This is a genomic window from Heyndrickxia acidicola (assembly GCF_001636425.1).
GTDB lineage: Bacteria > Bacillota > Bacilli > Bacillales > Bacillaceae_C > Bacillus_AE > Bacillus_AE acidicola.
The window spans coordinates 1,644,639-1,702,309 of record NZ_KV440953.1 but is presented as its reverse complement, the minus strand read 5'-3'; the positions used below and the strand labels follow the sequence as shown (position 1 = coordinate 1,702,309).

The 57,671-nt window shown below is 39.4% G+C and carries 56 protein-coding genes (1 of these 56 only partly in view); all 56 read left to right on the top strand.

Annotation, left to right across the window (positions count from 1 at the left end; translation table 11 throughout):
- Positions 1-18: the end of a flagellar export protein FliJ gene (gene fliJ / locus A5N88_RS08000; RefSeq protein WP_066264679.1), read on the top strand. 432 nt of this gene lie to the left of the window's left edge; 18 of the gene's 450 nt are visible here — the last part of the coding sequence; its start codon lies beyond the left edge, outside the window; its stop codon occupies positions 16-18.
- A gap of 5 nt (positions 19-23) precedes the next feature.
- Positions 24-620 (top strand): MotE family protein, encoded by a 597-nt coding sequence (locus tag A5N88_RS07995; protein WP_066264678.1) that lies wholly within the window; start codon positions 24-26, stop codon positions 618-620.
- Between the two features lie 32 nt (positions 621-652).
- Positions 653-1,939 carry a flagellar hook-length control protein FliK gene (locus tag A5N88_RS07990; protein WP_066264676.1) on the top strand — a complete coding sequence of 429 codons (1,287 nt, stop codon included), beginning with the start codon at positions 653-655 and terminating at the stop codon, positions 1,937-1,939.
- A gap of 10 nt (positions 1,940-1,949) precedes the next feature.
- Complete coding sequence (gene flgD / locus A5N88_RS07985; RefSeq protein ID WP_066264672.1) at positions 1,950-2,573, top strand: flagellar hook assembly protein FlgD; 624 nt, start codon at positions 1,950-1,952, stop codon at positions 2,571-2,573.
- Positions 2,574-2,587: 14 nt separating this feature from the next.
- A complete protein-coding gene (locus A5N88_RS07980) occupies positions 2,588-2,974 on the top strand; it encodes a TIGR02530 family flagellar biosynthesis protein (RefSeq protein ID WP_066264669.1) in 387 nt (128 codons plus the stop codon).
- A 73-nt stretch (positions 2,975-3,047) separates the two neighbouring features.
- On the top strand, positions 3,048-3,872 hold the full coding sequence (gene flgG / locus A5N88_RS07975; protein WP_066264667.1) for a flagellar basal body rod protein FlgG: 825 nt from the start codon (positions 3,048-3,050) through the stop codon (positions 3,870-3,872).
- A 49-nt stretch (positions 3,873-3,921) separates the two neighbouring features.
- The gene (locus A5N88_RS07970) at positions 3,922-4,143 is read left to right on the top strand and encodes a flagellar FlbD family protein (protein WP_066270351.1); all 222 of its coding nucleotides are present in this window, start codon (positions 3,922-3,924) and stop codon (positions 4,141-4,143) included.
- Positions 4,133-4,558: a flagellar basal body-associated protein FliL gene (fliL, locus tag A5N88_RS07965; protein ID WP_066264665.1), complete on the top strand. Its 426-nt coding sequence runs from the start codon at positions 4,133-4,135 to the stop codon at positions 4,556-4,558. The genes A5N88_RS07970 and fliL overlap by 11 nt, the downstream gene beginning before the upstream one ends.
- An 80-nt stretch (positions 4,559-4,638) precedes the next feature.
- Positions 4,639-5,637: a flagellar motor switch protein FliM gene (gene fliM, locus A5N88_RS07960; protein ID WP_066264663.1), complete on the top strand. Its 999-nt coding sequence runs from the start codon at positions 4,639-4,641 to the stop codon at positions 5,635-5,637.
- Positions 5,634-6,830 (top strand): flagellar motor switch phosphatase FliY, encoded by a 1,197-nt coding sequence (gene fliY, locus A5N88_RS07955; protein ID WP_066264661.1) that lies wholly within the window; start codon positions 5,634-5,636, stop codon positions 6,828-6,830. The genes fliM and fliY overlap by 4 nt, the downstream gene beginning before the upstream one ends.
- Positions 6,831-6,845: 15 nt before the next feature.
- Positions 6,846-7,208, top strand: coding sequence for a response regulator (locus tag A5N88_RS07950; protein ID WP_066264660.1), 363 nt, complete (start codon positions 6,846-6,848; stop codon positions 7,206-7,208).
- A 27-nt stretch (positions 7,209-7,235) separates the two neighbouring features.
- The gene (locus A5N88_RS07945; RefSeq protein WP_232317549.1) at positions 7,236-7,916 is read left to right on the top strand and encodes a flagellar biosynthetic protein FliO; all 681 of its coding nucleotides are present in this window, start codon (positions 7,236-7,238) and stop codon (positions 7,914-7,916) included.
- Entirely contained in the window at positions 7,909-8,574 is a 666-nt protein-coding gene (gene fliP / locus A5N88_RS07940) for a flagellar type III secretion system pore protein FliP (RefSeq protein ID WP_066264657.1), read from the top strand. Before A5N88_RS07945 ends, fliP begins: the two co-directional genes overlap by 8 nt.
- A gap of 15 nt (positions 8,575-8,589) precedes the next feature.
- Positions 8,590-8,859, top strand: a complete 270-nt coding sequence (gene fliQ / locus A5N88_RS07935) for a flagellar biosynthesis protein FliQ (RefSeq protein WP_066264655.1) — start codon at positions 8,590-8,592, stop codon at positions 8,857-8,859.
- A gap of 4 nt (positions 8,860-8,863) precedes the next feature.
- The gene (gene fliR / locus A5N88_RS07930) at positions 8,864-9,640 is read left to right on the top strand and encodes a flagellar biosynthetic protein FliR (protein WP_066264654.1); all 777 of its coding nucleotides are present in this window, start codon (positions 8,864-8,866) and stop codon (positions 9,638-9,640) included.
- Positions 9,637-10,719: a flagellar biosynthesis protein FlhB gene (gene flhB / locus A5N88_RS07925; RefSeq protein WP_066264653.1), complete on the top strand. Its 1,083-nt coding sequence runs from the start codon at positions 9,637-9,639 to the stop codon at positions 10,717-10,719. The genes fliR and flhB overlap by 4 nt, the downstream gene beginning before the upstream one ends.
- A 65-nt stretch (positions 10,720-10,784) precedes the next feature.
- Positions 10,785-12,815: a flagellar biosynthesis protein FlhA gene (gene flhA, locus A5N88_RS07920; protein ID WP_066264652.1), complete on the top strand. Its 2,031-nt coding sequence runs from the start codon at positions 10,785-10,787 to the stop codon at positions 12,813-12,815.
- Positions 12,812-13,975 carry a flagellar biosynthesis GTPase FlhF gene (flhF, locus tag A5N88_RS07915; protein WP_066264650.1) on the top strand — a complete coding sequence of 388 codons (1,164 nt, stop codon included), beginning with the start codon at positions 12,812-12,814 and terminating at the stop codon, positions 13,973-13,975. Before flhA ends, flhF begins: the two co-directional genes overlap by 4 nt.
- The gene (locus A5N88_RS07910; protein ID WP_066264649.1) at positions 13,972-14,835 is read left to right on the top strand and encodes a MinD/ParA family protein; all 864 of its coding nucleotides are present in this window, start codon (positions 13,972-13,974) and stop codon (positions 14,833-14,835) included. Before flhF ends, A5N88_RS07910 begins: the two co-directional genes overlap by 4 nt.
- A complete protein-coding gene (locus A5N88_RS07905) occupies positions 14,832-15,491 on the top strand; it encodes a CheB methylesterase domain-containing protein (protein WP_066264648.1) in 660 nt (219 codons plus the stop codon). The genes A5N88_RS07910 and A5N88_RS07905 overlap by 4 nt, the downstream gene beginning before the upstream one ends.
- A 5-nt stretch (positions 15,492-15,496) precedes the next feature.
- On the top strand, positions 15,497-17,518 hold the full coding sequence (locus A5N88_RS07900) for a chemotaxis protein CheA (protein ID WP_066264647.1): 2,022 nt from the start codon (positions 15,497-15,499) through the stop codon (positions 17,516-17,518).
- A gap of 13 nt (positions 17,519-17,531) precedes the next feature.
- Complete coding sequence (locus A5N88_RS07895) at positions 17,532-17,984, top strand: chemotaxis protein CheW (RefSeq protein ID WP_066264645.1); 453 nt, start codon at positions 17,532-17,534, stop codon at positions 17,982-17,984.
- A 9-nt stretch (positions 17,985-17,993) separates the two neighbouring features.
- Entirely contained in the window at positions 17,994-18,632 is a 639-nt protein-coding gene (locus tag A5N88_RS07890; protein WP_066264643.1) for a chemotaxis protein CheC, read from the top strand.
- Positions 18,625-19,122: a chemotaxis protein CheD gene (locus A5N88_RS07885; protein ID WP_066264642.1), complete on the top strand. Its 498-nt coding sequence runs from the start codon at positions 18,625-18,627 to the stop codon at positions 19,120-19,122. The genes A5N88_RS07890 and A5N88_RS07885 overlap by 8 nt, the downstream gene beginning before the upstream one ends.
- A 332-nt stretch (positions 19,123-19,454) precedes the next feature.
- Entirely contained in the window at positions 19,455-20,213 is a 759-nt protein-coding gene (locus tag A5N88_RS07880) for a FliA/WhiG family RNA polymerase sigma factor (protein ID WP_066264638.1), read from the top strand.
- A gap of 82 nt (positions 20,214-20,295) precedes the next feature.
- Positions 20,296-20,868, top strand: a complete 573-nt coding sequence (locus tag A5N88_RS07875; RefSeq protein WP_066264636.1) for a hypothetical protein — start codon at positions 20,296-20,298, stop codon at positions 20,866-20,868.
- A gap of 154 nt (positions 20,869-21,022) precedes the next feature.
- On the top strand, positions 21,023-21,742 hold the full coding sequence (gene rpsB, locus A5N88_RS07870; protein WP_066264633.1) for a 30S ribosomal protein S2: 720 nt from the start codon (positions 21,023-21,025) through the stop codon (positions 21,740-21,742).
- Between the two features lie 132 nt (positions 21,743-21,874).
- The gene (gene tsf / locus A5N88_RS07865) at positions 21,875-22,756 is read left to right on the top strand and encodes a translation elongation factor Ts (protein ID WP_066264632.1); all 882 of its coding nucleotides are present in this window, start codon (positions 21,875-21,877) and stop codon (positions 22,754-22,756) included.
- A gap of 125 nt (positions 22,757-22,881) precedes the next feature.
- Positions 22,882-23,607, top strand: a complete 726-nt coding sequence (gene pyrH / locus A5N88_RS07860) for a UMP kinase (protein ID WP_066264630.1) — start codon at positions 22,882-22,884, stop codon at positions 23,605-23,607.
- Positions 23,607-24,164 carry a ribosome recycling factor gene (gene frr / locus A5N88_RS07855; RefSeq protein WP_066264628.1) on the top strand — a complete coding sequence of 186 codons (558 nt, stop codon included), beginning with the start codon at positions 23,607-23,609 and terminating at the stop codon, positions 24,162-24,164. The genes pyrH and frr overlap by 1 nt, the downstream gene beginning before the upstream one ends.
- A 643-nt stretch (positions 24,165-24,807) precedes the next feature.
- Positions 24,808-25,605, top strand: coding sequence for an undecaprenyl pyrophosphate synthase (gene uppS / locus A5N88_RS07850; protein ID WP_066264626.1), 798 nt, complete (start codon positions 24,808-24,810; stop codon positions 25,603-25,605).
- Complete coding sequence (locus A5N88_RS07845; protein WP_066264625.1) at positions 25,602-26,399, top strand: phosphatidate cytidylyltransferase; 798 nt, start codon at positions 25,602-25,604, stop codon at positions 26,397-26,399. The genes uppS and A5N88_RS07845 overlap by 4 nt, the downstream gene beginning before the upstream one ends.
- A gap of 67 nt (positions 26,400-26,466) precedes the next feature.
- A complete protein-coding gene (gene dxr / locus A5N88_RS07840; protein ID WP_066264624.1) occupies positions 26,467-27,612 on the top strand; it encodes a 1-deoxy-D-xylulose-5-phosphate reductoisomerase in 1,146 nt (381 codons plus the stop codon).
- A gap of 18 nt (positions 27,613-27,630) precedes the next feature.
- A complete protein-coding gene (gene rseP, locus A5N88_RS07835) occupies positions 27,631-28,887 on the top strand; it encodes an RIP metalloprotease RseP (RefSeq protein ID WP_066264622.1) in 1,257 nt (418 codons plus the stop codon).
- A 259-nt stretch (positions 28,888-29,146) separates the two neighbouring features.
- Positions 29,147-30,850: a proline--tRNA ligase gene (locus tag A5N88_RS07830; RefSeq protein ID WP_066264618.1), complete on the top strand. Its 1,704-nt coding sequence runs from the start codon at positions 29,147-29,149 to the stop codon at positions 30,848-30,850.
- Between the two features lie 456 nt (positions 30,851-31,306).
- Positions 31,307-35,626 (top strand): PolC-type DNA polymerase III, encoded by a 4,320-nt coding sequence (locus A5N88_RS07825; protein WP_066264616.1) that lies wholly within the window; start codon positions 31,307-31,309, stop codon positions 35,624-35,626.
- Positions 35,627-36,031: 405 nt separating this feature from the next.
- Positions 36,032-36,499 carry a ribosome maturation factor RimP gene (gene rimP, locus A5N88_RS07820; RefSeq protein ID WP_066264615.1) on the top strand — a complete coding sequence of 156 codons (468 nt, stop codon included), beginning with the start codon at positions 36,032-36,034 and terminating at the stop codon, positions 36,497-36,499.
- Between the two features lie 170 nt (positions 36,500-36,669).
- Positions 36,670-37,797 carry a transcription termination factor NusA gene (gene nusA, locus A5N88_RS07815; RefSeq protein ID WP_066264614.1) on the top strand — a complete coding sequence of 376 codons (1,128 nt, stop codon included), beginning with the start codon at positions 36,670-36,672 and terminating at the stop codon, positions 37,795-37,797.
- Positions 37,798-37,810: 13 nt separating this feature from the next.
- On the top strand, positions 37,811-38,083 hold the full coding sequence (gene rnpM, locus A5N88_RS07810; protein WP_066264613.1) for an RNase P modulator RnpM: 273 nt from the start codon (positions 37,811-37,813) through the stop codon (positions 38,081-38,083).
- Positions 38,084-38,087: 4 nt separating this feature from the next.
- On the top strand, positions 38,088-38,396 hold the full coding sequence (locus A5N88_RS07805) for a YlxQ family RNA-binding protein (protein ID WP_066264611.1): 309 nt from the start codon (positions 38,088-38,090) through the stop codon (positions 38,394-38,396).
- Between the two features lie 13 nt (positions 38,397-38,409).
- Positions 38,410-40,632: a translation initiation factor IF-2 gene (gene infB, locus A5N88_RS07800; protein ID WP_066264609.1), complete on the top strand. Its 2,223-nt coding sequence runs from the start codon at positions 38,410-38,412 to the stop codon at positions 40,630-40,632.
- Positions 40,629-40,907, top strand: coding sequence for a DUF503 domain-containing protein (locus tag A5N88_RS07795; RefSeq protein WP_066264607.1), 279 nt, complete (start codon positions 40,629-40,631; stop codon positions 40,905-40,907). The genes infB and A5N88_RS07795 overlap by 4 nt, the downstream gene beginning before the upstream one ends.
- 16 nt (positions 40,908-40,923) lie before the next feature.
- Positions 40,924-41,268, top strand: a complete 345-nt coding sequence (gene rbfA, locus A5N88_RS07790; RefSeq protein WP_066264605.1) for a 30S ribosome-binding factor RbfA — start codon at positions 40,924-40,926, stop codon at positions 41,266-41,268.
- A gap of 397 nt (positions 41,269-41,665) precedes the next feature.
- Positions 41,666-42,577, top strand: a complete 912-nt coding sequence (gene truB, locus A5N88_RS07785; protein WP_066264603.1) for a tRNA pseudouridine(55) synthase TruB — start codon at positions 41,666-41,668, stop codon at positions 42,575-42,577.
- A gap of 167 nt (positions 42,578-42,744) precedes the next feature.
- Complete coding sequence (ribF, locus tag A5N88_RS07780) at positions 42,745-43,701, top strand: bifunctional riboflavin kinase/FAD synthetase (protein WP_066264602.1); 957 nt, start codon at positions 42,745-42,747, stop codon at positions 43,699-43,701.
- 122 nt (positions 43,702-43,823) lie between these two features.
- A complete protein-coding gene (gene rpsO, locus A5N88_RS07775) occupies positions 43,824-44,093 on the top strand; it encodes a 30S ribosomal protein S15 (protein ID WP_066264601.1) in 270 nt (89 codons plus the stop codon).
- 400 nt (positions 44,094-44,493) lie between these two features.
- Positions 44,494-46,614 carry a polyribonucleotide nucleotidyltransferase gene (pnp, locus tag A5N88_RS07770; protein ID WP_066264600.1) on the top strand — a complete coding sequence of 707 codons (2,121 nt, stop codon included), beginning with the start codon at positions 44,494-44,496 and terminating at the stop codon, positions 46,612-46,614.
- Positions 46,615-46,895: 281 nt separating this feature from the next.
- The gene (locus A5N88_RS07765; RefSeq protein ID WP_232317548.1) at positions 46,896-47,891 is read left to right on the top strand and encodes a polysaccharide deacetylase family protein; all 996 of its coding nucleotides are present in this window, start codon (positions 46,896-46,898) and stop codon (positions 47,889-47,891) included.
- A 157-nt stretch (positions 47,892-48,048) separates the two neighbouring features.
- Complete coding sequence (locus A5N88_RS07760; protein ID WP_066264599.1) at positions 48,049-49,281, top strand: M16 family metallopeptidase; 1,233 nt, start codon at positions 48,049-48,051, stop codon at positions 49,279-49,281.
- A 205-nt stretch (positions 49,282-49,486) separates the two neighbouring features.
- Entirely contained in the window at positions 49,487-49,732 is a 246-nt protein-coding gene (locus tag A5N88_RS07755) for a YlmC/YmxH family sporulation protein (protein WP_066264597.1), read from the top strand.
- A 683-nt stretch (positions 49,733-50,415) separates the two neighbouring features.
- Positions 50,416-51,318: a dipicolinic acid synthetase subunit A gene (gene dpaA / locus A5N88_RS07745; RefSeq protein WP_066264594.1), complete on the top strand. Its 903-nt coding sequence runs from the start codon at positions 50,416-50,418 to the stop codon at positions 51,316-51,318.
- On the top strand, positions 51,315-51,911 hold the full coding sequence (locus tag A5N88_RS07740; protein ID WP_066264593.1) for a dipicolinate synthase subunit B: 597 nt from the start codon (positions 51,315-51,317) through the stop codon (positions 51,909-51,911). The genes dpaA and A5N88_RS07740 overlap by 4 nt, the downstream gene beginning before the upstream one ends.
- Positions 51,912-52,267: 356 nt before the next feature.
- Complete coding sequence (asd, locus tag A5N88_RS07735; RefSeq protein WP_066264592.1) at positions 52,268-53,314, top strand: aspartate-semialdehyde dehydrogenase; 1,047 nt, start codon at positions 52,268-52,270, stop codon at positions 53,312-53,314.
- 91 nt (positions 53,315-53,405) lie between these two features.
- A complete protein-coding gene (gene dapG / locus A5N88_RS07730) occupies positions 53,406-54,644 on the top strand; it encodes an aspartate kinase (protein WP_066264590.1) in 1,239 nt (412 codons plus the stop codon).
- A 49-nt stretch (positions 54,645-54,693) separates the two neighbouring features.
- Positions 54,694-55,566 (top strand): 4-hydroxy-tetrahydrodipicolinate synthase, encoded by an 873-nt coding sequence (gene dapA / locus A5N88_RS07725; protein WP_066264588.1) that lies wholly within the window; start codon positions 54,694-54,696, stop codon positions 55,564-55,566.
- A gap of 205 nt (positions 55,567-55,771) precedes the next feature.
- On the top strand, positions 55,772-57,442 hold the full coding sequence (locus A5N88_RS07720; protein WP_066264586.1) for a ribonuclease J: 1,671 nt from the start codon (positions 55,772-55,774) through the stop codon (positions 57,440-57,442).
- Positions 57,443-57,671 lie beyond the last annotated feature (229 nt).

Here is a 57,671-nt window from a genome sequence, read left to right as displayed (position 1 = left end):
CAAAGTGTAATGAGGTGAAGGATATGGGGAAAGCGTCTGAGGAAGAATTTGAGCTGGAAAAAACGAGCAGAATGCAATGGTTTTTATATGTGGTGTTAATACCTGTACTATTTACAATTATGCTAGTTTTAATTATTGCAACCTTATCTGGTGTAAATGTGATTAATAAAGCGAAAGCACTAACAAGCAGCTTGCCTTTCTCCTCGAAAACAACAGTATCAAATACCAGTGCTACTATAGGTTCGAACAACAGCAAAATTTTAGACCTGCAAGATCAGCTTAAGAATAAAAATGCTGAAATTACGAAGCTGCAAGATCAAATCGACAGCCAAGCAAATGATAAACAAGAGCTTGAGTTTCAACAAAAACAGCTGCAGTCAGATATAAACGATATGAAAAAAGCAGCACAGATCCATCAGAAGAAGTTTTCGGATATTGTATCTACCTATACCAATATGTCACCCAATAGTGCAGCTGCTATCATTTCAAATTTAGATGACAATAACGCTGTAGAAATACTGGCAAATCTTGATACAGATACACTTGCTAGCATTATGGAGAAATTGTCACCTCAAAAAGCGGCTAAATATACACAAATGCTTTCTGCTAAAACGAAATAATCTTCCCAGATATTTGGAGGGGGGTGGAAAAAATGAATACAATTTCACCAGCATCGGAGCCGCCAAGCTTAGGCATAAATAGTAGTGCAGCGGGAGTAAACAATAAGGGGCTATATCAAGAAATGAATGGGTTGTTTTCTTCATTTCTTGTCCCTCAGTCAATTCAAAAAGAACCCCAACAACAAGCTTCAGCTCAGCTTGAGAATACACTGCAGGAGTTAATAAACCTGATAAAGGGTTCATTAAAACAAGTGAATATACAGCCCGTATCAAATGAACAGGGGATTGATCTCAATAAGGCAGCTAAGGAAGCCGGAGTAAATGTAACGGATTTACAATCCGCTCTTAATGATTTAGTAAAAGAAGTAGGGAATATAATAAATCCAAAAAATAATAAGCTTGCATCCCTCATGAAATCGGCTAAAAACAATTTAAATAATGATGATCTGCAGAAAGCTATGCAAAACATGCTGGAATTGATTGTGGCAATTCCTGTTCCATCCTTATTAAAGCTAGATCAATCAAAGCTGAAAACAGCATTAAGTACAGGCGGGAATTTAATTCAACAGGCTGCAAATCTTAATCTGCCATTACACCAAGCTTTGCAGATGTTAGATGTGAAAAACCAGTTAAAGGATTTAGCTGTTAAATTAGAGGCGTATACGAAACCTCTTGAAATGGATAAGAAGAATTCTATCCTACGAACAGCCTTTTCATCTATTGCTTCAACTGCAAAAAGCCAAATGAAAAGTCAAACAGAAGAAAAGGAATCGTTGCCTGCAAAGTCAGCGGAAAAGAATAGTGCAGATTTTCAAACCAATCCTTCGAATGTGATGTCAAAAGTTGAACAATATGTTATTCATACCAACAAGGATGGAGAAGGTCCGAGCTTTGAGCAGTTCGCTAAAGATTTTTCTTCTATTTTAAGCAGGTCTCAATTTCAAAAGGGAGCTAATTCCAATACACTGATAATAAAATTGAATCCTGAACATCTTGGTACTCTTAAAGTAGAGCTGGTTGACCAAAATGGCAGCATTACTGCTAAACTGATTGCTTCAAACAGCACGGCAAAAAATATGCTGGATTCTCAAATTAGTCAATTAAAAACGGCTTTTTCGCAGCAAAATATACAGGTGGATAAAATAGATGTTTCTTATTCCCAAGCAGATTCAGCTGACAAGGAGTTTAACCAGCAGCAATTTTCAAGTGGACAGGAAAACAAACAAGAGCAGCATCAGCAGCAGCAAAGACGTCAGCATAACTCCGATGAAGATTTTTTTGAGGTTTTAAATGAAAATTTAATAGAGAAAGAGAACTAAGGTGAACATTATGACAAATACGATTGATTCAAGTTCATTGCTTTCCTCCGTTCAGCAAAGTCAAAGTAGTAGCAGTGGCAGCAGCTTAGGTAAGGATGATTTTTTAAAAATATTAATGACGCAGCTGCAAAATCAGGATCCTACTCAGCCGCTGGATGATTCAGCTTTTATTTCTCAAATGGCTACTTTTTCTTCTTTGGAACAGCTGACGAATATGAATACACAGCTTGGGGATTTTCTTCAACAAAATCAATTGATGGGCTATTCACAATTAGTTGGAAAGGAAGTGTCCTGGACAAAGGCAGCCGACAGCACAGATTCTTCTTCAACAGGGCCGCTTCAGGGGACTGGGAAAATTACTGGAGTTGAAATGAAAGATGGCAGTGCCCAAATTACTTTGGACGATGGAACTACCATCGATCCGACAGATATTTCAGATATAAACAGTAATAATTCTGACAGCTCTTTAATCCAGGCAAGCTATTTAATTGGTAAAAAAGTTACTTGGTCTAATGGAAGTGATTCCTTATCAGGAGTTGTTCAAAATGTTTCTTCCAAGAATGGTAACATTCAGTTAACACTGGACAATAATCAAATCATTAACACTGGTCAAATAACACAAATAGAACAATAGAAGGAAGTGTTGAAGTGGGAAAAATATCATTTCAGCCTATTCCGTTAAAGCCCGCCGTCTATTCACAAACAGCTAAATCCGATACGGCGAAGAATAAAACTTCATTTGCACAGCACTTAAATAAGGCAAAGTCATCTTATACAAATAAATTAGTGATCAGCAAACATGCTGGAGAACGATTAGAACAACGGGGGATTAAAATAGGACCTCAATTATGGGATGAAATTAGTATGAAAGTGGAACAAGCGAAAAGCAAGGGAATAAATGATTCATTGGTGTTAACAAAAGATGCAGCACTGATCATCAGTGCTAAAAACAATACTGTCATTACAGCGATGGATAGAAATGAAGCGAGTTCACAAATTTTTACGAACATTAATGGTGCAATAGTAGTCGATTAACGGCTGGACTGAAAAGGAAGCCGATGCTGTGGAATGACCGAAACAGCAAATTACAGAAATGGGGAATTAATTTATGTTGCGTTCAATGTACTCAGGCATAACCGGAATGAAAAATTTTCAAACAAAACTTGATGTAATTGGAAATAATATTGCCAACGTGGACACATACGGATTTAAAAAAGGGAGGGTGACGTTTAAGGATGCCATCAGTCAAATGACAGCGGGGGCAAGTGCTGCCACTACTACTAAAGGCGGAACCAATCCGCTTCAGGTAGGCCTTGGTTCAACAGTAGCTAGTATAGACACCATTGATACACAAGCCAGCATGCAAAACACAGGAAGAGGATTAGATTTAGCTATTAATGGTGACGGTTATTTTACTGTTTCTGATGGAGCAGGAGGAAAGCTATATACTCGTGCGGGAAATTTTTATTTAGACAACCAGGGAACGATTGTAACGAGTGATGGTTATAAAGTTCTTGGGATTGATGGAAATCCGATTACAATTGATCCTTCTACAACTCAAAGCTACAGTATTAATGCAACTGGACAAGTAACGGCAGTACAGAATGGGACGGCTACAGTTGTAGGAACGATCGGATTGACGAAATTCGCCAATCCTTCAGGTTTAAATAAAGTTGGAGGAAACCTTTTTCAACAAAGTGCCAACTCTGGGACACCAAATGCCGGATCTACTTTACCAGCCAATCAATCACTTGAAGTGGCAGGCTCTGGTGGTACAGGCTCTATCGCATCAGGTTTTCTAGAAATGTCAAACGTGGATTTATCGGAAGAATTTACGGATATGATTGTAGCTGAACGCGGATTTCAAGCAAACAGCCGAATCATTACTACCTCGGATGAAGTTCTCCAGGAATTGCTTAATTTAAAACATTAATAATTGGTTAAAGGAGGGACAGGGCTGAGAAATGCTCAGCCCTGATATATTGGTACAGTTAACAAAATTAAATGGAAAACCCTTTACTTTGAATGCTTTATACATAGAAACAATAGAAGCAATACCGGATACGATGATTACCTTAACAAACGGTCGTAAGTACGTGGTAGCTGAGCCGAAGGAAAATGTAATAGAAAGAATAAATGACTATTATAAAACCATTCAATTGCTGGGTGTTATACATCAGGAGGACAAAAAGGATGAGGAATAGCCTGTTAAAAAAGATGGCAATCATCTTAACTATTATTCTGCTTGTTGGTGTCATTGCCTATGTACTACTCAATAAACTCAACCACTCAAGTGGTAATAAAACTCCTTCGATTGATGAAATAGTTAAATATTCAATTGATGTGCCTGAGCTAACTACTAACTTAATGAACGGTAGCTATATAAGAATTTCATTTAAATTAGAGACAAATAGCAGCAGTGCAAGGGATGAGTTAAATAAAAGACTTTTTCAAGTTAATGATATGATCATTGATCAGCTGTCACAAATGACTTCGAATGAGCTTGAACAAAAAAATGGCAAGGACAAATTAAAGCTGGCTTTAATGCAAAGAATTAATCAAGTCATGCAAAGTGGAAAAGTAGTAAATGTCTATATCACATCTTATATGATTCAATAGTCGGTAAATCATGATAAGCGATTGTTTCTTCTTACAGCTAATCATAAATAAAGAGATAGATAGAGAAAGGGGTGGTTTAATTGCCTGATGAGGTATTGTCACAAAGTGAGATTGACGCACTATTATCTGCCCTTTCTACAGGCGAAATGAATGCAGATGATATAAAGAAAGAAGAGGAATTGAAAAAGGTTAAAGTCTATGATTTTAAAAGGGCATTGCGTTTCTCCAAAGATCAAATTAGAAACCTAACAAGGCTTCACGAAAACTTTGCCAGGCTTTTGACCAGCTTCTTTTCAGCACAGCTGCGGACCTATGTGCAAATAACAGTTGCTTCAGCAGATCAATTACCGTATGAAGAGTTTATCCGTTCTATACCCAAAATGACCATTTTAAATGTGATGGATATCTCTCCGCTGGATGGCCGCATATTAATGGAGATTAATCCCAATATCGCCTACACCATGATGGACAGAGTTATGGGGGGAAGAGGGGAAAGTATTAATAAGGTTGAAAACCTGACAGAAATAGAGAAAACGATAATGTCTTCTTTATTCGAGAGAGCATTTGAAAATTTACAGGAAGCATGGTCAAGTGTCATAGACATCACTCCATCCCTAGCGGAATTTGAAGTGAACCCTCAATTTTTACAAATGGTATCTCCTAATGAAACAGTAGTCGTTATTTCTTTAAATACAACCATTGGAGAAACAAGCGGTATGATCAATATGTGTATTCCACAAAATGTCATTGATCCAATCGTACCGAAGCTTTCTGTTCATTATTGGATGCAAAATAATAATAAAAAAGAAACCGATATAAATTCCTCCAGGCAATTGGAACGCAGATTGATAAATGCCTCTGTTCCTATTATTGCAGAATTAGGCTACTCTGAAATAACTATTGAGGATTTTCTTTCATTAGAAATTGGAGATGTTATTGAGTTGGATAATAGGGTAGAGGATTTAATTAAAGTAAAAGTGGATCATACACCTAAATTTCTGGCACAACCAGGAAAACAAGCCAAAAAAATGGCCATTCAGATTTTTAGCACCATAGAGGAGGGGGATGAAGAGGAATGAGCGGTGAATTACTTTCCCAAGATGAAATAGATGCTCTGCTTCGAGGAACCGGAGAAAGTACAGAAAATGATAGTGTAATTCATGTAGATGATTATCTTACTTCTATTGAACAGGACGCTTTGGGCGAAATAGGCAACATCTCATTTGGAAGTGCATCAACAGCTCTTTCCACACTGCTATCTCAAAAGGTAGAAATTACAACACCTAAGGTATCGATAGTAGAAAGGGAAAAGCTCAGAGATGAATTCCCTCATCCATTCGTGTCTATACAAGTAGAATTTACAGAAGGTTTATCTGGAATGAATTTACTTGTTATAAAACAAACAGATGCAGCCATTATTGCAGATTTGATGCTCGGCGGCAATGGCGAAAATCCCAGCGATTTGATGGATGAAATTCATATAAGTGCAGTGCAGGAAGCGATGAATCAAATGATGGGTTCTGCTGCGACCTCCATGTCCACTTTATTCAGCAAAAGGGTAGATATATCGCCTCCAACTGTAGATTTAGTAGACTTTTCATTAGGAGAAGGGACGGAAAATGTTCCAACCCATAATCTTTTTGTGAAAATTTCTTTTCGATTAATGATTGGAAACCTTATCGATTCATCGATTATGCAGCTCCTACCGCTTGATTTTGGAAAAATGTTTGTGAAAGAATTGATGGATCCTGAAGTCCAGCAGGATACTTCAGTTCATCATGAAAGTAATGCTGCCGTTGAACAGGCGGAGTCTATAGGAAGACCAAATGAATCCACTCCCTATCAGACACCAAGCAATGAACGGTATCACGAACCGAGATACAGCGGAGATGTGCAAAAATCAGCTGTATCTGACACAAAGGATTCACAACGTGAAAAGGCTGCTAGAAATGCGAATGTTCAGCCGGCTGTTTTCTCAAGCTTCGAACCATATCATGAAGCTGCACCTGAAACGAAAAATCTTAATATGTTATTGGATATCCCGCTTCAAGTAACAGTTGAACTAGGCAGAACGTCCAGATCGATTAAAGAAATACTGGAAATGGGTTCAGGGTCAATTATAGAACTGGATAAATTAGCTGGTGAACCTGTCGATATATTAGTGAATCAACAATTAATTGCATACGGAGAAGTCGTAGTCATTGATGAAAACTTTGGCGTACGCATCACCGATATTGTTAGCAAATCAGATCGTATAAAAAAACTTAAGTAAAATGGGGGTTTTAGTATGGGAAATAGAATATTAGTAGTAGATGATGCTGCTTTCATGAGAATGATGATTAAAGACATACTGACAAAGAACGGTTTTGAGGTTGTTGCTGAAGCTGCAGATGGCTCTCAGGCTGTAGAAAAGTATAAAGAACTTAAACCGGATTTGGTAACAATGGATATCACCATGCCAGAAATGGATGGAATTTCTGCTTTAAAAGAAATTAAGGGATTTGACGCGAATGCTAAAGTCATAATGTGTTCAGCGATGGGACAGCAGGCAATGGTTATTGATGCTATTCAAGCTGGAGCAAAGGATTTCATTGTGAAACCTTTTCAAGCTGATAGAGTAATAGAAGCCATTCAAAAAACGCTTGGATAAGATATTTTACTAAAGGTGGCAGCAAAATTGCAAAAGAGCTTAATAGCAATGATGATGATATTTCTTTTTTTACTGCCTCTGTATGGACAAGATTCAATTGTCCATGCAGAGTCTTTTAATGGGAACGTAAAGCAGTGTATAGATCAACCAAAAAAATGCAGCCAAAGCACAGGCACGATGAAAAATAATAATGGAAACACGGCAAGTCAATCGTCTGGAACGACAGCTATTACTGCTTGGGATGTTATTAAAATGATTCTGGCCCTCCTTTTTGTAGTAGCACTATTATACTTTTTATTAAAATTTATAAACCAGAAGAGCCGATCATTTCAAAAAAATCGTCTGATTCAAAATTTTGGCGGCACTCCTTTAGGCGGTAATAAATCAATCCAAATAATCAAAGCCGGTGAAAGAATTCTGATTGTTGGAGTAGGAGACGATATCCGTTTAATAAAAGAAATCGATGATAAAGAAGAAATTGAGGGATTTGTCAGTCAGTATAACGAAAATTTAGAGCAAAACCTCGAAGCAAGAGATATCATAACAAAGTTAATCGGCTTGTTAAAGCAAGGCAGTAAAACTGCTGATTCATCCATTCCAGAGAAATCGTTTAAGAGTGTGTGGAAATCACAGTTGGATGACATAACAAAAGAGAGAAATAAGGCATTGAGAGACTTAGAGAAAAAGGAGAACAAATCAGATGAATGAGTTTATGCAGTTTTTTAATAATAACTCTCCTGAACAAGTATCTTCGGCTGTTAAACTTTTGCTTTTATTGACAGTTCTTTCTCTTGCTCCAAGTATACTTATTCTGATGACCTCATTCACCCGGATTGTGATTGTTTTGTCCTTTGTGCGTACGGGTTTGGGTACACAGCAAATACCTCCAAACCAAGTCATTGTCGGTTTAGCCCTGTTTCTTACTTTTTTTATAATGGCACCTACCTTTAGTCAAGTGAATAAGGAAGCCTTAACTCCTCTTTTCAATGACAAAATCACCTTGGATCAGGCCTATGAAAAAGCTTCAGTTCCCTTTAAGGAATTTATGAGTAAACAGACTAGGCAGGAGGATTTGCAATTATTTCTTGATTATTCCCATGCAAAGCAGCCTAAAACCGTTCAGGATATTCCTATGACCTCTCTTGTACCTGCATTTGCTATTAGTGAAATAAAAACTGCCTTTCAAATAGGCTTTATGGTTTTCATTCCATTTATAGTCATTGATATGGTGGTGGCAAGTGTCTTGATGTCCATGGGGATGATGATGCTTCCTCCGGTGATGATTTCTCTCCCGTTTAAAATATTGCTTTTTGTTATGGTAGACGGCTGGTATCTTGTTGTTAAATCGTTATTGGAAAGTTTTTAAAGAAGGTGAAAATGTATGAGCCAAGAAATGGTCATCTCATTAGCTGAAAAAGGTATTTTTATTACAATGATTGTGGCAGGTCCATTATTAATTATTGCATTGGTAGTTGGGTTGATTATAAGTATCTTTCAAGCTACAACACAAATTCAGGAGCAAACATTGGCTTTTGTTCCTAAAATCGTAGCCGTATTGCTGGGAATCGTTTTTTTGGGGCCCTGGATGCTGAGTCATCTTTTATCTTACACATCAGATATTTTCTCAAACTTAACAAGGTTTATCGGATAAGGCAATGGAATCACTACTCCCATCCTTTAGTATATTCCTGTTAATTTTCACCCGGGTTTCGGCTTTTTTTGTCACAATGCCATTGTTTTCATATAAAACGGTGCCTGCTTCTCTCAGAATCGGACTTGCTTTCTTTTTGGCATGGGCAATGTGTTATTCGATTCATGTAAGACCTTTTAATATTGACGGTTTATATGTATTGCTCATATTAAAAGAAGCAGCCGTCGGGCTGTTAATTGGTTTTGCAGCCTATATAATGATTTCTGCTATACAAATAGCAGGAGGACTTATTGACTTTCAAATGGGCTACACCATTGCGAATGTGATTGATCCCCAGACCGGTGCTCAAAGTCCGATTACTGGCCAGTATTTATATCTTTTTTCTCTTTTATTGTTATTAACGACAAATGGGCATTACATGATATTGGACGGAATTTATTACAGCTATCAGTTTATACCGATTGACCATATGGTTCCATTTACGAATGCAACAATCATGGTCTATATTGTACGAATATTTGCCAATATGTTTGTCATTGCTTTTCAAATGTCAATTCCTGTAGTAGCATCCTTATTTTTGGTAGATGTTGCTTTAGGGATTGTTGCAAGAACGGTACCGCAAATGAACATATTTGTTATAGGATTTCCGATTAAAATGATCGTCAGTTATATCATTTTAATAACTGTTATGGGAGGAATTTTTGTCGTAGTGGAGCATTTATTTGAATCAACCTTTCAAATGATGAGACAGTTGATGGAAATGATGGGGGAAAAGCCGTGAAACTTCTCTCACTCAACTTGCAGTTTTTTGCTGGTGAAAAAACGGAAAGAGCCACTCCAAAAAAACGACAGGATGCAAAAAAGAAGGGACAGGTTGCAAAAAGTCAGGATTTAACCACGGCTATTAGTCTTTTGGGTACTTTTTTATTTTTCTTTTTTGGCTCGTCCTATATGGGCCAGCATTTATTTCAGCTTTTTCAAATTTCCTTTGACAGCAATTTGACTATTCCTGTAACTCCCGGCAATATTCAGCAGCTATTCATGAAATATTTGAAGGAGGCAGCATATATTCTTGCTCCCATTCTGATTGTAGCAGTCGCAGCAGGTTTAGCAGGGAACTTTGCACAGGTTGGAATCACTTTATCCGGTGAATCTTTAAAACCAAATATAGATAAAATTAATCCCTTAAAAGGGTTTAAAAGAATTTATTCTATTAGAGCTATAGTCGAACTATTAAAATCCATCTTAAAAATATCCTTTATAGGGACCATTACTTTTTTAGTCCTCTGGCAAAAAATTGATGAAGTCCTGGGACTGTCTTTTAAATCATTAGGAGATTCCTTCAGAGTCATTGGAAATATAACTCTGCAAATGGGGCTAGCCGCTTCTATTGCATTACTTTTTTTAGCTCTTTTTGATTACTTTTATCAGAGATTTGATTTTGAAAAGAATATTCGAATGTCAAAACAGGACATCAAGGATGAATATAAAAACAGTGAAGGGGATCCATTAATTAAGTCCAAGATTAAACAACGACAGCGAGAAATGGCAATGAGGCGGATGATGGAGGAAGTTCCTAAAGCAGATGTAATTATAACCAATCCAACACATTATGCGATTTGTCTAAAGTACGACGAAACGGAAAGAGATGCTCCCTATGTAATTGCAAAAGGAGTGGACTTTATCGCTCAAAAAATTAAAGAAAAAGGAAAAGAAAAAGAGATTATAATGGTCGAGAACAGACCTCTTGCAAGGGCGCTCTATGATCAAACAGAGATTGGGGATTCCATCCCAGAAGAGTTTTTTAAAGCCGTAGCTGAAATACTGGCGTATGTCTATCGATTAAAAAATAAGATTTAAACACACTTAATCTATGAAAAATGGTCATGGTATTATTTTTTAAGTATTGTTGGGAGAGAGAATAAATGAAGGCAAGAGACTTATCCGTTATATTTAGCGTAATTTTAATTGTGGCAATGCTGATCATACCGTTTCCAACATGGTTGTTGAGCTTGCTTATCATAACCAATATTTCTCTTGCGCTATTAGTATTGCTAACTTCCATGAACACGAAAGAACCTCTTCAATTTTCTGTCTTTCCTTCTCTATTATTATTGCTCACTCTATTTAGACTGGGTTTAAATATATCAACGACCCGGTCAATTTTGTCCAAGGGTCAGGCGGGTGACGTCATTGAAACATTTGGAACCTTTGTAGTCGGTGGAAATATTATCGTTGGTTTAGTCGTTTTCTTAATATTAATCATCATACAATTCATCGTAATTACGAAGGGATCTGAGAGGGTTTCAGAGGTTGCTGCACGTTTTGCGCTGGACGCTATGCCGGGTAAGCAGATGAGTATTGATGCAGATTTAAATGCCGGTATGATATCGGATCAGGAAGCACGCATGCGTCGGGAAAAAGTAAGCCGTGAGTCCGATTTTTACGGTGCGATGGATGGTGCGAGCAAATTTGTAAAAGGGGACGCCATAGCAAGTATTATCATCGTTATTATTAATTTGATTTTTGGAATTATTATTGGCATGACTCAAAAAGGATTAGGTATTCAAGAGGCAGCCAGCAGGTATTCGCTTTTGACAGTTGGGGACGGAATTGTCAGTCAGGTGCCTGCCTTATTAATTTCTACTGCAACTGGTATCGTCGTCACAAGGGCGGCATCTGACGGGAATCTTGGGCAGGATATTGTTTCTCAGCTGACCGCATACCCAAAAATGCTTTATATCGCTGCGGTAACGATTTTTATTCTTGGAATTGCAACTCCAATTAATAAATTAATTACAATTCCTATTGCAGCTGCACTGGCATTTGGAGCATACAGATTATCAAGAGTTCCTCTTGAAGAGAAGGATTTACTAGAGACGGAAAATGAAGTTCAACCTGAAGAAATGAAAACACCTGAAAGTGTTATTAGCTTACTGAATATTGACCCGATTGAATTCGAGTTTGGCTATGGTTTAATCCCGTTGGCTGACGCAAATCAGGGAGGCGATCTTCTTGACAGGATTGTCATGATCCGCCGTCAGCTCGCACTTGAGCTTGGTATTGTTATTCCTGTTGTCAGGATACGGGACAATATCCAGCTGCAGCCTAATGAATACCGATTAAAAATTAAAGGGAACGAGATGGGGCGCGGGGAGATACTTCTTGACCACTATTTGGCAATGAGTCCAGGCGCAGAGGATGGTGCAGTTGAAGGTATTGATACAGTTGAGCCATCTTTTGGGCTTCCTGCTAAATGGATAACAGAAGGAATGAAGGAACAGGCAGAAATATTCGGGTATACAGTTGTTGATCCTCCTTCAGTTGTATCGACGCACATTACTGAAATGTTAAAAAATAATGCCTACGAGCTCCTGGGCAGACAGGAAACAAAGCAGCTGATCGACCATTTAAAGGAAAGCTATCCTATTCTTGTGGAGGAAGTCACGCCAAATCCTCTTTCGGTTGGTGAAATTCAAAAAGTTCTTTCAAAATTGTTAAAAGAAAATGTTTCAATCCGCAATTTAACTATCATTTTTGAAACCCTTGCTGATTTTGGGAAAATGACGTCAGATACGGATTTGCTAACAGAGTATGTGCGCCAGTCACTGGCAAGGCAGATTACTCACCAAATGGCAGAAGGGGATGTCTTAAAGGTAATAACCGTCTCAGGAAGAGTTGAAAAAATTATTGCGGATGGCGTTCAGCAAACAGAGCACGGCAACTATTTATCAGTGGATCCAATGGATTCTCAAAAAATTATTGAAGCCATTGCTAAGCAAATTGAAGAATTGGCTATTGTAGGACAATCGCCTGTTATCCTTTGTTCACCGGCAGTAAGAATGTACATCCGCCAGATGACTGAAAGATATTTTCCTCAAGTACCAATTCTCTCTTACAACGAGCTTGAAGCCAATGTTGAAGTCCAAAGTGTGGGGGTTGTGAATGTAGAATGAAGGTTCAAAAATTTATTGCCTCGAATATGATTGAAGCCATGAAAAAAATCAGGCAGGAATTAGGCGAGAATGCCGTTATTTTAAATTCTAAACAGATTTCAACAGCCAGGATGTTTGGTCTATTAAAAAAGAAGCAAATAGAAGTTATAGCTGCAGTTGAACCACAGCCTAAAATGAAGGATGTAAGGGTTAAAGAAAAACGGAAGCCTCTTTCTCGAACAGAAAAAAAGCCAAACGTACGCAATCAAAGCCTTACATCCTCTGTCTATCCTGCAGATGAGAAAGAGTTGAATAACCAGATAGAGGAATTAAAAGACATGGTGCAAAAGCTGTCGGAACACTCTTCTCCTGATGAATACAAGTATTATCCAATTCCTGTTCAGACCTTTTTGGACCACCTGCGAAAACAGGGCATTAACGGTATGATAATGGGTGAGATTAATGCAAAGCTTCTAAACGACTGGAGATCCGAAAACAGAGAAAAGACAGAACAAGAAGTCTATCAGAGCGGTTTTCAGCATCTTAAAGAATTATTGGCAGGAGTTGAATATGGAGGCAGCCAGTTTCAGAAGAAATTTATAAATCTAGTTGGGCCAACGGGAGTTGGCAAAACTACCACACTAGCAAAGATGGCTGCCCAGGCTGTGTTGGAAAAAAGGAAAAAAATCGCTTTTATTACAACTGATACCTACCGAATTGCAGCAATTGAACAGTTAAAAACATATTCTTCTATTTTAAATGTACCTGTTGAGGTGGTATACAAGCGGGAGGATTTCCAGAAGGCGATTAAAAAGTTTACTGATTATGATCTTGTTTTTATTGATACAGCCGGACGAAACTACAGAGAATTGCAGTATATTGAAGAACTTAAAAAAGTCATTGATTTTTCGCAGGATATCGAAACCTTTTTAACATTGTCGTTAACGATGAAAGAAGGAGATCTTGCTGATATTATCCAAAGCTTCGATGATATAAAAGTAGATCAATTTATTTTTACTAAGCTTGATGAAACAGCTACATATGGCTCCATGATCAATCTTATTTTCCGCAATAGGATTGGTGTGGCTTATGTAACAGATGGACAGGACGTTCCGGATGATATACAAAAGGCATCGGCGGAAACGATTGTCAAAAGGCTGCTTAAAGGACTGGGAGTATGAGAGATCAAGCAGAAAAGCTGCGTGAAAAGCTGAAGCAAGGCGGCACACAAATGGGGAAGACAATTGCCGTGGTAAGTGGAAAAGGCGGAGTGGGAAAGTCTAATGTATCCATAAATACATCGTTGTTATTAACAAAGATGGGGAAAAAAGTATTGTTATTCGATTTTGATATAGGAATGGGAAATGTGCAGGTTCTTCTGGGGGAAAGTGCACCGAAAAGTATATCCGATTACATTTACTCAGACATAACGCTGGAGGATATCATATGCCAAGGTCCTTATAGTCTATCTTATATTGCTGCAGGGAACGGATTTTACGAAATTGTAGAGTTAAATGAGGAAGTCCTTGAACGCTTGCTTTGCGATTTAGAGAAAATACAGAACCTATATGATTACATTATTTTTGATATGGGAGCGGGTGCGAGCCATTCTAATTTACATGTACTCCTTTCAGTTGACGATATCTTCGTTGTGACAACTCCGGAGCCTACATCTATAACGGATGCCTATTCCATGATGAAATATATTACATTGCTTGATGAAAGCCATAATTTTTATATTCTTTGTAATCGTGCCGATATAGAGAGAGAAGGGATTGATACAATCGAAAGGCTACAAGCGGTGATGAACAAATTTTTAAATAAAGAGCTAGCCGGGACGGGTGTTTTGCTGGAGGACTCCCATGTCCGAAAAGCCGTTTTGCGGCAGAAACCATTTTTATTGGAGTTTCCTAATGCACACATCTCTCATGAATTAACTAGATTTGTAAATGGATACTTAGGTAAAACAGAAACAGACACCGTGAATAAAAGCCGCTTTATAAGTAAGTTGCGCCATCTTTTTAAGAAGGGAAGGACATGATCTTGCGCGAAGTTCCCGGTATTTCTCCAAGTATGAAGGACGTACTTGAAAACAGTGCTCAAAGAGGAACTTATAGAAAAAAACTGATATGTATTGGCACTTCAACAGGGGGACCGCGTGCCCTGCAGGTTGTACTTTCATCATTGCCATCTTCGATAAAAGCGCCAATTTTGATTGTTCAGCATATGCCCCCTGTTTTTACAAAATCTTTGGCAAACAGGCTGAATACCATTTGCCAGATAAAAGTTAAAGAAGCCGAAGAGGGAGAAATACTGGAAAATGGAATCGCGTATATTGCACCAGGTGACTTTCATTTTCTTATTGAAGAGAAAAAAAACACCATGATGGTTAAGTTGTCAAAATCTCAAACGGTAAATGGGCATAGACCATCGGTGGATGTTTTGTTTCAATCCGTTAGTAAATTAAAAGGCATTGATATTATTGCAGTCATTATGACTGGAATGGGTACCGATGGATCAAAAGGTTTAAAGGATTTAAGTAAGACTGGAAGACTAAAGGCCATTGCGGAGTCGGAGGAATCCTGCATTGTTTATGGAATGCCAAAAGCAGCAGTGGCAACGAATTACGTCAATGAGGTAGCAAGTTTGGAACAAATTGCTTTGGTTATTATGAACTATATGTCTTTGAAGGGGTGAAATGGATGGAGATGAGCCAGTATTTAGAAGTCTTTATTGAAGAAAGTAAAGAACACATTCAATCCTGTAATGAAAAGGTATTGCTTTTAGAACAAAACCCAGAAGATTTAACCATCATCAATGATATTTTCCGGTCAGCACATACATTAAAGGGTATGTCAGCAACCATGGGGTATGAGGATCTAGCGAGTTTAACCCACAAAATGGAAAACGTTTTGGATGGTATCCGTAACCATAAAATCATCGTTACACCTGAAATCATCGATATTATTTTTATGGCTGTTGATCATTTGGAAGCCATGATTAATTCCGTTGCACAAGGCGGCGATGGAAAGATGGATGTAACTGAAGTCATTAGAAAGCTGGAATACATAGAAAACGGGGAGCCTGATTCTTCTGCATCGACAGCTTTGGAGGAAGTGGCAGCGGCGGCGGCTGACCTTGAAGAACAGAAGAGAGAAATAATTTATGATGATTTCGAAAGAACCGTTATACAGCAATCTTCTGATCAGGGATATAGCGTGGCAGAGATCACTGTGATTCTTCGTAAGGATTGTTTATTAAAGGCTGTAAGAGCATTTATGGTTTTTGATGTGTTGGAAAAAATGGGGGAAGTCATTAAAAGTGTTCCTGCTGTTAATCAATTGGAAGAGGAAAAATTTGATTCAGAGTTTCAGGTCACACTGATAACCAATGAGCCTCTTGATGTCATTGAAAAGAAAATAATGAATGTTTCGGAAGTCGACCGGGTTAAGACAGAATTAGTAAATCTTACAGAAAATAAGCCTTCAAATAATGTCATCTCACCAGAAAAAAAGGAAGCTCAGCCAAACGGAACAGAAAAGAAGGAATTGGATTCTTCATCCCAAAATGCTCCTTCGTCCAAAACCATTCGTGTAAATATTGAGCGCCTGGACATTTTGATGAATTTATTTGAAGAGCTTGTCATTGACAGGGGAAGGCTGGAACAAATATCGAAAGATTTAAGGCATCCTGAGTTAAATGAAACAGTAGAAAGGATGTCTCGTATTTCAAGTGATTTGCAAAGCATTATCTTGAATATGCGAATGGTTCCCGTAGAAACTGTATTTAATCGCTTTCCTCGAATGGTACGGCAACTGGCAAAGGGTTTAAATAAGAAATTATCGTTAGAAATATCGGGTGCAGAAACAGAATTGGACCGAACGGTGATCGATGAAATAGGAGATCCTCTTGTCCATTTATTAAGAAATGCTATCGATCATGGTATTGAATCACCTGAGGCTAGATTAGCTGCTCAGAAGCCGGAAACAGGAACAATTCATTTGAAAGCTTTTCACAGCGGAAATCACGTTTTTATAGAAATTACAGATGACGGTGCAGGAATAAACCGGCAAAGGGTGCTGGACAAAGCAATTTCAAAAGGAATTATTTCACCGGAAGATGCAGGGATTCTGTCTGATAACCAAATTTATGATCTTATTTTTGAATCAGGATTTTCAACAGCAAATGAAATATCCGACATATCAGGTAGAGGAGTAGGGCTTGATGTCGTAAAATCAACAATCCAATCTCTTGGAGGGTCCATTACGATCGATTCTGAAGAAGGCAAGGGTTCTGTCTTCACGATCCAATTGCCTTTAACCTTATCCATTATTTCAGCTATGCTGGTTGAAGTCGGAAATGAAAAATATGGAATACCTTTGTCTTCGATTATTGAAACCGCAATTATTAAAAAAGAAGATATATTAAATGCTCATAATCAAAAAGTAATTGATTTCAGAGGGAAAGTAATCCCGCTTGTTTCATTAAAAGAGGTATTCAGCGTTCAAGATGTTCAAGAGGACAAACAGGTTAATTCGGTGGTTATTGTAAAAAAAGGAAATAAATCTGCTGCCCTGATTGTGGATTCCTTTATCGGCCAGCAAGAAATTGTATTAAAATCATTGGGCAACTATTTAGCCTCTGTATTTGCTATTTCAGGGGCGACGATTCTTGGCGACGGGCAGGTTGCTTTAATCATAGATTGTAATGCTTTAATCAAATAGGGGACAGGGGTGCATGAATTTGCCAATCGAAACAACGGTTGAAGATTTAAAAATGATCGTATTTAAACTTTTAGACAAAGAATATGCAATTCCCGTTCAACAGATACGGGCAATCGAAAAGGTTCATCATATTACAAGAGTACCAGGAACTCCTTCTTATACGTTGGGAGTCATTAATCTTAGGGGAGTTATCATACCAATCATTGATTTACAATGTTTGTTTAATGGCGGACGAATGGTGATAGAAGAAAGTACAAGAATCATCATTGTGATGGTCAATAATATGGAAGTAGGATTAATGGTGGAAGCAGCAAACGACGTGGTAGATATTCCTGCTGAAATTATTGAGCCGCAGCCTGAGGTGTTTGATTCTATGAATTCTGAGTTTATTTCAGGAGTTGCAAAAGTAGGGAAGAGGCTGCTGCTTCTAGTGAATATAGAGCAGGCATTGAAGCCGGTTCAGTAGGAGAGCGGCATGGGCATAGAAAGTAAATTTACAAGCATTCATTTAGATATATTAAGAGAAATCGGAAATATAGGGGCCGGGCATGCAGCAACTGCTTTATCTAAGCTTTTAGATCGGAAAATTGATATGAAAGTGCCCAGTGTAAAAATGACTTCTTTTGATGAAATGATGGAACTTGCAGGCGGTGCTGAAAAATTGGTGGCAAGTGTCTTTCTCCGTATTGAGGGAGATGCACCAGGGAATATGTTTTTCATTGTTTCCATTGAGCAGGGCGAGGAGCTGATTAGAAGAATGACAGGAGAGGCATCCTTCTCCTTTGCATCACCTCCCTTTTCCGAAACAGGGCTATCGGCTCTCCAGGAGCTGGGAAATATATTATCAGGCTCTTATTTAACGGCACTGGCAGATTTTACTCATTTGAATCTCTGCCCATCTGTGCCTGCAATTAGTATTGATATGGCAGGTGCCGTTATCAGTTATGGCCTCTTAGAAATATCCCGGTCTAGTGACTGTGCTATTGTTATTGATACAGTATTAATTGATGATGTGAAACGTGAATCTGGTATTAATGGACATTTCTTTCTAATACCAGATCCTGAATCCTTCCACAAGCTTTTTGATATTTTAGGGGTAAGGCTGGATGGATAATAAAATTGAACCTCTTAAAGTCGGAATTGCCGATCTGAAAATTGCATTTTCTCCACAGCCTATTAAAACGACAGGACTTGGATCCTGTGTAGGAATCATTATTTATGATCCTATTTTAAAAATTGCCGGATTGGCTCATATCATGCTGCCGGACTCTTCCATTATGAAGAAGGGAACGGAATTTAATAAATCAAAGTTTGCAGATACTGCAGTAAAAGAACTTGTGCAAATGTTAAATCGGGAAGGCTGTAAGAATAGGGAATTAAAAGCGAAAATTGCTGGCGGAGCAGAAATGTTTTCTTTTTCTGTAAATGAAACTATGAGGATTGGAAAAAGAAATATTGATGCAGTAAAAAAAGCCCTAAAAGAAGAAGCAATTGCCATTATTTCAGAAGATACAGGGGGAAATAATGGCAGAACCATCGTTTTTGACCCAGAAAAATGCATGTTGGAAATCAGGACAGTGAATAAAGGGATTGCTTTTATATAACGGCTCTTTTAATCTTGCCTGTTGATTTCCGTTGCAGGCACTCGCTTTAAACAGGAGTCTCGTACCTGCCGCTCCAAGCATCCCAAGTGTTTTACTAAATATCTATCGCTTTAGTAATGAGAAAGTGTGTACCAAGGAATAAAATAAGTAGGCTCTTTCCGTAAAGTTTGTTGCTATTTGACTCAAGAAAATCATTAAAAGGTCCTGACTTGTGAATAGCATGCAAAAAAATGCTGCGAATACAGACAAAATACGGTATGATCCAATGAATGTAAAGCAACAATTTATGCGAAAACAGCCAATAATTAAATGAAACTGCGAGGAGGGGAATTATGTCACAGCCGGTTAAAAAGGAAGAAGAAAAATACTGGGATCTATGGTGTCAGAATCATGATTCAATTGCAGGAGATATTCTAGTGAAAAAATATATGCCCCTTGTTGATTTTCATGTACAACGAATAGCCGTCGGGCTGCCTCGCAGTGTTTCAAAGGATGATCTCAAATCCCTTGGTCTTGTGGGCTTATTGGATGCGCTGAATAAGTTTGACCGGAAAAGGGATTTGAAATTTGATACCTACGCCTCTTTCCGTATCCGCGGGGCAATTTTAGACGGGCTTCGTAAAGAGGATTGGCTTCCAAGGGGAACGCGTGATAAGGCAAAAAAGATAGAGGCTGTATATGAACGTCTGGAGCAAAAATACATGAGGCACGTAACCGCAGAGGAAATTGCGAGTGAATTGCATATACAGACAGATGACGTGTATCAAACCATTAACGAAAACTTTTTCGCTAATGTATTGTCTATTGATGAACAAATTAACGATAATGAAGAAGATCAGCAGTCTTTTATTTTGAAAGATGATAAAAGCCTGTCACCGGATGAACAATTATTAAAAGAAGAACAGCTTAATGAACTGACCAAAACGATTACTTCATTATTAGAAAAGGAACAACTTGTGCTCAGTTTATTTTATAAAGAGGAATTGACCCTTACAGAAATAGGGGGAATTATGGGCTTATCCACTTCAAGGATTTCTCAAATTCATTCCAAGGCCATTTTTAAGCTTCGTAAGTTATTGGGAAATCAATAAAAGGCTTTATCTGTTTTAAAGCCAGTACACACATTCCTTGTTTTAAGAACGAATCATTACACTATCAGATAGGAATGAGTTTATGATGACATTTTTAGCGGCATTTTCAATCGTTTTAAATATTATTGCACTGCTTGCAATCGTCATTTTGTATCTTCGCCAAAATCGTTTTCTTGCAGCCGAAAAAAAACAGCAGCAGCTGATGGAAGAAATGGAGAATCTTTTTTCAGCCTATATAATTGAAATAAAAGAAGAAAATGACCGATTCATTGCCGGGTTAAACAAGGCACCTATCCAGCCTGTCCCCTTAAAAAAGGAGGCGGGTGTGCATAAGGATGAAGAAAATCCTTTAAGTGAACTGGATATGCACGTGTATGAAAAGGAAGCTGAAGGTGTATCAAGAGCAATTTACGGCAGAATGCATGCTTCCAAAACCTATCAAACATCCATGACCAGGAATGCCTTATCCGAATCAGAATTAAATGACACAGGAGAAACGATGAAGCTCAGCCTGCCTAATCATAATGATACGATTATAATGCAAATTTATTCCATGCAGGATGAAGGATTTACGGTAGATGAAATTGCTAAAAAGCTTAACAAAGGGAAAACAGAGATTGAGCTTTTTATGAAATTTCATCGTAAAGATAAATAATTTGCTTGAACTGAAAAAGTATATATGTTATATTATTTTGTGGTGTTATTACACACGTTTCATGATTTAAATAGAAGGTGCTTTTTATAGAGTAAAAAGTTTCTGTTTAAAAATGATTGGAACGGAGGAAACTAAAACCGTAGGAGGAAATAAAATGTCAGTAATCTCAATGAAACAATTGCTTGAAGCTGGTGTACACTTTGGACACCAAACACGCCGTTGGAACCCTAAAATGAAAAAATATATTTTCACAGAAAGAAACGGCATCTACATCATCGACCTTCAAAAAACAGTTAAAAAGGTTGAAGAAGCGTATAACTTTGTGAAAGAACTTGCAGGCAATGGCGGCAACATTCTTTTTGTCGGTACTAAAAAACAAGCGCAAGAAAGCGTGAAAGAAGAAGCTGAACGCGTTGGTATGTACTATGTAAACCACCGTTGGTTAGGCGGAACTTTAACAAACTTTGAAACCATCCAAAAACGTATTGAACGTTTGAAAGCAATCGAAAAAATGGAAGAAGACGGAACTTTTGAAGTCCTTCCTAAAAAAGAAGTTGTTCAATTAAAGAAAGAACATGAACGTTTAGTGAAATTCCTAGGCGGAATTAAAGATATGAAAACACTTCCTGATGCATTGTTCATCGTGGATCCTCGCAAAGAGCGTATTGCTGTTGCGGAAGCACGTAAATTGAACATTCCTATCGTTGGTATTGTTGATACAAACTGTGATCCAGATGAAATCGATCACGTTATCCCAGCTAACGATGATGCAATCCGTGCTGTTAAACTTTTAACTGGCAAAATGGCAGATGCTATTTTGGAAGCTAAACAAGGTGAAGAAGAAGCAACTCCAGTTGCTGCTGCACAAGAATAATAGCTTAACCCTATTATGTGCAACTAACAAGGATGAGAGAAAAGGTGATAAGAAGGTAAGATCCTTATCACCTTTTTTTAAAGATTAAATGTTATAGACACTATCTACATAGTACTTAAGGAGGAAATAATCATGGCAGTTACTGCACAAATGGTAAAAGAACTACGTGAAAAAACAGGCGCCGGTATGATGGACTGTAAAAAAGCTCTTACTGAAACAAATGGTGATATGGACAAGGCAATCGACTATCTTCGTGAAAAAGGGATTGCGAAGGCTGCGAAAAAGTCAGACCGCATTGCTGCAGAAGGTACGACCTTCATCCAAAGCGAAGGCAATACTGCTGTTATCCTTGAAGTAAACTCTGAAACAGACTTTGTTGCTAAAAACGAAGGCTTCCAAACTCTTGTTAAAGAGCTTGCTGCACACCTTCTTAAGAACAAGCCTGCTTCTGTTGAGGAAGCTGAACAGCAAACGATGGAAAACGGTTCTACTGTAGCTGATTATATTAATGCTGCAATTGCAAAAATTGGAGAAAAACTCTCTCTTCGCCGTTTTGAAATCAAAACAAAAACAGATAATGGCGCTTTTGGTGAATACCTCCATATGGGCGGACGCATTGGTGTTTTAACAGTTGTAGAAGGAACAACTGATGCAAGCGTAGCGAAAGACGTTGCTCTTCATGCTGCTGCTTTAAACCCTAAATACATCTCCCGTGATCAAGTGTCTCAGGATGTAGTAGAACATGAAAGACAAGTTCTTACACAACAAGCTCTTAACGAAGGAAAACCAGAAAATATTGTTGCGAAAATGGTGGAAGGCCGTTTAAGCAAATATTTTGAAGATATCTGCCTTGTTGACCAATCTTTTGTTAAGAATCCAGATCAAAAAGTTGGCCAATTCCTAAAGTCCAATGGCGCTTCAATACAAAGCTTTGTACGTTATGAAGTAGGCGAAGGAATTGAAAAACGCCAAGATAACTTTGCAGAAGAAGTAATGAATCAAATCAAAAAATAATGTTATTCTATATGAAGGTGCTTTATGTTCTTAAATAGAAGAAAATAAAGGCCTAAGAAATAAAAATAGGGGACACTATGTGTTCCCTATTTTTAAAAAAGAATACATAAAACTGGAGGTTCAACATGGGCACCCCAAAATATAAACGTGTAGTACTTAAGCTAAGTGGAGAAGCATTGGCTGGAGAACAGGGTTTCGGAATTCAGCCATCTGTGATTAAAACGGTTGCGGAACAAGTTAAGGAGCTAGTTGAGTTAAATGTAGAAGTTGCAGTTGTAGTTGGCGGCGGAAACATTTGGAGAGGCAAAATCGGCAGTGAAATGGGAATGGACCGTGCAACAGCTGATTATATGGGTATGCTGGCAACAGTTATGAATTCCTTATCTCTTCAAGACAGTTTGGAACAAAATGGCGTAGAAACCCGTGTTCAAACATCTATTGATATGAGACAGGTGGCTGAACCATACATTCGACGCCGAGCAATTAGGCATCTTGAGAAAAAGAGAGTCGTTATCTTTGCGGCAGGAACAGGAAATCCTTATTTTTCAACAGATACGACAGCCGCATTAAGAGCAGCGGAAATTGAAGCAGAAGTAATTTTAATGGGTAAAAACAATGTGGATGGTGTTTACTCTGCTGATCCAAAGCTTGATAAAAATGCTGTGAAATACGATGAATTGTCTTATTTAGATGTCATTAAAGAAGGCCTTGCTGTTATGGACTCAACTGCATCGTCTCTATGTATGGACAATGATATTCCTTTGATTGTGTTCTCGCTTATGGAAAAAGGAAATATTAAACGTGCGGTAATGGGTGAAAAAATAGGGACGATTGTAAGGGGGAAAGAATAATGCCAAAACAAATTATTGCTAATGCAAAAGAAAGAATGACAAAAGCGATTCAGGCTTATACACGTGAATTAAGTTCGATTCGTGCAGGCCGTGCAAGTGCATCGCTTCTTGATAAAATCACAGTTGACTACTATGGTGCGCCTACACCGGTGAATCAAATCGCGTCGGTAAGTGTACCGGAAGCGCGTCTCTTGGTTATTCAGCCTTATGATAAAACAATCCTTGGGGATATTGAAAAAGCTATTTTTAAATCTGATTTAGGTTTAAATCCAAATAGTGATGGTTCTTTAATTCGTATTGCTATCCCTCCACTAACGGAAGAAAGACGTAAAGAACTGGTGAAAGTAGTGCGCAAGGAATCAGAAGAAGCAAAAATTGCTGTTAGAAACATTCGCCGTGACGCCAATGATGATCTGAAGAAAATGGAGAAAAACGGAGATATCACAGAAGATGATCTTCGTGGTTACTCTGATGACATTCAAAAGCACACAGACCAATTCATTGCTAAAATTGATGAAATTACGAAAACAAAAGAACAGGAAATACTTGAAGTTTAATTTTTATACAGAACATTGCTTAGAAAAAGCCTGAATATAAAGGACTAACCCCCTTTAATTCAGGCTTTTTTTTGCTGAATTTGACAGAGCCCTTTGCTAATGGCGAAAATCCGCAGCTTATTGCTATTTTTCGCAAATAGGATTCTATATTTATAGTTGGTTTGTGTTAAAATGAGCAAGTACGCTTATCGTTATATCTGGTTTTGAATTGGATTGCAGCTTTCCCGTCCTGGTTAGGGACATGAAAATTGAGAACATTTACCTGAGATTCCTTTAGGAAAGCGCGTTCTCCAGATTCCATAAATGCTTTTGAAGCGCTCATGGGGCCTTGTAACACCGCTGATGAGCTATTTTAGTGATATGAATTGTAAAAACCGGTTGGAACACCTCGCAATGCAACGTGGCAATAGAGTATAGCAGACTATTAAGACGAACTTTAGAATATATGGCTATTATATTCATTATCAAATGATACAAAGCTACACAAAAGGGATGCGTTTCTCTATAATATAATTGGCAACCATTACATATTTTTTGTAATCAAACATATTAGACATCGTTTTTGATATGATAGGAGTAATGAAAATGTTTTTTCGCTTCTATAGCTGCCATATTAAAAGAAGCATCCACATGGAGGTCCATTATGATTAAAAAAATAAAAAGATGGAAATCACCTAGAGCTCCTCAAGATTTAGAGGAAAGAATCGAAGTGATTAGCCAGAATGAAATCCCAAAGCATATTGCTATAATTATGGATGGCAATGGCAGGTGGGCCAAAAAAAGGGCTCTGCCACGAATTGCGGGGCACCATGAAGGGATGAAAGTAGTTCGCAGGATAACACGGTTAGCAAATAGACTGGGTGTAGAAACTTTAACTCTTTACGCTTTTTCTACAGAAAATTGGAAAAGGCCAAAACTGGAAGTTGATTATCTTATGAAACTTCCGGAAGAATTCATGGGCACTTTCCTTCCAGAGTTGATGGAGGAAAACGTTCAGGTCAGAATGATGGGGTATGAAGATCAAATCCCTGGGCATACTCGAAATGCAGTAGAAAAGGCTATAGATAATACAAAAGGAAATACAGGACTTGTATTAAATTTTGCCTTGAATTATGGAAGCCGCGGTGAAATCATTCAAGCCGTAAGCAAGATAATAGATGATGTAAATAGTGGTAAAGTAGAGAAAGAAGACATTACTGAAGATACATTTTCATCTTATTTAATGACGTCAAAACTCAGGGATCCGGATCTTCTAATCCGGACAAGCGGTGAAATTCGGTTGTCCAACTTCATGCTCTGGCAGCTTGCTTATACCGAATTTGTATTTACCGATGTATTATGGCCGGACTTTAATGAAGAGAGTCTGCTGGAAGCAGTAGAGACATATCAAAATCGATCCAGAAGATATGGCGGCATACAAAGCGAGGGACTCGACAAGTGAAACAAAGAATTATAACGGCTGTGATAGCAGCTGCTTTATTTATTCCCATAGTTTTTTGGGGCAAATCCCCCTTTATACTGCTTGTGTATGTAATGGGTACAATTGCTCTGTATGAATTATGTAAAATGAAGAAAATTTCCTTTTGGTCTTTGCCCGGAATCATATCATTGTTAATATTGTGGGTTTTTTTAGCACCTGACCAATATAATATTCTTTTTAGGAGCATAGGCTACAATAGGGAACAAGTTATTTTAATAGGAATACTGCTTTTGCTTATGCTTACCGTGGTTTCGAAAAACCGCTATACCTTTGATGATATTTCATTTGTTGTATTTTCAGCATTATATGTGGGCATTGGGTTTCACTATTTCCTTTTGACAAGAGAAGCCTCTAAAGGTCTGCTATACATATTTTACGCTTTGCTATTAATATGGGCTACGGATTCAGGGGCCTATTTCATAGGCAAAGCCATGGGTAAGCATAAACTTTGGCCGGATATCAGTCCAAATAAGACCATAGAGGGTTCAATTGGAGGCATTATATGTGCACTGGTTGTAGCAGTTTGTTTCAACCTATTTACGAGCATTGACATTCCGATGGCAAGGATGCTGGCAGATACTGCTCTGCTTTCTATATTAGGGCAGCTGGGGGATCTTGTAGAATCTGCATTTAAAAGGCATTACCACGTAAAGGATTCTGGCAATATTCTGCCGGGGCACGGTGGAATTCTGGACCGTTTTGACAGCCTCCTTTTTGTTTTTCCCTTTATACATTTTCTTCACTTAATTCATTGAAACTGGGATTTAAACAGACTTCGTGTTAAAGTAATGATATTGCATGTGGTATTGGAGTGTAAATTAGATGAAAAATATAAGTTTGTTAGGGGCGACGGGGTCTATTGGCACGCAGACATTGGACATCATTCGGAATAATCCCGAACAATTCAAGCTTAAAGCTTTTTCTGCGGGAAGAAATTTAGACTTAACAAGAAAAATAATATCTGAATTTCAACCTGAATTTGTTTCGGTACAAAAAAAAGAGGATTACGAGATTCTAAAGGCAGAGCTTGCGGGCAATATTAACATTTCCTACGGGGAGGACGGCTTAACAGAGACTGCTGTTTATGCACATTCGGATACTGTTGTCAATGCTGTTCTCGGAAGTGTGGGACTTTATCCGACCCTTCAGGCAATCAAAGAAAGAAAAACAATTGCAATAGCAAATAAAGAAACACTGGTTACTGCAGGGCATTTGGTTATGCAGGCGGCTAAAGAAAACCAGGTTGCATTGCTTCCGGTAGACAGTGAACATTCTGCTATCTTTCAGTGCTTGCAGGGAGAAAATGAAAAAAATATTGAAAGCTTGATTCTTACGGCCTCCGGAGGCAGCTTTCGTGATAAAACGAGAGCGGAGCTTACGAACGTAACAGTCAAAGAGGCTTTGAACCATCCAAATTGGTCTATGGGTGCAAAGATTACAATTGATTCAGCAACCATGATGAACAAAGGCCTGGAAGTGATTGAAGCCCATTGGCTATTCAATATTCCTTTTGATAAAATTAAGGTAGTGCAGCATAGAGAAAGCATTATTCATTCAATGGTGGAATTTCATGACAGCAGTATAAAAGCACAGCTGGGGACACCAGATATGAGAGTACCTATTCAGTACGCTCTTACTTATCCTGACCGACTGGAGCTACCATCGGCAGAAAAATTGAACCTGGCCCAAATAGGAAAGCTTCACTTTAAAGAAATGGATTTTGACAGATTCTATTGTTTGAAACTTGCTTATGAAGCAGGAAGTGCCGGGGGAACAATGCCAACTGTCTTGAATGCGGCGAATGAAGCAGCCGTTACCGCTTTCTTAGATGGGAAAATAACCTTCTTACAAATTGATGAGTTGATTGAAAACTCTCTTGAAAGGCATAATGTTATGAAACATCCAGATTTGGAGACAATTAAAGCAGTGGATAAAGAAACAAGAGAATATGTTCACTCACTCATATAAACAAAGGTGGTTTTTCATTTGACTACAGTGATAGCCTTTATTATTATCTTTGGTGCACTTGTCATTTTTCATGAAGCAGGACACTTTGTATTTGCAAAGCGCGCGGGTATATTATGCCGGGAGTTTGCCGTGGGGTTTGGACCAAAGATCCTATCCTTTAAAAAGAATGAAACACAATACACCATTCGATTGCTCCCGATTGGCGGGTATGTACGGATGGCCGGAGAGGACCCGGAAATGGCTGAGTTTAAGCCGGGGCAGCGGATTGGGCTTGTATTGAATTCTGATGGCCTCGTGGTAAAAATGGTGGTAAATGGAAAAGAGCGTTTTTCGGATATTCGTATGATAGAAGTAGAATCGGCTGATTTAGAACATAAGCTTTTTATTAAAGGCTATGAAGAGGGGGAGGAAGAGCTCCAAACCTTTTTCATTGCTGAAAATGCTGTTGTGGTAGAGAATCAGACCGAATCACAAATCGCACCTTGGAATCGCCAGTTTGCTTCAAAATCTCTCGGGAGAAGGGCAATGACAATTTTTGCCGGGCCAATGATGAACTTTGTTTTGGCCATTCTCATTTTTACCTTCTTGGCAATTGTACAAGGTGTGCCAGTGTCAGACCCTGTTTTCGGAAGCCTTACAAGTGACGGTGCTGCAAAGCAGGCAGGCTTCCATCAAGGTGATACGGTCATCAGTATTGATGGAGCAGAAATTTCAACCTGGGATGATATTGTTGAAGTCATTCAAAAACATCCGGGAGAAGAGCTGAAGTTCACAATTGAAAGAAACCATAAAACACTTGAAATTCCTGTCACTCCAAAGGCTGAAAAAATTGACAATCAAGAGATTGGAATCATTGGTGTTCACAGTCCTGTGGAGAAGTCACCTTTAAAAGTGGCAACCTATGGATTCCAGCAAACGTATCAATGGACTGTTGATATTATTCAGATGCTTGGAAAATTAGTAACAGGACATTTTTCTATCAATATGCTCTCTGGCCCTGTTGGGATATATAAGTCAACGGAAGTTGTGGCGAAATCTGGGATAACCTATCTTATGAAGTGGGCAGCTCTATTAAGCATTAATATAGGAATCATGAATCTTTTGCCTATACCGGCACTCGACGGAGGCAGACTATTATTCTTTGCAGTAGAGGCGCTTAGGGGTAAACCGATTGACAGACAAAAAGAAGGTGTCGTCCACTTTATAGGTTTTGCCTTATTGATGCTATTGATGATTATTGTCACATGGAATGATATTCAACGATTTTTCTTATAAAAATTCATGAGGGCAATCGGTTAGCCGATTGCTTTCTATATGGGCAGTTTTTGATTTGGTTCTTTTCGTAAAATAAACCTAGTTGCAATTTGTATAAATGAATTTAGTATACAGGGTTCAAGCTTGAAAACTAAATGACTGAAGACGAAAAGATGCCCCGATCCTCACTTATTACGAATTTAACACGTTTGGGAAAAGCAACAATCTATGCAAAAACAATCTTTGATTAAATTTTACATATACAGGAGTGTAGCAAAGGATGAAACAAAGTAAAGCATTTATCCCAACTTTAAAGGAAGTGCCTGCTGATGCAGAGATTAAAAGCCATCAGCTGTTATTGAGAGCAGGATTTATTAGACAAAATGCAAGCGGTATTTATTCATATTTGCCGCTGGCACGCAAGGTACTTCATAAAATTGAAGCGATTATACGAGAAGAGCTTGAAAATATCGGGGCGGTCGAATTGTTGATGCCTGCCATGCAGCCAGCTGAATTATGGCAGGAAACAGGTAGATGGTACTCTTATGGTGCCGAGTTGATGAGATTAAAGGACCGTCATGGCAGGGATTTTGCATTAGGTGCCACTCATGAAGAAGTGATTACCAGCTTAATCCGGGATGAACTAAAATCCTATAAGCGGCTTCCAATTTCACTGTATCAAATTCAAACAAAGTTCCGCGATGAAAAGCGTCCAAGATTTGGGCTGTTAAGAGGACGGGAATTCATTATGAAGGATGCATACTCCTTCCATGCTTCAGCTGAAAGCTTAGATGAAACGTATAACGATATGTACAATGCCTATAGTAATATTTTTAGAAGATGCGGTCTAAATTTCAGGGCTGTTCTGGCAGACTCTGGCGCTATTGGCGGTAAGGATACCCAGGAATTCATGGTTCTTTCTGACATAGGGGAAGATACCATTGCGTATTCAGACAGCTCCGATTATGCAGCAAACATTGAAATGGCTGAAGTGGTCAATCATTATACGAAGTCTGAGGATCCTGAAAAATCATTGGAAAAGGTAGAAACGAAGAACCAAAAATCCATTGACCAGATTACCGGCTACTTGAAGGTCGAACCTGATTCCTGCATAAAAACACTTCTCTTTAAAGCAGATGACGAGTTTGTAGTAGTATTAGTACGGGGCGATCATGAAGTAAATGAAATAAAGGTAAAAAACCATTTAGGTGCAAAAGTCGTGGAAATAGCGGAAGCACCTGTTGCTAAACAAGTGCTTGGCTGCGAAGTAGGTTCATTAGGCCCGATTGGAATGGCAGACAAGGTTAAAATCATTGCAGATCAAGCTATTCAATATATGGTAAACGGAGTATGCGGAGCCAATGAAGAAAACTACCATTATATCAACGTGAATCCGGAAAGAGATTTTTCGGTTGCTTCTTATGGTGATTTGCGCAATATCCAGGAAGGGGACCCTTCACCGGATGGTAAAGGAACAATCCGTTTTGCCATGGGGATTGAGGTCGGACATATTTTTAAGCTGGGTACCAACTACAGTGAACCAATGAAGGCCAACTTCCTTGATGAAAATGGCAGAACTCAAGTAATGACAATGGGATGCTATGGGATTGGCGTGTCAAGACTTCTTACTGCAGTGGCGGAACAATATAACGATGAAAAAGGGCTCGTTTGGCCTGTGCAGGTATCCCCATTTGATGTTCACCTTGTACCTGTAAATCTTAAAGATGAAGCCCAAAGTCAACTTACTGAAGAGCTAAATAGCTTGTTAACACAACATAACTATACGATTTTAGTTGATGACAGAATGGAGCGCCCAGGAGTCAAATTTGCAGATTCTGATTTGATTGGCCTTCCTATTAGAATTACAGTTGGAAAAAGGGCTGCTGAAGGAATTGTGGAAATGAAAGTACGAAGCACTGGAGAGGTACTGGAAGTTTCCAAAGAGGATTTAATTCCTGCTGTTCAAAAGCTTTTAAAGAAATAATTTTTAAAGAAAAGCTTTGCTATGTCTTTTAAGGAACAACCAGCATACGCAAAGCCAAAAAAGCATGTGTATATATAAGAATCCGGCTTTACTAGATGTCTAGTGCTTCTTTAAGCCGGATTTTTATTTGTTGTCTGCTTATGGCGGGGAGTTTCGTTTTTGAACTGTGGAGATCGAAGCCGTTCAGTCTGCACGTCGCTGAACGGACGCCCTCCGCTTTTCTAATGTCCAGCTTCGAGTGTCCAACGACTAGCAGACTTCCTGTCTTCTCCCTGCGATAAGTCAACATCGAAAAGCTGATACTTTTCGTGTTTCCTTTATCTCAGTCGAAGCCATTCAGTCTGTATGTCGCTGAACGGACACTCTCCGCTTTTCTGTAAATGTTTGATGATTGAAATTTAGTGCAGGTTTTTTTATGATGGTAGAAGATAAAATTTTGTTTAGGGAGAGGGAATTATGACTGACAATCCCGCCGAAAGAAAAAATCGTTTTCGACTTTTGCTTCAGCAGCTTCAGCTAACGGAAGATGCTATGGCTGAACATTTTAATAATGGTGAAATCGAAAAGTTAGTGATTCAAAGACATTCAAAACGATGGCATTTTAACTTCTTATTAGAAAAAGTATTGCCATTTAATATCTTTATACGGTTTGCCACACAATTGCGGCAGAGCTTTCAGCATATTGCGGAGGTTCAATTTACCGTTCGTGTGCTCGACCAAAGCGGCCATGATGAATTAGTGGCTGATTACTGGAATTATTGTGTTCAGGAAATAGATGGCATGTCTCCTATGCTTTTATCACTTTTAAATGAGCAGCGTCCTGAATTAAAAGGGAATAAGTTAATTTTACAGGCGCGTAACGATACGGAAGCAAGGACACTAAAACAAAAATACGGCGAGCTTATTTCTTCTGTATATCAAACGATCGGATTTCCTGCTTTTAATATCGATGCGATTGTAGCTCAGATACAGTCGAATAAGGATTACGAACAGTTTCTTGAAGCTAAGAAAAAAGAGGATCAGGAAAGAGCAAAGCTGGCGGTAATGGAAATGCAGAAGCGTGAAGCAGAAGGCGGCTCCGAACCTGCTGATGATGGTCCATTAATGCTGGGCTTAACAATTAAAGAGGATGATACGTTTAGAAGAATAGAAGAAATTTTGGATGAAGAAAGAAGAGTCTCTATCGAAGGCTATGTTTTCTTTGCAGAGACAAGGGAGCTTCGAAGCGGCAGAACGCTGCTTACTTTTAAAATAACTGATTATACAAGCTCTATCCTTGTTAAAATGTTTTCCAGGGATAAAGAAGATGCTGCTATTTTAAATAGAGTGAAAAAAGGTATGTGGTTACGTGCCCGCGGCAGTATTCAAAACGATACCTTTGTTCGCGACCTTGTTATGATTGCCAATGACTTAAATGAGATAAAGCCGCGTTCTCGAAAAGATAATGCTCCTGAGGGTGAAAAACGTGTAGAGCTTCATCTTCATACTCCCATGAGCCAGATGGACGCAACTTCCTCGGTAGCAGATTTGGTTAAGCAGGCAAGCAAATGGGGCCATAAAGCGATTGCGATTACGGATCATGCTGTGTTACAAAGCTTTCCGGAAGCATTCAGTGCCGGAAAAAAGAATGATATAAAAATTATTTACGGCCTCGAAGTAAACCTTGTTGATGACGGTGTTCCGATTGCCTATAACAGTACCCACCGATTACTTGAAGAAGCAGTGTACGTCGTTTTTGATGTAGAGACAACAGGTCTTTCTGCTGTGTATGATACAATCATTGAATTGGCTGCTGTAAAAATTCATAAAGGCGAAGTCATTGATAAATTTGAAGCATTTGCGAATCCTCATCACCCGCTTTCAGCAACGACCATAGAACTTACTGGAATCACAGATGATATGGTCAGCTCCGCTCCGGATGTTGATGTAGTCCTGAGAGATTTTAGGGAATGGATGGGAGATGCTATCTTAGTAGCCCATAATGCCTCTTTTGATATTGGCTTTTTAAACATGGGGCTGCAAAAAATTGGTTTTGAAAAGTCTCCTAATCCTGTAATTGATACACTCGAGCTGGGCAGATTTTTATACCCAACGTTTAAAAATTATCGTCTGAATACATTGGCTAAGAAGTTTGATGTTGAACTTACCCAGCATCACAGGGCCATTTATGATACAGAAGCAACCGGACATATTTTATTGAGAATGCTCAAGGATGCAACTGAAAAAGGAATACTCTATCATGATCAATTTAATGATTACATGGGAGAAGGTGGAGCATTCAAAAGAGCCCGTCCTTCCCATTGCACTCTTTTGGTGAAAACACAGGAAGGTTTGAAAAATCTATTTAAACTTGTTTCGATCTCCCACATTGATTTTTTCTTCAGGGTTCCGCGTATTCCGAGGTCCCAGCTGGAAAAATATCGTGAAGGAATTATTTTAGGTTCAGGCTGCGATAAAGGTGAAGTTTTCGAAGCGATGATGCAAAAAGGCATGGACGAAGCGGAAGAAATTGCGAAGTTTTATGATTATCTTGAAGTACATCCAAAAGAAGTCTATGCTCCTTTAATTGAAGCCGAATTAGTTCGCGATGAAAATGCACTTGAAGAAATTATCTCTAAAATTGTCTCCCTTGGAGATAAATTGAACATTCCGGTTGTTGCTACCGGGAATGTCCATTATTTAAATCCAGAGGATAAAATCTATCGAAAAATATTAATAGGCTCCCAGGGCGGAGCAAACCCGCTGAATCGCTATGAACTGCCTGATGTCCATTTTCGGACAACGGATGAAATGCTGTCTTCCTTCTCTTTCTTAGGGAAAGAAAAAGCTGCAGAGATTGTTGTGGAGAATACAAACAAAATAGCAGATCTCATAGAAGCTGTGAAGCCGATAAAGGATGACCTTTATACACCGAAAATTGAAGGTGCAGATGATGAGGTAAGAGATAAAAGCTATGAGCGGGCCAAAATGATTTATGGGGATAACTTGCCGGAAATTGTCGAAGCAAGGCTTGAAAAAGAATTAAAAAGCATCATTGGTCACGGATTTGCCGTTATCTATTTAATTTCTCATAAACTGGTGAAAAAATCGCTGGATGACGGGTACTTAGTTGGATCTCGTGGATCAGTCGGATCTTCCCTTGTTGCAACCATGACAGAGATTACAGAGGTTAATCCCTTGCCTCCTCATTATGTGTGCCCTGTTTGTAAACAATCAGAGTTCTTTAATGACGGATCGGTGGGTTCAGGCTTTGATTTGCCGGATAAGGATTGCCCAAACTGCAATATCAAGTATAAAAAAGATGGACACGATATTCCGTTTGAAACCTTTCTTGGCTTTAAAGGGGATAAAGTTCCGGATATCGACCTTAACTTCTCTGGTGAATACCAGCCAAGGGCCCACAATTATACAAAGGTTCTTTTCGGTGAAGACTACGTTTTCCGGGCAGGTACAATCGGAACAGTTGCTGAAAAGACAGCTTATGGCTATGTAAAAGGGTATGCCTCCGATAACAACAAAATGTTCCGTGGAGCTGAAGTGGACAGGCTGGTACAGGGCTGTACGGGTGTTAAAAGGACCACCGGCCAGCATCCAGGGGGAATCATTGTTGTCCCGGATTACATGGATATTTTTGATTTTACACCGATACAATTTCCTGCTGATGACAGCAACTCTGAATGGAAAACGACACATTTTGATTTCCACTCAATTCATGACAATATTTTGAAGCTTGATATTCTGGGGCACGATGACCCAACTGTTATCCGGATGCTGCAGGATTTAAGCGGGATTGACCCGAAGACGATTCCAACAGATGATCCGGAAGTCATGAAGATTTTTAGCGGTACAGAGTCTCTCGGTGTAACGGAAGACCAGATTATGTGTAAAACAGGTACACTTGGGATTCCGGAATTCGGAACAAAGTTTGTAAGGCAAATGCTCGAGGATACGAAGCCTACTACCTTCTCCGAACTCGTTCAAATCTCCGGCCTGTCTCACGGTACGGATGTTTGGCTTGGGAATGCACAAGAGCTGATTCATAATGGAACGTGTACACTTCCTGAGGTAATCGGATGCCGTGACGATATTATGGTTTACTTAATTTATCAGGGTCTGGAGCCGTCACTAGCCTTTAAAATAATGGAATCCGTTCGTAAAGGAAAAGGGCTTCAGCCTGAAATGGAAGAAGAAATGATCAAACAAAATGTGCCGGGCTGGTATATTGATTCATGTAAAAAGATAAAATACATGTTCCCGAAAGCCCATGCGGCCGCTTATGTCCTAATGGCCGTTCGTATCGCCTATTTTAAGGTTCACCTGCCACTTCTATACTATGCTGCCTATTTTACCGTGAGGGCGGAGGACTTTGATTTGGAAGCGATGATACGCGGATCTCAGGCTATTCGTGCGCGTATAGAAGAGATTTCAGCAAAAGGTCTTGAGGCCGCTCCAAAAGAAAAAAGTTTATTGACAGTGCTGGAATTGGCACTTGAAATGAGCGAAAGAGGATTCCGTTTTCAAAAGATCGATCTTTATAGATCCCAGGCTGCGGAGTTTGTCATTGATGGCGATTCACTAATTCCGCCGTTTAATTCCATACCAGGCCTTGGTACAAACGTTGCCCAAAATATTGTGAGAGCGCGAGAAGACGGTGAGTTTTTATCGAAGGAAGACTTACAGCAAAGAGGAAAAGTATCTAAAACGTTAATGGAGTACCTTGATAAACATGGAACGCTGGAAGCTATGCCTGAGCAAAATCAGCTTTCCTTATTCTAGAAAATTTAGGCGGGAGTGATGTTGATCGCTCCTGTTTTTTTATACGTTTCTTTATATAAGCCAATCCAAGAGTAAGTATGGAAATCAACCTTCATTGCCAGCCTACCTTATGCAGGTCGCCGATAAGCAAGCGCCTTCCGCTTTTTATTGTCCAGCTCCAGGCGCTATCGGCTCGAGTCATAAGGCAAGCCGGCAATAAAGGTTAAATAGCAAACCTTTATTGCCGGCTCGTCTTATGCTGTTCGCTGTTAAGCAAGCGCCTTCCGCTTTTCTATTTATTTGCATTAAAATCCGGGTTATGGTATATTTTTATTGGAAATACTACTGATAAACTCTCGTGTAAAAGAGTGGGCTGCTACCCGCTCTTTCGTGTTTTTATTCGAAACAATTTTCAGGGAGGTTTATATGAGCAAAGTTACGGAAATTGTTGAAGATCTTTTAACACCAATCCTAGAAGAAATGAAGCTTGATCTTGTTGATATAGAATACGTAAAGGAAGGAAAAAACTGGTTCCTTCGCGTATTTTTAGATAAGGATAACGGGATCGATATTGAAGAATGCGGAATGGTAAGTGAACGTTTGGGTGAACGGCTTGATGAAATCGACCCAATTCCTCACAATTATTTTCTTGAGGTTTCCTCCCCAGGGGCAGAACGTCCATTGAAAAAGGAAAAGGACTTTGAAAAGGCCGTCGGGAAAACAGTTTTTATTAAAACATTTGAACCAATAGAAGACGAAAAGAATTTTGAAGGTACTTTAACGTCATTTGATGGTGAAACTTTAAAGCTTGAAATGAAAATCAAAACACGAAAAAAAGAAGTAGAAATTCCGTATTCCAAAGTAGCCAAAGCACGTTTATCTGTTATTTTTTAATAATGAGAGAAACGAAAAAGCCGCTTTCTTAGATTTTATTGTAAGTGGATAGTCTTCTATGATGGTTATTCGGCTATTTAAGTCTGGCCAGGTTAAAATAATTACTTTTATCCTTGCGGCATAATCGTTCTTGTGCCGCTTGACACATATTTGAGGGGGATGACGTTTTCATGAGCACAGAATTATTGGATGCTCTATTGATCTTAGAAAAAGAGAAAGGTATTTCTCGAGATGTTATAATTGAAGCGATTGAAGCAGCACTGGTTTCTGCCTATAAGAGAAATTTTAACCAGGCGCAAAATGTTCGTACAGATCTGAATTTAGCAAATGGCACGATGAGGGTTTTTGCTCGTAAAGATGTGGTGGATGAGGTATTTGATTCACGCCTTGAGATTTCTATTGAAGAAGCGCAAAAAATTAATCCTTCCTATGAAGTAGGGGATGTAGTGGAAATTGAAGTAACCCCTAAGGATTTTGGAAGAATTGCTGCACAAACAGCCAAACAGGTTGTAACTCAGCGTGTTAGGGAAGCTGAAAGAGGTATTATCTATTCAGAATTTGTCGACAGAGAAGACGATATCATGACAGGAATTGTTCAACGTCAGGATCCTCGTTTTATTTATGTCAATTTAGGAAAGATCGAAGCACTTCTTCCTCAAAGTGAGCAAATGCCTAATGAGAGCTACCGTCCTCATGATAGGATTAAGGTGTATCTTACTAAGGTAGAGAAAACAACAAAAGGGCCTCAAATATTTGTATCCAGGACTCATCCAGGCCTCTTAAAACGTTTATTTGAAATTGAAGTTCCAGAAATTTATGATGGAACAGTTGAAATTCGTTCAGTGGCACGTGAAGCAGGAGACCGTTCCAAAATTTCTGTTTACACAGATAAGCCGGAAGTAGATCCTGTAGGAGCATGTGTAGGGCCTAAGGGCTCGAGGGTCCAGGCGGTGGTGAATGAACTTAAAGGTGAAAAAATCGACATCGTGGAATGGTCTGAGGATCCGGTTGTTTTCGTCGCTAATGCTTTGAGTCCATCCAAGGTACTGGATGTTATGGTAGAAGAACAGGAAAAAGCGACTACTGTAGTGGTTCCTGATTATCAATTATCCCTTGCAATAGGCAAACGCGGTCAAAATGCGCGCCTTGCTGCTAAGCTTACTGGCTGGAAAATTGATATAAAAAGTGAAAGTGAAGCGCGTGAATTAGGGATATATCCTCGCGAAAACTCATCTGTTATCAATGAAGAACAAACGGAAGAGGAATCTTTCAGTTTATCTGAAGAAGATTTTGAATAAGAGGTGACCCAATATGGCTACACAAAAGAAAATTCCATTAAGAAAATGTGTTGCTACCAATGAAATGAAGCCGAAGAAGGACATGATTCGGGTTGTTCGTTCCAAAGACGGAGAGGTTTCTATTGATCCTACCGGGAAAAAGTCAGGCAGGGGAGCCTACCTTTCCAAAGATAAAGACGCCATTCTTTTAGCGAAAAAGAAGAATGTTTTGGCAGGCCATCTTGAAACAAAAGTGGATGATTCGGTTTACGATGAACTATTGATTTTTGTTGAGAACGGGAAGTAGACCTATGGGACAAAAACAGGCTTTATCCTTGCTTGGTCTGGCAAACCGGGCACGAAAAGTAATTTCAGGGGAAGAGTTAGTAGTAAAGGAAGTCAAAGCCGGCCGCGCTAAGCTTGTATTGCTTTCTTTGGATGCATCACCAAATACTGCAAAAAAAATACAAGATAAATGTTCATTCTATAATACTCAAATTAAATTTATAGAGAATAGGGAAGTACTTGGCTGGTCGATTGGAAAAGCAGAAAGAGTCGTCTTGGCTGTAATGGATGACGGGTTTGCAAGAAAAATTGCAGCTCTGCTTGATGCAAATTAATGGGGGTGAACATATGAACAAAGTGCGAGTTTATGAATATGCAAAAGAGCACAACATCTCAAGCAAGGATGTTATTTCAAGACTCAAAGAAATGAATGTAGATGTCACAAATCATATGTCAACGATAGATGGGCAAGCTATACAGAAGCTGGATTCAGTTTATAATAAGAGCGGGCAATCGAAATCCAGCACAGTACAAACAAAACAAGCTGACAGCACACAGGCACATGCAAAGGCTTCAGCACAAACAAATACAAACGGAATGGCAGTTGAAGACAAACAAGTGAGCGATAACGTACAGAACAAACCACAAAACAATCAGAAACCAAAGCAAAACGAAACAAAAAAGCCTGGCCAAGGAGCTAATAATAGCAATAACAATAAAGGCTTTTCTAAAAATAAAAAGAATAATAATAAAAATGGAAAAGGCAAGCCCAAACAAAAATCCTTCCAGCCTCCTCAACCGCCTAAACAAAAAGAACTACCCGAAAAAATTACTTTCAGCGGTACGTTAACAGTATCGGAGCTTGCTAAAAAGCTTTTCCGTGAACCATCAGAAATCATTAAGAAACTCTTTTTGTTAGGTGTTGTGGCTACAATCAATCAGGAATTGGATAAAGATGCAATTGAACTGATTGCAGGGGAATACGGGGTAGAAGTGGAAGAAGAAATCCTCATTGATACAACAGATCTTGAAGTGTACTTCACTGAAGATGATGAGAATGAATTAGTGGAACGTCCTTCTGTTGTTACCATCATGGGTCACGTAGACCACGGAAAAACAACTACTCTTGACTCCATTCGGAATACAAAAGTTACTGCCGGAGAAGCAGGGGGAATTACTCAGCATATTGGCGCGTATCAGGTAAAAGTAAACGATAAGAAAATCACTTTCCTTGATACACCGGGACATGCTGCATTTACTACAATGCGCGCACGCGGTGCTCAAATTACGGATATCACTATTCTTGTAGTAGCAGCCGACGATGGTGTAATGCCGCAAACAATTGAGGCAATTAACCATGCAAAAGCTGCTAATGTCCCTATTATTGTTGCCGTAAATAAAATGGATAAACCATCGGCTAATCCTGATCGTGTAATGCAGGAATTAACAGAATTCGGATTAATTCCGGAGGATTGGGGCGGAGATACTATTTTTGTTCCAATCTCTGCTTTAACAGGAGAAGGAATCGACCAGCTGCTTGAAATGATTCTGCTTGTTAGTGAAGTAGAGGAATACAAAGCAAATCCGAAACGGAAAGCTGCTGGTACTGTTATCGAGGCACAGCTTGATAAAGGCAGAGGCTCTGTGGCAACACTTTTAGTTCAAAATGGAACCCTGCGTGTAGGTGATCCGATTGTTGTCGGCAATACATTTGGACGCGTTCGCGCCATGGTAAATGATCTGGGAAGAAGAGTGAAAGAAGCAGGTCCTTCCACTCCAGTTGAAGTTACGGGGTTAAATGATGTGCCTCAAGCCGGTGACCGTTTTGTCGTCTTTGAAGATGAAAAAACGGCGCGTCAAATTGGGGAAGCAAGATCACAGCAGGCTGTTCAGGCTCAAAGAAACGAAACTGCCCGTGTAAGTCTTGATACCTTATTTGAGCAGATGAAGCAGGGTGAAATGAAAGACCTGAATATTATTATTAAAGCGGATGTTCAAGGCTCTGTTGAGGCGCTTGCTGCTTCATTAAGAAAAATTGATGTCGAAGGTGTTAATGTAAGGATCATCCATACAGCTGTAGGGGCTATTAATGAATCGGATATCTCATTAGCAGCTGCTTCGAATGCAATTGTAATTGGCTTTAATGTACGTCCTGATGTGAATGCTAAGCGTGCGGCTGAAGCTGAAAAAGTGGAAATCCGCTTGCACCGCATTATCTACAAGGTCATTGAAGAAATTGAAGCAGCCATGAAAGGGATGCTGGATCCTGAGTTTGAGGAAAAAATTATTGGCCAGGCTGAAATTCGCCAAACCTTTAAAGTTTCCAAAGTAGGTACCATTGCTGGAGGATATGTCACTGATGGAAAGATTACCCGTGACAGCGGAATCCGCTTAATCCGTGATGGCGTCGTTATTTTTGAGGGAGATATAGATACCCTAAAGAGGTTCAAGGACGACGTCAAGGAAGTCAGCCAAGGGTATGAATGCGGATTTACCATTAAGAATTATAACGACCTTAAAGAAGGAGACGTTATTGAAGCCTTTGTAATGGAAGAAGTAAAACGTGCATGATTGGCAGTGTAGAGTGCGAGTTTCGCATTTTTAACACCATGTCACTCAAAGAGAAACGGGCTGTTTTACAACGTATTATGACCCGGCTTAAACAAAAGTTTAATATTTCTGCGGCTGAAGTGGGACACCAGGATGTTTGGCAGCTCACGAGGATTGCGGTTGTGACGGTTGCATCCTCCCGTTTAGCTGCAGAAAGAGAAATTGAGAATTCCCTTAGATTCCTTGATTCTTTTCCCGAATGGGAAAGAATTGAGACACAGTATGAATGGTTGTAAAGGTGAGGTGTATATCATGAGCCTGCGTGCTAATCGTATCGGTGAGCAAATGAAAAAAGAACTCAGTGATATAATTGGACAAAAACTTAAAGACCCTCGTATTGGTTTTGTTACAGTAACAGATGTACAGGTAACTGGTGATCTGCAACAGGCCAAGGTCTATATCACAGTTCTGGGCGATGAGGAGCAAAAAGCGAATACTCTCAATGGTCTGGAAAAGGCAAAAGGCTTTATTCGCTCTGAGGTTGGCCAAAGAATCCGACTGCGTAAAACGCCGGAATTATTTTTTGAGTTCGATGAATCGATTGATTATGGAAATCGGATTGAAACACTCTTAAAAGGCCTTCACGAAGATAAATAATAATAAAATGCTGTGTTAATGGACTCTGTTGTTTTTAGCTTTATCTCATCTAAAAAGATTACAATAGTGAATAGGAAAAGGTTCCTTTCTTTATTGTAAAATGAGCAGGAAACAACATAGAAATGTAACAGAGCCGAATAAAAAGAGAAACTGGCCTTTAAAAGCCAGTTTCTTTTATTTGAAGGACTAGAAATTATAAATGTTTTATTAACCAATGCAGTTTCTGTCTAGCTCCAGCGCCTATTGGCCATTGGATTTCTGCGTTTTCTCACTGCGATAAGTCAACAACAGCTCGTGAACTGCCACGCTGTGTTTTCTTTTTTTAGTAAAAGACTGCGAAATTCGTACGCCGATGAGCAAGGCGTCCTGAGCTTTTCTTAGATAAGGAGTGGGAAAAATGGATGGGATACTTCCTTTATGGAAACCGGCAGGCATGACCTCACATGATTGTGTCTTTAAAATCCGGAAGATGCTGAAAATGAAAAAGGTAGGACACACTGGAACTCTTGATCCGGATGTAACAGGGGTTTTGCCAATCTGCCTAGGAAGAGCAACAAAAGTTGCTGAATATGTGACCAATACAGGAAAAGAATATATTGGAGAAGTTACTGTAGGCTGCTCAACAACCACAGAGGATTCATCTGGGGAAATAGTCGAAGAAAAAAAAGTCCAAAAAACATTTACCAGAAACGAAATATTAGCTGTATTGGCCCAATTAACAGGTGAAATTAAACAAACACCTCCCATGTACTCAGCAGTAAAAGTAAATGGCAAGCGTTTATACGAGTATGCCAGGCAGGGTCTTGAAATTAAAAGGCCTTCACGGAATGTAACGATTTACGAACTGGAATTATTGGATGACCGCGAGAATTTCGATGGCCCATTGCTTTCTTTTCGATTTCGTGCACGCTGCTCAAAAGGAACTTATATACGAACGCTTGCAGTTATGATGGGAGAAATTCTTGGGTATCCGGCACACATGTCTTTTTTATGCAGGACAGCTTCCGGGTCATTGACGCAGAGCCAGTGTATTACCTTTGAGGAACTGGAGAAGCATGTTTTAAATCATACTGTTGAAAACATTGTTCTTCCCTTAGAAACAGGTATTTCTCATTTGCCCACGATTGAAATAAATGATACATTAGCTGTGAGAGTAAAAAATGGTGCAGTTTTGGTAAAAGAGGACTTGCCATGGCCTGAAAACGCTCAGGAGGCGGTCTTTTTCCATAGCCAAAAAGCATTGGCGATTTATAAAGTGCATCCTGAAAAGCCGTATTTAGTCAAGCCTAATAAGATATTATTGGTGTAATATTATTCTTGCAAGCGAAACTGCAAAGCGGTTCAAAAGCTGTGAGAAAAATACAGCGATTAGATATCCCTTTTGTCTTGGGGGGCTGCACAAAGAAAACGTTCGCCAAAAACATTTTTCTTCAATTTTTTATAGTGAAATGAACCAGAGGAAACAGGTGAAGCATTTTGAAGATATTAACGATCCATCATCCGCATTCCCTTCAAAAGGAAGACCTGCCGCCAATGGCAATGGCTTTGGGCTATTTTGACGGGATTCATTTAGGACACAGAAAAGTGATTAATAAAGCAAAAGAAGCAGCTGAAAAAAATGGCTGGAAAAGTGCTGTTATGACATTTGATCCGCATCCTTCCGTTGTCTTAAGCCAGCAGCATAAGGAAATTGAACTTATTACTCCTTTAGATGAGAAAAAAGAAATTGTTGAAAAAATGGGGATTGATTATTTTGTTGTCGTCCGGTTTACTTCAGACTTTGCCAGTCTGGAACCTAAGGACTTTGTGAACCAATATATAGCAGGCCTAAATGTACAGCATGTAGTGGCTGGATTTGACTTTACATATGGAAGGTTTGGCAAAGGAACTATGGAAACACTTCCTTTGATGGCAAATGGACGATTTACCTTAACAACAATAGAAAAACTGACAGACTCTTCCTTTCAGGAGAAGGTAAGCTCCACTTTGATACGCAAGCTTTTGCGCGAGGGTGAAACAGAGGCTGCTGCTGTGCCATTAGGCAGATTCTACAAGACAAAGGGAATTGTAGTGCATGGCGAAAAACGCGGCAGACAAATAGGATTCCCAACTGCCAATATACAGCACGAGGATCATTATATTATTCCTAAGACAGGTGTTTATACAGTCCGGATTTTGGTAGCTGGCCAATGGTTTAATGGTGTTTGCAATGTCGGCTACAAACCTACCTTTAAAAATCCTGAAGAGTATTCTCAAACCGTGGAGGTCTATATTATAGATTTTGATCGCTCTATCTATGGAGAGGAAATTGAAATAGAGTGGCATCTGCGCATAAGAGATGAAAAGAAATTCAATGGAATAGAAGAATTAAAAGCGCAAATTTCCAAAGATAAAGAGACCGCAATAGAATACTTTAAAAAAATACAGGATTAGACTTGTTTTTTAACACTAATAGTAGTATTCTAATACAGTATGATGAACCTTTGCTTGGCAAGTCGAGTCACCGACGCTTGCTCGGTAATAGGGGATTAAAATAGATTTTGGAGGTGAAACGGATGGCGATTTCTCAAGAGCGTAAAAACGAAATCATCAACCAATATAAAGTTCATGAAACTGATACTGGTTCTGCAGAGGTACAAATTGCTGTACTTACTGAAGATATCAACAACCTGAATGATCACTTACGCGTTCATAAGAAAGATCATCACTCACGTCGTGGTCTTTTGAAAATGGTAGGTAAACGTCGTAACCTATTAACTTACCTGCGTAACAAAGATGTTCAACGTTATCGTGAATTGATTAACAAACTTGGCCTACGTCGTTAATTTGAAGTAGCTATAAAAGAAAAAGCGGGATTTTTTCCCGCTTTTTTGTTAGCATAAAAAGAGTATTCGTAAAATCTATTTTCATGCATGATGTGATTCAGCTTACTGTGTGTAATCAAATGTCGAAAAACCATACATAATAAGATTTCAAGCAGTGCTTCAGCTGGAATTAAGTGCTCTTATTCAACCATTTCCCGCCTCTTTCGTTTTAAAAAAGAATTAGCTGGAGATGAATTGAGAATGGGGAAATTGGAAAAAATAAAAAGTATTTACAGTGTTTTTTAGGAAGTAATGATAAAAGCCTTTTTCTCAATGTAAAAAGTTTTTATATTTTAATGTATATGACAAACACTTTTATCTATGAAAAAATAAAGTAAGTGTTTTCGAAAGGAGTTTAAACATGCCACAAGGAGAGAAACATACTTTTTCCATGGATTGGGCTGGCCGGGATTTAACAGTTGAAATCGGTCAATTAGCTAAGCAGGCAAATGGTGCTGTTATTGTCCGCTACGGCGATACTGCGGTTTTAAGCACAGCAACAGCTTCAAAAGAACCAAAAACTGTAGACTTTTTCCCTCTTACAGTAAATTACGAGGAAAGATTATATGCGGTAGGTAAAATTCCGGGAGGATTCATTAAAAGAGAAGGCCGTCCTAGTGAAAAAGCCATTCTGGCAAGCCGTTTAATCGACCGTCCAATCCGCCCGCTTTTTGCAGACGGATTCCGTAACGAAGTACAAGTTGTCAGTATGGTAATGAGTGTAGACCAAAACTGTCCTTCTGACATGGCGGCAATGTTTGGTTCATCCTTAGCTCTATCTGTTTCCGATATTCCATTTCAAGGCCCAATTGCAGGTGTAATCGTCGGCCGGATAAACGATGAGTTCGTCATTAATCCTACGGTTGAACAATTGGAAAAAAGTGATATGCATTTAACCGTTGCCGGAACGAAAGATGCTATCAACATGGTTGAAGCGGGTGCAAACGAAGTGCCGGAAGAAGTAATGCTGGAAGCTATTATGTTCGGACACGATGAAATTAAAAAGCTGATTGCTTTCCAGGAAGAAATTGCTGCTCAAATCGGAAAAGAAAAAATGGCTTTCAGCCTGTATGAGCTTGATCCCGTACTGGAAAAAGAAGTTCGTGCTATGTGCGAGACCGAGCTGAACCAGGCAATTCAGGTTCAAGAGAAACATGCTCGAGAAGAGGCAATTCAGGAAGTAAAAGCAAAGGTTGTTTCTGAATTTGAAGAACACGAAGGCATAGATGAGGAACAATTAAAACAAGTTAAGGCGATCTTAGGGAAGCTGGTTAAAGCTGAAGTGCGCCGCTTGATTACAGAAGAAAAAGTTCGTCCTGATGGCCGCAGTATAGATGAAATTCGTCCGCTTTCTTCTGAAGTGGGAATACTGCCAAGAACACATGGATCTGGACTTTTCACACGCGGACAAACGCAAGCATTAAGCGTGTGTACATTAGGTGCCCTTGGAGATGTTCAAATTCTTGACGGATTGGGTGTTGAGGAATCCAAGCGGTTTATGCACCATTATAATTTCCCTTCTTTCAGCGTAGGGGAAACGGGACCAATGAGGGGTCCTGGACGACGTGAAATCGGACACGGAGCACTTGGTGAGAGAGCCCTTGAACCAATTATTCCGAATGAAAAAGACTTTCCATACACGATCCGCCTAGTATCAGAAGTACTTGAATCGAATGGTTCAACATCACAGGCAAGTATTTGCGGAAGCACGCTCGCATTAATGGATGCCGGTGTACCAATCAAGGCACCTGTAGCAGGCATTGCAATGGGCCTTGTGAAATCAGGAGAGCATTATAGCATTTTAACAGATATCCAGGGGATGGAAGACCATCTTGGGGATATGGATTTTAAAGTGGCAGGAACGGAAAAGGGAGTAACAGCCCTTCAAATGGACATTAAAATAGAAGGACTATCCCGTCAAATTCTTGAGGAAGCTCTACAGCAGGCTAAACGCGGCCGTATGGAAATTCTAAAATCTATGATGGCAACGATCAGTCAGCCGAGAAACCAGCTGTCTGCATACGCTCCGAAAATCTTAACGATGACAATTAACCCTGATAAAATCAGAGATGTTATTGGACCAAGCGGAAAGCAAATCAATAAAATTATTGAGGATACAGGCGTTAAGATTGACATTGAACAGGATGGCACCATTTTCATTTCGTCAACCGATGAAGACATGAACAAAAAAGCTAGAAAAATCATTGAAGATATTGTACGTGAAGTTGAAATTGGCCAAATTTACTTAGGTAAAGTAAAACGAATTGAGAAATTTGGCGCTTTTGTTGAAATCTTCAATGGTAAAGATGGACTTGTTCATATTTCTGAACTGGCTGAAGAGCGGGTTCGAAAAGTGGAGGATGTCTTGAAAATTGGTGATGAGGTCTTAGTAAAGGTTATTGAAATTGATAACCAGGGCAGAGTCAACCTTTCAAGAAAAGCAGTTCTTAAAGAACAAAGTGAAAAAGAAAAGCAGGAATAAGTCAGGCTATGACCTGGCTTTTTTAATGTATAAGAAAGAATAAAATTTTTTATTAGGCTCTTTTCGTAAACTTTGTTTCTATTGGGCACAGTAATATCATTATTAATATGTGTTCAGTATTAAAACTTGTGAAGAGCTTACGAAAAGATGCTACGAATACAGACAACAAACGGAATGATCTCTTGTACATAATGTAAAAATCGATGTGAAAGCAGCCTTTATTAAATAGTTCTACCTTGTCCCCATTCTTCATATTTTTAAGAAGAAGGAGGGAACATAAGGTGAAAAATACAAAAAACTTGATTGCTTTTGCTCTGATTGCTATTCTTACAATTGTAATGGTTCAAAATCCCATTATTAATAATTATATTTCATTACTGAAGGGACAGGCTGTTAATACAGCAGCTGTACATACTGAGCTTTACGAGAAAATTGAGGAAGAAGCTCCTCATTATAACATCCCTCCGAAAGATGCTGTAATAGATCCTGTTTGGAGAGCAACACCTGGATATAATGGTATTCAAGTGGATGTAAATGCATCTTATAAAAAAATGAAGAAAAGCAATCGATTTGACCCTCACAAACTGGTCTTTAAGCAGATCCCTCCAAAAATACACTTGGATGATCTGGATGCCTCTCCTATTTACAGAGGGTACCCTGAAAAGCCGATGGTCAGCTTCTTAATTAATGTTGCTTGGGGAAATGAATATCTGCCAAAAATATTATCTACATTGAAAAAGTATAATGTTCATGCTACCTTCTTCCTGGAAGGCCGCTGGGTAAAAGAAAATCCAGAGCTTGCCAAAATGATTGTGGATGGCGGTAATGAAGTAGGGAACCATTCCTATACCCATCCAGATATGAAAACGCTGGCTTCCGAACAGGTGCGTGAACAGTTAATCAAAACCAATCAGGTGATTGAAGCAACTACAGGGAAGAAAGTGAAATGGTTTGCTCCTCCAAGCGGAAGCTACAGAGATGAGGTTGTTAAAATAGCTGATTCTCTGGATATGAGCACCATTATGTGGACTGTTGATACAATCGATTGGCAAAAGCCTTCTGCAGATGTTCTTGTTCAAAGGGTTCTAAAGAAGGTAGGCCCTGGATCTATGATTTTAATGCATCCTACAAAATCGACCGCAGACGGTCTGGAAACATTGATTAAAGACATTAAAAAGCGCAATCTGCGTATTGGGACGGTATCAAGACTTTTGGATGAAGAGCGGATTGTAAAAATGGATGGAGGACCTTCCAGTAGTCTGCAAAATGGGGAATAAATAAGGTCTTGCTTAGCTTTGGGTCATAAAGTCAGAGAGGGCAAGCCGGTTATAAGAAATGGAATGGTTGGGATATTTGCCATGGATAATGGGTAAACCAACCATATCCAGCAATGTTTGCATCTAAGCGATGGCACTAAACAAGGAGGAAACGACTATGATAAAAAAATATACTTGCCAAAACGGACTTAGAATCGTACTAGAAGAAATTCCTACTGTTCGCTCGGTAGCCATCGGTATTTGGGTAGGAACCGGTTCAAGGGATGAAGGACTAAAGAATAATGGTATATCCCATTTTTTAGAGCATATGTTCTTTAAGGGCACAAAAACAAGAAGTGCCAGGGACATTGCAGAAGCATTTGATTCCATTGGGGGGCAGGTAAATGCATTTACTTCCAAGGAATATACTTGTTATTATGCAAAAGTTCTAGACAACCATTCTCAATTTGCTCTTGAAATTCTGGCAGATATGTTTTTCCATTCAGAGTTTGTTGAAGAAGAGCTTAAAAAAGAAAAAAATGTAGTATTTGAAGAAATTAAAATGTATGAGGATACTCCGGATGATATTGTCCATGACTTATTAGGAAAAGCCATTTATGAAGACCATTCTCTTGGGTATCCAATCCTGGGTACAGAAGAAACATTGGAAACCTTCAACAGTGAAACGCTGCATAAATACATGCATGACATGTACACGCCTGATCGTGTGGTCATTTCAGTTGCAGGAAATGTTTCCGAATCCTTTATTAAACTAATTGAAGCTTTATTTGGGAGCTATCAAGGCGGAAAAGAATCTGTTGATACATCACAGCCGATCTTTCATGCCAACCAAATTGTCAAGAAAAAGGATACAGAACAGGCACATTTATGCCTTGGATTTGAAGGCCTTGCGATAGGGCATAAAGAAATCTACGATCTGATTGTTCTTAACAATATTCTTGGCGGCAGCATGTCTTCGAGGCTTTTCCAGGAGGTCCGTGAACAAAGGGGACTTGCCTATTCTGTATTTTCTTATCATTCCTCTTATAAAGACACAGGCATGGTGACTATCTATGGGGGTACCGGTGCAAAACAGTTAAATCAGCTATTTGAAACTATTCAAATGACGCTGGATGAATTTAAAAGAGAGGGAGTTACAGATAGAGAGGTCCATAATTGTAAAGAACAATTAAAAGGAAATCTTATGCTGAGTCTTGAAAGCACAAATAGCCGAATGAGCCGCAATGGGAAAAATGAGCTTTTATTAGGCAAACATCGTTCACTGGATGAAGTGGTGGAAGAGATTGACCGGGTAACAGTTAATAATATAAATCAACTGGCAAATAAAATTTTCACTGATAAATATTCCATCTCGCTGGTCAGCCCGGACGGCAAACTTCCAAAAGCTTAATGAGACTTCTTTGAAAAATTTCATTCTAAAATATTCATACGAGCTATACATTGATAGTAGAGCTGTCTTATTGCAGCAGGTGAATATTTTTTTGCAGGCAGCTTGAAGGAGAGTCCGCTGAATCTGGTCTTGGGATTCACGTATGAAGGGGCTTTTCGGAAAAGCTGCTTTTTGAATGGCATTTTCAAAAATTAGGAGGGGTATCATGCGCTTAAGCGAGCTGAGCGGTAAAGAAATAGTTGATTTTAAAAAGGCGGAAAAATTAGGAGTCCTGGGACAGACAGATCTTGAAATTAATGAAAGCACAGGTCACATCCATACACTTATTATTCCAAGTGGTAAATGGATGCGTAAACAAAGCTCCGAGATAAGAGTCCCATGGAAACAAATAAGAACAATAGGTTCTGATATGATTATACTGGAAGTACCTGAAAATGAACTATTCAGATGAGGTTGGCTTATGCCAATCTTTTTTTTGTATTTTTTTAGACCTGGCTTTGTTAAATGACGCTGTTTTTTTAGTTCATACAGTCTTCCCGACCGCCCTCGTAAAACAAAATACCTGCAGCAGAAATCGACCAGCAGGAAAATTAGAGCGCTCCACCGTATCTCTGTTAGATCCTGGAATAGAAACGAGTCCAATGTTGATTGAAGCGAAAGGCACGAGACTCCTGCGGGAAAAGCTGGCCAAAGGGAGACCCCACAGGAGCTTGCGATGAGGAGGCTCCCGGCCGCCCGCGGAAAGCGAGTGCCTGCAGCGGAAATCAACCAGCAGGATGATCAGGGCCTCTGTTAGAGCACGGAGAAACGAATCCTAAGGTGAATGAAGAGGAAGACACGAGGCTCACGCCCGCGGAAAGCGAGTGTCTCAAGTGCAAATCAACCAGCAGGAAGAAAGATGCTGAATCCAAGATCATCTGATATCATTGGACCTTTTGGGACATCCTCTACCTTTACTATAAAATGAGCTAAAATTGAACAGGAATCACATTAAAATTTAACACAGTCTTGGAACTTAAATAGTAATTCATCAAGTTTCTATAGATAGCCGTAAACAAAATTCACCGTTTAGCCGACTGCGCATAAGATGATGAGGTAAATACCCAATCAACATTGAAGAAGGTGGCCGTATTGATGTTGACAGGATTGCAGATTGCGGTGATCGGCGGGGATGCACGCCAGCTGGAAGTAATCCGTAAATTAGCAGAACTTGATTCAAAGCTTTCATTAATAGGATTTGAACAATTAGATCTTGTGTTTTCAGGTGTCAATAAAGAAAAGTTTAATGAAGTGGATTTTGCAGAAATTGATGCCATCATCCTACCAATAACCGGTACAAATTCAGAGGGCCAGGTTGAGTTGATCTTTTCCAATGAGGAGGTCATTTTATCGGAAGAAATATTATTAAAAACTCCTCCTTATTGCACGATTTTCACAGGAATCAGCAATTCATACTTAGACCAGCTTGCAAAGAGAACGAATCGGAGGCTAGTGAAATTATTTGAGCGTGATGATGTAGCCATATACAATTCTATACCAACTGTAGAAGGCACCATAATGATGGCTATTCAACATACTGAATTCACTATTCATAATTCACGGGTGGCTATACTGGGTCTTGGCAGGGTAGGCATGAGTGTAGCAAGAGCGTTCCACCATTTGGGAGCAAAAGTGAAAGTAGGTGCGAGGAGAACGGAACATCTCGCAAGGATAGCTGAAATGGGGCTCGATTCATTCCAATTGAGCGAGTTGGAAAATGAAGTCAGGGATATAGATATTTGTATAAATACTATCCCGCATTTGATAGTAAATGCCGCTGTTATTCAAAAAATGCCAACCCATACGCTCATTATAGACCTAGCATCAAAACCTGGCGGGACTGATTTTAGATATGCTGAGAAACGGGGAATTAAAGCTCTTTTGGCACCAAGCCTTCCTGGCATTGTGGCTCCTAAAACAGCAGGTCAGATATTGGGAAATGTGCTTGCTCAATTGCTGGAAGAAGATGTATTAAAGAGAAAGGAGAAAACGATATGAATGTAAAAGGAAAACGCATTGGATTTGGTTTGACAGGTTCACATTGCACATATGATGCCGTGTATCCAGAAATAAAAAAATTGGTTGATGCAGGTGCGGAAGTACGCCCAATCGTTACTTATACAGTCCAAAATACAGACACTCGTTTTGGAAATGGAGAGGACTGGGTAGAAAAAATTGAGGCAGCTACAGGGTTTAAGGTTATTAACACGATTGTGGACGCAGAGCCCCTCGGACCAAAGCTGCCCCTTGATTGCATGGTCATTGCTCCTATAACAGGGTATACCATGAGTAAATTGGCGAACGCTCTTACAGACTCTCCTGTCCTTATGGCAGCAAAAGCAACATTAAGAAATCTTAAGCCGGTTGTTCTTGGTATTTCTACTAATGATGCTTTGGGACTGAATGGCGTTAATTTAATGAGGCTAATGGCAACTAAAAATCTATATTTTGTTCCGTATGGCCAGGATGATCCTGTCAAAAAGCCTAATTCAATGGTAGCCCGTATGCCAATGCTGCTAGAAACAGTGGAAGCGGCCCTTGAAGGAAAACAGATCCAGCCGGTAATTGTTGAAAGATTTCGGGATGAGTAAGTAAATAATTTCCTGACACTCGCCAAAAAGGCGAGTTTTCTATTGTTTAGGATGATAAAGGAGTAAAGAGAAAATAGTATTGATTCTTTTTTTTATATGTTAAAATAGAAGAAGTTTTTATCATGCACATTTCGATTTTTTTCACGATGTGCCAATCTTTTTTGGTTTCACAGGCAATTATAGGAATCATTTTAGCCTTTGTCTTGCATGCAAGATCATAAAAGACAAAACATTAGCCTCAGAACCGTTAAGAAACAATTTAAAATAAAAAATACTTTATGAAATAAGAATGCAGTAGAAAAAATACATGAAGATGAATAATGTATAGGTAGGAAATATGGAAGGGGTATGCTTTTATGAAAGAAACAAGAGGGTTTCATGTAGCTGTTCTTGGTGCTACAGGAGCAGTTGGCCAGCAAATGATAAAAACTTTGGAACAACGTAATTTCCCTATTAAGAAGTTAACACTGCTTTCTTCTGCACGGTCTGCAGGAAAGGCTGTTAAATTTAAAGGTGAAAGCATACTAGTACAAGAAGCTAAACCTGAAAGCTTTGAGGGTGTAGATATTGCCCTTTTTAGTGCGGGGGGAAGTGTGTCCAAACAGATGGCACCTGAAGCAGTTAAGCGCGGTGCAATTGTTGTTGACAATACAAGTGCATTCCGTATGGATCCAGAAGTTCCTTTAGTGGTTCCTGAAGTAAATGAAGAGGATTTGAAAAATCACAATGGAGTTATTGCCAATCCGAATTGTTCAACGATTCAAATGGTGGTCGCTCTTGAGCCAATCCGAAAAGAATATGGCTTAAGCAAAGTGATTGTTTCGACCTATCAGGCAGTTTCAGGTGCAGGTTCAGCTGCTATTCAGGAATTAAAGGACCACACAAAGGCACTCCTTGCCGAAGAACCGTTTGAACCGAAAATACTGCCAGTAAAAAGTGATAAAAAACATTATCAGCTTGCTTTTAATGCAGTTCCGCAAATTGATGTGTTTACAGAGAATGGTTTTACCTACGAAGAAATGAAGATGATTAATGAAACCAAGAAGATAATGCATATGCCTAATCTTAAGGTGGCTGCTACTTGTGTAAGAATTCCTGTTGAGACAGGCCACTCTGAATCTGTATACTTTGAGGTGGAAAAGAATTCTGTAACTGTTTCGGATCTTCAAGGGATATTACTACAGGCAGATGGAGTGGTGCTTGAAGATGATCCTTCCAATCAGGTTTATCCAATGCCTGCCCATGCTGTTGGTAAAAATGATACATTTGTAGGCAGAATTCGCAAGGATCTAGATGAGGAAAATGGATTTCATATGTGGGTAGTTTCTGACAACCTATTAAAAGGGGCAGCCTGGAATTCAGTCCAAATTGCGGAAAGCCTTATTAAGCTGAACCTTGTATAATCATACTTTTTTAGCGCACGGCATTTAACTATTATATTTTCATGTCTGCATAAAGCGATTAGGCATTTAACTAATATATAGAGGTGTTAAAATGAAGTTAATTGTTCAGAAGTTTGGCGGGACCTCTGTAAGGGATGAGAGCAGCCGTCTTCTTGCTATCAATCATATTAAGGATGCATTAAAGGAAGGATACAAAGTAGTGGCAGTCGTTTCGGCAATGGGAAGAAAAGGAGAACCCTATGCGACGGATACATTATTATCTCTTGTAGGCAGTTCAAATACCCGTTTGAGCAGCAGGGAGCAGGACCTGCTGCTTTCCTGCGGCGAGGTGATTTCGAGTTTGGTGTTTTCCAATATGCTTTTAAATAAAGGGGTTAAGGCTGTATCATTAACAGGAGCGCAGGCAGGCTTCCGTACGAATGCCGAGCATACGAATGCAAAAATCATTGAAATGAAATGCGATCGCCTGAAAAAGGAACTAGAAGATCATGATGTTGTGGTCGTAGCTGGATTCCAGGGCGCTTCTAGGAACGGAGATGTAACAACGATTGGCCGGGGCGGCAGCGATACGTCTGCAGCGGCTTTGGGAGCTGCATTGAATGCAGAGTGGATCGATATCTTTACAGATGTGGACGGCATTATGACTGCAGATCCGAGGATAGCAGAAAATGCAAGAAAACTTCCCGTGGTCACTTATACGGAAGTATGTAATATGGCATATCAGGGAGCTAAAGTGATCCATCCACGGGCCGTAGAGATTGCTATGCAGGCGAAAGTCCCTATTCGCATCCGTTCAACCTATACAAACGATGTGGGTACCCTTGTTACATCCTTAAATAAACAAATGAAGGGAACCGATATCCGTGAAAGGATGGTAACAGGGATTGCCTACGTTCCAAACATTTCTCAGATTAAAGTATTTGCAAAAGACGGCCAATACAATTTACAGACTGAAGTCTTTAAGGCTATGGCCAGCGAATCCATTAGTGTAGATTTTATGAATATTTCTCCAACAGGTGTTGTCTATACGGTAGCTGCTGATGCTGTGGACCGGGCAGAAAAAATACTTGTTGATATGGGGTACGATCCGGTCATTGAGAGAGAGTGCGCCAAAGTATCTGTTGTTGGAGCCGGGATTGCTGGTGTACCTGGAGTAACATACAAAATTGTAAAGGCACTTTCTGAAGAAGGAATTCGCATCCTTCAGTCCGCTGACAGCCATACAACCATTTGGGTTCTTGTGAAGGAATCCGATCTAGTCAGCTCTGTAAATGCTCTTCACGATGCTTTTCAATTGCAGGAAGAAGCATTGGACATTGTGAAAGAATAAGAAATCTGCACCGAAGGAACAACATATAGATTGGAAGAGGAGTGAAAGTATGAGTCATTTTGGCCGTATTTCAACCGCAATGGTTACACCTTTTGATAATAAAGGAAATATTGATTTTCAAAAAACGACACAGCTTGTGGAATACTTGATTGAAAATGGATCGGATTCTCTTGTTGTAGCTGGGACGACTGGTGAGTCCCCTACTTTGTCAACCGAAGAAAAATTGGCTCTTTTTAAACATGTAGTAAAAGTTGCAGATGGCCGTGTGCCTGTTATTGCCGGAACCGGAAGCAATAATACCTATGCCTCTATAGAACTGACAAAAAAGGCAGAGGAAACGGGAGTGGACGCCATTATGCTTGTGGCTCCTTACTATAACAAACCTAATCAGCGCGGAATCTATGAGCACTTTAGAACCATAGCGGAATCAACCTCATTGCCTGTAATGATTTATAATGTTCCGGGACGAACGGTCGTGAGTATCGATCCTGGTACAGTAATTGAATTGTCCCGCATTCCAAATATTGTTGCTGTAAAAGAAGCAAGCGGCAACCTAGATGCCATGACCGAAATTATTTCAAAAACGGACGATGATTTTGCTCTTTACAGCGGAGATGATGGAATTACCCTTCCTGTTCTTTCAATTGGCGGTGCAGGAATTGTTTCGGTTGCATCCCATATTATTGGAAATGAGATGAAGGAAATGATTGATGCATTCTTTAATGGGTCGATTGAAAAAGCTGCTAAGCTTCACCAGTCTCTTCTGCCATTAATGAAGGGGCTTTTCCAGGCTCCAAGCCCGGTGCCTGTAAAAACAGCTTTGCAGCTTAAAGGGCTAGGAGTGGGTTCCGTCAGGCTTCCGCTTGTCCCTTTAGACGAACAGGAACGGGATGCATTGCAAGCCTTACTTAACAATATATAAGGATTGATGGTAAATGGCCGGGTTGGGAGCTGGACTCCCGACTCTTTTTTTATATGGGAATCTTAAAGTGTGATAGACCTTAAAAAGTCGGCATCTAAAAATTATCCTTTATGAATATTCAATTTTCTTGAACTGTTTTTTTAAAATCAAGTATAATGGGTATAACTGATTTAGGTCGGAAATACAGCGTGGGAGGAACTGAAATTTGAATAACAGAGAAAATGAATCTATTAAAATTATTCCGCTCGGGGGAGTCGGAGAAATAGGCAAGAATATGTACATAGTGGAAGTGGACCAGGATTTATTTATTTTGGACAGCGGTTTAATGTTTCCTGAGAATGAAATGCTCGGAATTGATATTGTCATTCCCGACATTACCTATCTGGAGGAAAATAAAGACCGTATACAGGGGCTGTTCTTAACTCATGGACATGATGATGCCATGGGCGCACTTCCGTACATTTTAATGAAGCTGAATATTCCAGTGTATGGGACGAAATTGACCATTGCGCTGGCAAAAGAAAAACTTAAGGACGTTAAAGTTAAGCATGAAACACAATTCATTACTATTCATTCTGATTCCCTGCTTCGATTTGAGTCGGCAGACATCAGCTTTTTTAAGACGACACACAGCGTTCCGGATTCTGTAGGTATCTGCATTCATACATCAGAAGGAAGCATCGTTCATACAGGAGATTTTAAATTTGATCAAACGGTTTCAGCTGATTACCGTTCTGAACTTGGAAAAATGGCGCGTATCGGTGATGAGGGAGTCCTTTGCCTTCTTTCTGACAGTACAGAAGCAGAGCATCCCGGCCATACTACTTCTGAATCGGTTATAGCAAATGAAATTTCCAGTGCTTTCAGAGCTTCTGCAGGCCGCATTATTGTTGCTTGTTTTGCTTCAAACATTATTCGAATCCAACAGGTTTTAGATTCTGCTTTTGAAACTGGCCGAAAGGTTGCCGTTGTGGGAAAAAGCATTGAACGCGTGTATGACATTGCTTTGAAGCAGGGGTATTTACAGGTGAAGTCAGATGATATGCTGATCACTGCCAAAGAAATCAGTCAATATCCCGATAATAAAGTAGTTGTGCTGACAACTGGAAACCAAGGAGAACCATTTATGGTTCTGCAAAAAATGGTGAAAAAGTCGCACCGAAACATTCAAATTCAAAAGGGTGACTCTGTGTTCATTGCAGCGAGCCCATCGCCTGGATTGGAGCTATTTATGTCTAAAACTGTGGACATGCTTTACAGAGCAGGTGCCAATGTATTGTCAAGCAGCCGTAAGGTTCATGTAACCGGACATGGCTTCCAGGAGGATTTGAAGTTTATGCTGAACCTTATGAAGCCTAAATACTTCATCCCCATCCAAGGTGAATACCGTATGCTGATTGCACATTCTAAGCTTGCCCAGGAGGTTGGAATTCCAAAAGAGAGAATCTTGATCCCGAATAAGGGAGAGGTTATTGAATATAAGAATGGCGAGCTAATGACTTCTGGCCGTGTAACTGCTGGGAATGTGCTGATTGATGGAAGCGGTGTTGGAGATGTAGGGAATATTGTTTTGCGTGATCGAAGACTATTGTCACAGGATGGAATCTTAATTGTTGTTGTGACATTGAACAAAGCAAGAAAAGGGATCGTGGCCGGTCCCGAAATCATCTCAAGAGGCTTTGTATACGTGCGGGAGTCTGAAGAGTTAATGAGTGACTCTACAAAGCTGGTACAGTCTATCGTGGAAAAAAACACCACAAAAGATGCTTTTGATTGGTCAAGTATTAAACAGGACATTCGTGACCAGCTTAACCATTTCTTATACGAAAAAACAAAGAGAAGGCCAATGATTATTCCTATTATTATGGAAGTATAATTTACGTGTTATATTACGAAAAACACCGATGCCATGTGGTATCGGTGTTTTTTATTGAAAAACCCGTATGAAAACGCAGGTCCAGTGAATACTAGTTTTATCAGTATGACGATAAAAGAAGGCAGTCTAAGGACCCTCTTGACTATGCTCTTTTCGTAAACTTTGTTCATAGTTAACACAAAAATAGAATGATGAAATTCAATGGTTCTTTAATAAAATCTGTTGAATT

Excerpts from the sequence above, each read along its gene's own strand:
- A5N88_RS07825 (WP_066264616.1), top strand. The coding sequence starts at position 31,307 with ATGACTGACAATCCCGCCGAAAGAAAAAATCGTTTTCGACTTTTGCTT.
- nusA (WP_066264614.1), top strand. The coding sequence starts at position 36,670 with ATGAGCACAGAATTATTGGATGCTCTATTGATCTTAGAAAAAGAGAAA.
- rimP (WP_066264615.1), top strand. The coding sequence starts at position 36,032 with ATGAGCAAAGTTACGGAAATTGTTGAAGATCTTTTAACACCAATCCTA.
- A5N88_RS07830 (WP_066264618.1), top strand. The coding sequence starts at position 29,147 with ATGAAACAAAGTAAAGCATTTATCCCAACTTTAAAGGAAGTGCCTGCT.
- A5N88_RS07875 (WP_066264636.1), top strand. The coding sequence starts at position 20,296 with ATGATGACATTTTTAGCGGCATTTTCAATCGTTTTAAATATTATTGCA.
- fliL (WP_066264665.1), top strand. The coding sequence starts at position 4,133 with ATGAGGAATAGCCTGTTAAAAAAGATGGCAATCATCTTAACTATTATT.
- flhA (WP_066264652.1), top strand. The coding sequence starts at position 10,785 with ATGAAGGCAAGAGACTTATCCGTTATATTTAGCGTAATTTTAATTGTG.
- rnpM (WP_066264613.1), top strand. The coding sequence starts at position 37,811 with ATGGCTACACAAAAGAAAATTCCATTAAGAAAATGTGTTGCTACCAAT.
- A5N88_RS07890 (WP_066264643.1), top strand. The coding sequence starts at position 17,994 with ATGGGCATAGAAAGTAAATTTACAAGCATTCATTTAGATATATTAAGA.
- dapG (WP_066264590.1), top strand. The coding sequence starts at position 53,406 with ATGAAGTTAATTGTTCAGAAGTTTGGCGGGACCTCTGTAAGGGATGAG.
- asd (WP_066264592.1), top strand. The coding sequence starts at position 52,268 with ATGAAAGAAACAAGAGGGTTTCATGTAGCTGTTCTTGGTGCTACAGGA.
- A5N88_RS07740 (WP_066264593.1), top strand. The coding sequence starts at position 51,315 with ATGAATGTAAAAGGAAAACGCATTGGATTTGGTTTGACAGGTTCACAT.
- A5N88_RS07805 (WP_066264611.1), top strand. The coding sequence starts at position 38,088 with ATGGGACAAAAACAGGCTTTATCCTTGCTTGGTCTGGCAAACCGGGCA.
- truB (WP_066264603.1), top strand. The coding sequence starts at position 41,666 with ATGGATGGGATACTTCCTTTATGGAAACCGGCAGGCATGACCTCACAT.
- A5N88_RS07905 (WP_066264648.1), top strand. The coding sequence starts at position 14,832 with ATGATCTTGCGCGAAGTTCCCGGTATTTCTCCAAGTATGAAGGACGTA.
- A5N88_RS07755 (WP_066264597.1), top strand. The coding sequence starts at position 49,487 with ATGCGCTTAAGCGAGCTGAGCGGTAAAGAAATAGTTGATTTTAAAAAG.
- A5N88_RS07950 (WP_066264660.1), top strand. The coding sequence starts at position 6,846 with ATGGGAAATAGAATATTAGTAGTAGATGATGCTGCTTTCATGAGAATG.
- uppS (WP_066264626.1), top strand. The coding sequence starts at position 24,808 with ATGATTAAAAAAATAAAAAGATGGAAATCACCTAGAGCTCCTCAAGAT.
- tsf (WP_066264632.1), top strand. The coding sequence starts at position 21,875 with ATGGCAGTTACTGCACAAATGGTAAAAGAACTACGTGAAAAAACAGGC.
- frr (WP_066264628.1), top strand. The coding sequence starts at position 23,607 with ATGCCAAAACAAATTATTGCTAATGCAAAAGAAAGAATGACAAAAGCG.
- dpaA (WP_066264594.1), top strand. The coding sequence starts at position 50,416 with ATGTTGACAGGATTGCAGATTGCGGTGATCGGCGGGGATGCACGCCAG.
- fliR (WP_066264654.1), top strand. The coding sequence starts at position 8,864 with ATGGAATCACTACTCCCATCCTTTAGTATATTCCTGTTAATTTTCACC.
- fliP (WP_066264657.1), top strand. The coding sequence starts at position 7,909 with ATGAATGAGTTTATGCAGTTTTTTAATAATAACTCTCCTGAACAAGTA.
- infB (WP_066264609.1), top strand. The coding sequence starts at position 38,410 with ATGAACAAAGTGCGAGTTTATGAATATGCAAAAGAGCACAACATCTCA.
- fliY (WP_066264661.1), top strand. The coding sequence starts at position 5,634 with ATGAGCGGTGAATTACTTTCCCAAGATGAAATAGATGCTCTGCTTCGA.
- fliQ (WP_066264655.1), top strand. The coding sequence starts at position 8,590 with ATGAGCCAAGAAATGGTCATCTCATTAGCTGAAAAAGGTATTTTTATT.
- rpsO (WP_066264601.1), top strand. The coding sequence starts at position 43,824 with ATGGCGATTTCTCAAGAGCGTAAAAACGAAATCATCAACCAATATAAA.
- A5N88_RS07995 (WP_066264678.1), top strand. The coding sequence starts at position 24 with ATGGGGAAAGCGTCTGAGGAAGAATTTGAGCTGGAAAAAACGAGCAGA.
- dxr (WP_066264624.1), top strand. The coding sequence starts at position 26,467 with ATGAAAAATATAAGTTTGTTAGGGGCGACGGGGTCTATTGGCACGCAG.
- A5N88_RS07760 (WP_066264599.1), top strand. The coding sequence starts at position 48,049 with ATGATAAAAAAATATACTTGCCAAAACGGACTTAGAATCGTACTAGAA.
- A5N88_RS07795 (WP_066264607.1), top strand. The coding sequence starts at position 40,629 with ATGATTGGCAGTGTAGAGTGCGAGTTTCGCATTTTTAACACCATGTCA.
- A5N88_RS07990 (WP_066264676.1), top strand. The coding sequence starts at position 653 with ATGAATACAATTTCACCAGCATCGGAGCCGCCAAGCTTAGGCATAAAT.
- pnp (WP_066264600.1), top strand. The coding sequence starts at position 44,494 with ATGCCACAAGGAGAGAAACATACTTTTTCCATGGATTGGGCTGGCCGG.
- rpsB (WP_066264633.1), top strand. The coding sequence starts at position 21,023 with ATGTCAGTAATCTCAATGAAACAATTGCTTGAAGCTGGTGTACACTTT.
- A5N88_RS07880 (WP_066264638.1), top strand. The coding sequence starts at position 19,455 with ATGTCACAGCCGGTTAAAAAGGAAGAAGAAAAATACTGGGATCTATGG.
- pyrH (WP_066264630.1), top strand. The coding sequence starts at position 22,882 with ATGGGCACCCCAAAATATAAACGTGTAGTACTTAAGCTAAGTGGAGAA.
- flgG (WP_066264667.1), top strand. The coding sequence starts at position 3,048 with ATGTTGCGTTCAATGTACTCAGGCATAACCGGAATGAAAAATTTTCAA.
- dapA (WP_066264588.1), top strand. The coding sequence starts at position 54,694 with ATGAGTCATTTTGGCCGTATTTCAACCGCAATGGTTACACCTTTTGAT.
- rbfA (WP_066264605.1), top strand. The coding sequence starts at position 40,924 with ATGAGCCTGCGTGCTAATCGTATCGGTGAGCAAATGAAAAAAGAACTC.
- A5N88_RS07895 (WP_066264645.1), top strand. The coding sequence starts at position 17,532 with ATGAATTTGCCAATCGAAACAACGGTTGAAGATTTAAAAATGATCGTA.
- A5N88_RS07885 (WP_066264642.1), top strand. The coding sequence starts at position 18,625 with ATGGATAATAAAATTGAACCTCTTAAAGTCGGAATTGCCGATCTGAAA.
- A5N88_RS07910 (WP_066264649.1), top strand. The coding sequence starts at position 13,972 with ATGAGAGATCAAGCAGAAAAGCTGCGTGAAAAGCTGAAGCAAGGCGGC.
- A5N88_RS07900 (WP_066264647.1), top strand. The coding sequence starts at position 15,497 with ATGGAGATGAGCCAGTATTTAGAAGTCTTTATTGAAGAAAGTAAAGAA.
- flgD (WP_066264672.1), top strand. The coding sequence starts at position 1,950 with ATGACAAATACGATTGATTCAAGTTCATTGCTTTCCTCCGTTCAGCAA.
- flhF (WP_066264650.1), top strand. The coding sequence starts at position 12,812 with ATGAAGGTTCAAAAATTTATTGCCTCGAATATGATTGAAGCCATGAAA.